This window comes from Mycobacterium colombiense (assembly GCF_003284975.1).
Classification (GTDB): Bacteria; Actinomycetota; Actinomycetes; order Mycobacteriales; family Mycobacteriaceae; genus Mycobacterium; species Mycobacterium europaeum_A.
Window position 1 is genome coordinate 1 of the sequence record NZ_QMEU01000029.1, and the last position, 52,271, is coordinate 52,271.

46 protein-coding genes and 1 pseudogene are annotated in these 52,271 nt (G+C 67.6%); 30 read left to right on the forward strand and 17 right to left on the reverse strand.

Going from position 1 to position 52,271, the window contains the following annotated elements:
• Together DQP58_RS12310 and DQP58_RS12315 are read left to right on the forward strand one after the other, a co-directional pair.
• Positions 1–798, forward strand: a 798-nt coding sequence (locus tag DQP58_RS12310; protein ID WP_112708659.1) for a CoA transferase, incomplete at its 5' end; no start/stop codon positions are given.
• Positions 792–2,105, forward strand: a complete 1,314-nt coding sequence (locus DQP58_RS12315; protein WP_112708660.1) for an amidohydrolase family protein — start codon at positions 792–794, stop codon at positions 2,103–2,105. The genes DQP58_RS12310 and DQP58_RS12315, both read left to right, overlap by 7 nt.
• 27 nt (positions 2,106–2,132) lie before the next feature.
• Here the strand turns inward: DQP58_RS12315 and DQP58_RS12320 are convergent, their stop codons facing one another.
• The gene (locus tag DQP58_RS12320) at positions 2,133–3,032 is read right to left on the reverse strand and encodes an alpha/beta hydrolase (RefSeq protein WP_112708661.1); all 900 of its coding nucleotides are present in this window, start codon (positions 3,030–3,032) and stop codon (positions 2,133–2,135) included.
• 179 nt (positions 3,033–3,211) lie between these two features.
• On the opposite strand from DQP58_RS12320, the gene DQP58_RS12325 reads away from it, so the two are divergent.
• The 9 genes from DQP58_RS12325 (at position 3,212) to DQP58_RS12360 (ending at position 14,032) form a co-directional block, all read left to right on the forward strand.
• Positions 3,212–3,949, forward strand: a complete 738-nt coding sequence (locus tag DQP58_RS12325) for an alpha/beta fold hydrolase (RefSeq protein WP_112708691.1) — start codon at positions 3,212–3,214, stop codon at positions 3,947–3,949.
• A 156-nt stretch (positions 3,950–4,105) separates the two neighbouring features.
• Positions 4,106–6,211 carry a molybdopterin oxidoreductase family protein gene (locus DQP58_RS12330; protein ID WP_165827853.1) on the forward strand — a complete coding sequence of 702 codons (2,106 nt, stop codon included), beginning with the start codon at positions 4,106–4,108 and terminating at the stop codon, positions 6,209–6,211.
• Positions 6,212–6,216: 5 nt separating this feature from the next.
• Positions 6,217–6,570: a molybdopterin oxidoreductase gene (locus DQP58_RS26790; RefSeq protein ID WP_165827854.1), complete on the forward strand. Its 354-nt coding sequence runs from the start codon at positions 6,217–6,219 to the stop codon at positions 6,568–6,570.
• 18 nt (positions 6,571–6,588) lie between these two features.
• Positions 6,589–9,111 carry a nitrite reductase large subunit NirB gene (gene nirB, locus DQP58_RS12335; RefSeq protein WP_112708662.1) on the forward strand — a complete coding sequence of 841 codons (2,523 nt, stop codon included), beginning with the start codon at positions 6,589–6,591 and terminating at the stop codon, positions 9,109–9,111.
• On the forward strand, positions 9,108–9,431 hold the full coding sequence (locus DQP58_RS12340) for a Rieske (2Fe-2S) protein (RefSeq protein ID WP_112708663.1): 324 nt from the start codon (positions 9,108–9,110) through the stop codon (positions 9,429–9,431). The genes nirB and DQP58_RS12340 overlap by 4 nt, the downstream gene beginning before the upstream one ends.
• 193 nt (positions 9,432–9,624) lie before the next feature.
• Positions 9,625–10,278 (forward strand): SAM-dependent methyltransferase, encoded by a 654-nt coding sequence (locus DQP58_RS12345; RefSeq protein WP_112708664.1) that lies wholly within the window; start codon positions 9,625–9,627, stop codon positions 10,276–10,278.
• A gap of 168 nt (positions 10,279–10,446) precedes the next feature.
• Positions 10,447–11,652: an alpha/beta hydrolase gene (locus DQP58_RS12350; protein WP_112708665.1), complete on the forward strand. Its 1,206-nt coding sequence runs from the start codon at positions 10,447–10,449 to the stop codon at positions 11,650–11,652.
• A gap of 44 nt (positions 11,653–11,696) precedes the next feature.
• Complete coding sequence (locus DQP58_RS12355; RefSeq protein WP_112708666.1) at positions 11,697–13,106, forward strand: WS/DGAT/MGAT family O-acyltransferase; 1,410 nt, start codon at positions 11,697–11,699, stop codon at positions 13,104–13,106.
• Between the two features lie 131 nt (positions 13,107–13,237).
• Positions 13,238–14,032: a crotonase/enoyl-CoA hydratase family protein gene (locus DQP58_RS12360; protein WP_369829226.1), complete on the forward strand. Its 795-nt coding sequence runs from the start codon at positions 13,238–13,240 to the stop codon at positions 14,030–14,032.
• Here DQP58_RS12360 and DQP58_RS12365 read toward each other — a convergent pair.
• Positions 14,029–14,619 carry a TetR/AcrR family transcriptional regulator gene (locus DQP58_RS12365; protein WP_165827855.1) on the reverse strand — a complete coding sequence of 197 codons (591 nt, stop codon included), beginning with the start codon at positions 14,617–14,619 and terminating at the stop codon, positions 14,029–14,031. The two genes, DQP58_RS12360 and DQP58_RS12365, sit on opposite strands and share 4 nt — an antisense overlap.
• A gap of 99 nt (positions 14,620–14,718) precedes the next feature.
• Here DQP58_RS12365 and DQP58_RS12370 point away from each other — a divergent pair, with 99 nt between their 5' ends.
• From DQP58_RS12370 to DQP58_RS12380, 3 genes are all read left to right on the forward strand, one after another.
• Positions 14,719–15,261: a methyltransferase family protein gene (locus DQP58_RS12370; RefSeq protein ID WP_112708667.1), complete on the forward strand. Its 543-nt coding sequence runs from the start codon at positions 14,719–14,721 to the stop codon at positions 15,259–15,261.
• Between the two features lie 178 nt (positions 15,262–15,439).
• Positions 15,440–16,957: a class I adenylate-forming enzyme family protein gene (locus DQP58_RS12375; protein ID WP_112708668.1), complete on the forward strand. Its 1,518-nt coding sequence runs from the start codon at positions 15,440–15,442 to the stop codon at positions 16,955–16,957.
• 20 nt (positions 16,958–16,977) lie between these two features.
• Positions 16,978–17,274 carry a hypothetical protein gene (locus tag DQP58_RS12380; protein WP_066866008.1) on the forward strand — a complete coding sequence of 99 codons (297 nt, stop codon included), beginning with the start codon at positions 16,978–16,980 and terminating at the stop codon, positions 17,272–17,274.
• Positions 17,275–17,279: 5 nt separating this feature from the next.
• Here DQP58_RS12380 and DQP58_RS12385 read toward each other — a convergent pair whose 3' ends face one another.
• Together DQP58_RS12385 and DQP58_RS27400 are read right to left on the reverse strand one after the other, a co-directional pair.
• A complete protein-coding gene (locus DQP58_RS12385) occupies positions 17,280–17,948 on the reverse strand; it encodes a TetR/AcrR family transcriptional regulator (RefSeq protein ID WP_240629776.1) in 669 nt (222 codons plus the stop codon).
• 8 nt (positions 17,949–17,956) lie between these two features.
• Positions 17,957–18,088, reverse strand: a complete 132-nt coding sequence (locus tag DQP58_RS27400) for a hypothetical protein (RefSeq protein WP_276310506.1) — start codon at positions 18,086–18,088, stop codon at positions 17,957–17,959.
• Positions 18,089–18,292: 204 nt separating this feature from the next.
• On the opposite strand from DQP58_RS27400, the pseudogene DQP58_RS12390 reads away from it, so the two are divergent.
• A pseudogene (locus DQP58_RS12390) lies at positions 18,293–18,412 on the forward strand (crotonase/enoyl-CoA hydratase family protein); the annotation flags it as partial.
• A 113-nt stretch (positions 18,413–18,525) separates the two neighbouring features.
• Here DQP58_RS12390 and DQP58_RS12395 read toward each other — a convergent pair.
• Positions 18,526–19,995, reverse strand: coding sequence for an aldehyde dehydrogenase (locus DQP58_RS12395; protein ID WP_112708670.1), 1,470 nt, complete (start codon positions 19,993–19,995; stop codon positions 18,526–18,528).
• A gap of 91 nt (positions 19,996–20,086) precedes the next feature.
• Complete coding sequence (locus tag DQP58_RS12400; RefSeq protein ID WP_112708693.1) at positions 20,087–20,854, reverse strand: class I SAM-dependent methyltransferase; 768 nt, start codon at positions 20,852–20,854, stop codon at positions 20,087–20,089.
• Between the two features lie 65 nt (positions 20,855–20,919).
• Here DQP58_RS12400 and DQP58_RS12405 point away from each other — a divergent pair, with 65 nt between their 5' ends.
• On the forward strand, positions 20,920–22,086 hold the full coding sequence (locus DQP58_RS12405) for a glycosyltransferase family 4 protein (protein ID WP_112708671.1): 1,167 nt from the start codon (positions 20,920–20,922) through the stop codon (positions 22,084–22,086).
• Here the strand turns inward: DQP58_RS12405 and DQP58_RS12410 are convergent.
• Together DQP58_RS12410 and DQP58_RS12415 are read right to left on the reverse strand one after the other, a co-directional pair.
• Complete coding sequence (locus DQP58_RS12410; protein WP_112708672.1) at positions 22,066–23,796, reverse strand: hypothetical protein; 1,731 nt, start codon at positions 23,794–23,796, stop codon at positions 22,066–22,068. The two genes, DQP58_RS12405 and DQP58_RS12410, sit on opposite strands and share 21 nt — an antisense overlap.
• A gap of 21 nt (positions 23,797–23,817) precedes the next feature.
• The gene (locus DQP58_RS12415) at positions 23,818–25,104 is read right to left on the reverse strand and encodes a DUF3068 domain-containing protein (RefSeq protein ID WP_165827856.1); all 1,287 of its coding nucleotides are present in this window, start codon (positions 25,102–25,104) and stop codon (positions 23,818–23,820) included.
• A 181-nt stretch (positions 25,105–25,285) separates the two neighbouring features.
• Between DQP58_RS12415 and DQP58_RS12420 the strand changes: the two genes are divergently transcribed.
• Both DQP58_RS12420 and DQP58_RS12425 read left to right on the forward strand, forming a co-directional pair.
• Positions 25,286–26,461 carry an acyltransferase family protein gene (locus DQP58_RS12420; RefSeq protein ID WP_112708674.1) on the forward strand — a complete coding sequence of 392 codons (1,176 nt, stop codon included), beginning with the start codon at positions 25,286–25,288 and terminating at the stop codon, positions 26,459–26,461.
• 157 nt (positions 26,462–26,618) lie between these two features.
• Positions 26,619–27,956 carry a lipase family protein gene (locus DQP58_RS12425; RefSeq protein ID WP_112708675.1) on the forward strand — a complete coding sequence of 446 codons (1,338 nt, stop codon included), beginning with the start codon at positions 26,619–26,621 and terminating at the stop codon, positions 27,954–27,956.
• A gap of 146 nt (positions 27,957–28,102) precedes the next feature.
• On the opposite strand, the gene DQP58_RS12430 is transcribed toward DQP58_RS12425, so the two are convergent.
• The 3 genes from DQP58_RS12430 to DQP58_RS12440 are packed head-to-tail and all read right to left on the reverse strand — an operon-like array spanning position 28,103 to position 31,721.
• Positions 28,103–29,227 carry a methyltransferase gene (locus DQP58_RS12430; protein WP_430915954.1) on the reverse strand — a complete coding sequence of 375 codons (1,125 nt, stop codon included), beginning with the start codon at positions 29,225–29,227 and terminating at the stop codon, positions 28,103–28,105.
• A 48-nt stretch (positions 29,228–29,275) separates the two neighbouring features.
• Positions 29,276–30,748: an AMP-binding protein gene (locus DQP58_RS12435; protein ID WP_112708677.1), complete on the reverse strand. Its 1,473-nt coding sequence runs from the start codon at positions 30,746–30,748 to the stop codon at positions 29,276–29,278.
• Positions 30,741–31,721: a phosphotriesterase-related protein gene (locus DQP58_RS12440; protein ID WP_112708678.1), complete on the reverse strand. Its 981-nt coding sequence runs from the start codon at positions 31,719–31,721 to the stop codon at positions 30,741–30,743. Before DQP58_RS12440 ends, DQP58_RS12435 begins: the two co-directional genes overlap by 8 nt.
• 125 nt (positions 31,722–31,846) lie before the next feature.
• Between DQP58_RS12440 and DQP58_RS12445 the strand changes: the two genes are divergently transcribed.
• The 3 genes from DQP58_RS12445 (at position 31,847) to DQP58_RS12455 (ending at position 35,332) form a co-directional block, all read left to right on the forward strand.
• On the forward strand, positions 31,847–33,553 hold the full coding sequence (locus DQP58_RS12445) for an acyl-CoA dehydrogenase family protein (RefSeq protein ID WP_112708679.1): 1,707 nt from the start codon (positions 31,847–31,849) through the stop codon (positions 33,551–33,553).
• 151 nt (positions 33,554–33,704) lie between these two features.
• Positions 33,705–34,400: a TetR/AcrR family transcriptional regulator gene (locus tag DQP58_RS12450; RefSeq protein ID WP_112708680.1), complete on the forward strand. Its 696-nt coding sequence runs from the start codon at positions 33,705–33,707 to the stop codon at positions 34,398–34,400.
• On the forward strand, positions 34,397–35,332 hold the full coding sequence (locus DQP58_RS12455; RefSeq protein WP_112708681.1) for a R2-like ligand-binding oxidase: 936 nt from the start codon (positions 34,397–34,399) through the stop codon (positions 35,330–35,332). The genes DQP58_RS12450 and DQP58_RS12455 overlap by 4 nt, the downstream gene beginning before the upstream one ends.
• A gap of 16 nt (positions 35,333–35,348) precedes the next feature.
• On the opposite strand, the gene DQP58_RS12460 is transcribed toward DQP58_RS12455, so the two are convergent.
• On the reverse strand, positions 35,349–36,767 hold the full coding sequence (locus DQP58_RS12460) for an NADP-dependent succinic semialdehyde dehydrogenase (protein WP_112708682.1): 1,419 nt from the start codon (positions 36,765–36,767) through the stop codon (positions 35,349–35,351).
• 90 nt (positions 36,768–36,857) lie between these two features.
• Between DQP58_RS12460 and DQP58_RS12465 the strand changes: the two genes are divergently transcribed.
• Both DQP58_RS12465 and DQP58_RS12470 read left to right on the forward strand, forming a co-directional pair.
• The gene (locus tag DQP58_RS12465) at positions 36,858–38,504 is read left to right on the forward strand and encodes an acetolactate synthase large subunit (RefSeq protein WP_112708683.1); all 1,647 of its coding nucleotides are present in this window, start codon (positions 36,858–36,860) and stop codon (positions 38,502–38,504) included.
• A gap of 134 nt (positions 38,505–38,638) precedes the next feature.
• Complete coding sequence (locus tag DQP58_RS12470) at positions 38,639–39,112, forward strand: DUF309 domain-containing protein (protein WP_112708684.1); 474 nt, start codon at positions 38,639–38,641, stop codon at positions 39,110–39,112.
• Between the two features lie 46 nt (positions 39,113–39,158).
• Here the strand turns inward: DQP58_RS12470 and DQP58_RS12475 are convergent, their stop codons facing one another.
• On the reverse strand, positions 39,159–39,371 hold the full coding sequence (locus DQP58_RS12475) for a DUF2945 domain-containing protein (protein WP_064953710.1): 213 nt from the start codon (positions 39,369–39,371) through the stop codon (positions 39,159–39,161).
• Positions 39,372–39,477: 106 nt separating this feature from the next.
• On the opposite strand from DQP58_RS12475, the gene DQP58_RS12480 reads away from it, so the two are divergent.
• Both DQP58_RS12480 and DQP58_RS12485 read left to right on the forward strand, forming a co-directional pair.
• Complete coding sequence (locus tag DQP58_RS12480) at positions 39,478–40,389, forward strand: LysR family transcriptional regulator (protein WP_112708694.1); 912 nt, start codon at positions 39,478–39,480, stop codon at positions 40,387–40,389.
• A 104-nt stretch (positions 40,390–40,493) separates the two neighbouring features.
• A complete protein-coding gene (locus DQP58_RS12485) occupies positions 40,494–41,648 on the forward strand; it encodes an NAD-dependent formate dehydrogenase (RefSeq protein WP_112708685.1) in 1,155 nt (384 codons plus the stop codon).
• 61 nt (positions 41,649–41,709) lie between these two features.
• Here the strand turns inward: DQP58_RS12485 and DQP58_RS12490 are convergent, their stop codons facing one another.
• Positions 41,710–42,648, reverse strand: coding sequence for a LysR family transcriptional regulator (locus tag DQP58_RS12490; protein WP_240629782.1), 939 nt, complete (start codon positions 42,646–42,648; stop codon positions 41,710–41,712).
• 102 nt (positions 42,649–42,750) lie between these two features.
• On the opposite strand from DQP58_RS12490, the gene DQP58_RS12495 reads away from it, so the two are divergent.
• The 5 genes from DQP58_RS12495 (at position 42,751) to DQP58_RS12515 (ending at position 49,190) form a co-directional block, all read left to right on the forward strand.
• On the forward strand, positions 42,751–45,108 hold the full coding sequence (locus DQP58_RS12495) for a hypothetical protein (RefSeq protein WP_112708687.1): 2,358 nt from the start codon (positions 42,751–42,753) through the stop codon (positions 45,106–45,108).
• 229 nt (positions 45,109–45,337) lie between these two features.
• On the forward strand, positions 45,338–46,333 hold the full coding sequence (locus tag DQP58_RS12500) for an ABC transporter substrate-binding protein (protein WP_240629783.1): 996 nt from the start codon (positions 45,338–45,340) through the stop codon (positions 46,331–46,333).
• A 3-nt stretch (positions 46,334–46,336) separates the two neighbouring features.
• Positions 46,337–47,134 carry an ABC transporter ATP-binding protein gene (locus DQP58_RS12505; protein WP_240629778.1) on the forward strand — a complete coding sequence of 266 codons (798 nt, stop codon included), beginning with the start codon at positions 46,337–46,339 and terminating at the stop codon, positions 47,132–47,134.
• A 101-nt stretch (positions 47,135–47,235) separates the two neighbouring features.
• Complete coding sequence (locus tag DQP58_RS12510; protein ID WP_112708697.1) at positions 47,236–48,000, forward strand: ABC transporter permease; 765 nt, start codon at positions 47,236–47,238, stop codon at positions 47,998–48,000.
• Between the two features lie 29 nt (positions 48,001–48,029).
• A complete protein-coding gene (locus DQP58_RS12515; protein WP_112708688.1) occupies positions 48,030–49,190 on the forward strand; it encodes a metallophosphoesterase family protein in 1,161 nt (386 codons plus the stop codon).
• Between the two features lie 52 nt (positions 49,191–49,242).
• Here DQP58_RS12515 and DQP58_RS12520 read toward each other — a convergent pair whose 3' ends face one another.
• From DQP58_RS12520 to DQP58_RS12530, 3 genes are all read right to left on the reverse strand, one after another.
• A complete protein-coding gene (locus DQP58_RS12520) occupies positions 49,243–50,244 on the reverse strand; it encodes an ABC transporter substrate-binding protein (protein WP_112708689.1) in 1,002 nt (333 codons plus the stop codon).
• A gap of 252 nt (positions 50,245–50,496) precedes the next feature.
• Positions 50,497–51,942, reverse strand: coding sequence for a lipase maturation factor family protein (locus DQP58_RS12525; RefSeq protein WP_112708690.1), 1,446 nt, complete (start codon positions 51,940–51,942; stop codon positions 50,497–50,499).
• 87 nt (positions 51,943–52,029) lie between these two features.
• On the reverse strand, positions 52,030–52,271 hold a 242-nt coding region (locus DQP58_RS12530), incomplete at its 5' end, for a hypothetical protein (protein WP_133259366.1).

Sequence of the window (52,271 nt, forward strand, 5' to 3'; positions counted from 1 at the left end):
ATCGTCGAACGGGCGAGGCTGCTCGACCTTCCGGTGGCGGGCCTGGGCGAGGCGGCGCCCGCGCCGCCGCGGATCCGCGTCCAGGGATCGCGGTTGGCGCCGCGCGGCCCGCAGGGGCTGCTGGTGGCCGACCTGTCCTCGATGTGGGCGGGTCCGTTGTGTGCGGGCCTGCTGGCGCGCGCCGGCGCCACCGTCGTCAAGGTCGAAAGCCCGCGGCGTCCCGACGGCACCCGGGCCGGGAACCCGGCCTTTTTCGACTGGATCAACGGCCAAAAGCTCTGCTATGGCATCGATTTCGACACCCAGGCCGACGAACTGCGGGAACTGCTGGCCGCCAGCGACATCGTCATCGAGGGCTCGCGCCCGGCGGCACTGGCGCGCCGGGGGCTCGGGCCCGAGGACATCACGGCACGCGCGGGCCGAATCTGGTTGCAAATCACCGGATACGACGACCACAGACCGGGATTCGGCGACGACACCGCGGTGGCCGGCGGCCTGGTCGGCACCGGCGCCGACGGGCCGGTGTTTTGCGGCGACGCCATCGCCGACCCGCTGACCGGGCTGGAGGCGGCCCTGGCGGTGGCCGATGCCCTGGGCCGCGGTGGCGGCGAGTCGATCCGCGTATCCATGGCCGCGGTAGCCGCGACCTACGCGGCGCTACCGACCGGGCCGTCGGCATCGAGCGCACCCGTGTCGGCGCCGACGAAACCGCCGGCCGCACCGCCGGCGTCCGGACTGGGCGCCGACAACGAGGCGGTACGCCACCTGGTCGGCCAAAGGCGTTGTCTCTCATGCTGATTCAGCGGGCCGCATTGCTGGATGGGAGGACGGCGGACATTCGGGTGGGCGCGTTGATCGAGGAGATCGCGCCGCCGGGGGAGGGCCTGGTGGCGCGCGCGGGGGAGGGCGTGCTGTACGCCGGTGGCGGCACCGTCCTGCCCGGCCTGCACGACCACCACGTGCACCTGCGCTCGGCGGCCTCGGCCCAGGATTCGTTTCTGGTCGGACCGCCCGGGGTCAGCACCGAAACCGAGCTCACCCAATTGCTGGCCAACGCCAGACCGGGCCCCGACGGCTGGATTCGCGCTGTGGGCTACCACGATTCGGTGGCCGGAGAACTCGATCGGGGCGCGCTCGACGCCATCGTTCCCCACATTCCGGTGCGCATCCAGCATCGCAGCGGGGCGCTGTGGATCCTCAATTCCGAAGCGCTGGGCCGGGTCGGCCTCGCCGAGCATCCCGACGGGCGGCTGCGCAGCGCCGACCGCGGCTGGTCGTTGGCCCTGCAGCGGCGCGAAACCGATCTGGCCGAACTGAGCCGCCGGATCACCGCGACCGGAGTCACCGGCGTCACCGACGCCACCCCGGATCTGGACGCCGACGACAGGGAGTCGCTGACCGCGGCGCACCGGCGCGGCGAGTTCCGGCCCCGGCTGAGCTTCCTGTCGCCGGGCAAGAAGATCCTGCACGACGACAGCCTGGACCTCGATGCGCTCACGGAATGGATTGCGGACCAGCACGATAGCGGTCAGCCGGTGGCCGTGCACTGCGTGACCGCCGCCCAGCTGGTGGTGACCATCGCGGCCCTGCGCGAGGCGGGCGGCCACCCGCAGGACCGCATCGAACACGCCGCGGTGGTGCCCGACGACAATCTGGCTGACCTCGCCGAGCTCGGGCTAACGGTGGTGACGCAGCCCAACTTCGTCGCCGAGCGCGGCGACCAATACCTCGCCGAGGTCCCCGCCGCCGATCACGATCAGCTGTGGCGTGTCGCATCCCTGCGCGGCGCGCGGGTGCCGGTCGCCCTGTCCACCGACATGCCGTTCGGACACGGCGATCCCTGGACGGCGATGCGCGCCGCGGTGCACCGCACCACGGTTGGGGGCGCCGTCCTTGGCCCGCGCGAACGCGTCTCTGCGCGAGAGGCTTTGACGATGTTTCTGGGCCGGGCCGATCAGCCGGGCCGGCCGCGCACCGTGGACATCGGGCAGCCGGGCGACCTGTGCGTGCTCAACGAACCGCCGCAGACGGCGCTGGCCGCCCTGGACGCCGGCCTGGTGGCGGCGACCGTCATCGGCGGTGAGCTGGTCTACTTCGCGATGTGAGGCGATGTGAGGCGGTGTGAGGCGGTGTCAGGCGGCCGGGCTGAGCGCGGCGCGCAGACTGTTGCATTGGCTGTCGAAAAACCGCCGCGACACTCGAGCTTTCGGCAACACCAGGTCGAAGCCGTGGAAGGCGCCCGGAACGGTCTCGACCTGGCACGGCACCCCCGCGGCCGTCAGGCGCTCGGCGTAGGCGAGGTCTTCGTCGTGGAACAGGTCGTGCGTGCCCACCCCGATCCAGGCCGGCGGCAATCCGCTGAGGTCGTCGCGGCGGCCGGGGACGGCCACCGCGGGGTCGGCGTTGCCGAGATAGGCCGCCCAGCCGAACTTGTTGCTGCGGTTGTCCCACAGCCGATAGTGCGCCCGGGGTGCGGTGGCCGAACTGCGGTCGTCGAGCATGGGATAGGTCAGCAGCTGGAATGCCGGGCTCAGCTCGGCGCGGTCGCGGGCCAGCAGGGCCAGGGCCGCCGCCAGGCCGCCGCCGGCGCTGGCGCCGCCGATGGCGATGCGGTAGCGGTCCACCGAGGGCAGCCCGGCCAGCCAGGTCAGCGCCGAATAGCAGTCTTCCAGCGGCGTGGGATACGGATGTTCGGGCGCCAGGCGGTATTCCACCGATGCGACGGTGATGCCAAGCCGCCTGCTGAAGCCGCTGCAGAGCTGGTCATCCTGCTGGGCGGTGCCGATCACGTATCCGCCGCCGTGGATCCACAACAGCGCCGGCGTGGTTTCGGTGACCCCGGTGGGCCGGAACAGCCGAACGCCTGCCCCCGAATCCAGGGTGATCACCTCGACCCCGGCGACGGGCTTGCCGAGGCGTCCCCGCCACGCGAGCCCCGCCCGCATGAGCGGCAGGGTACGGGGACCCACGAGCCGGCGCGGGGCGATGCGGACAAATCGTTGCAGGTCAGGATGAACATCGTTGTTCGTCACCGCATCAGTATCACCGACGCGGAAAATCAGTGGACGGCTGTGTGGCATCTGCCGCGCAGGATCGGACGTCAGGAGGCAGCGTGACCGCCAATAACCCCCGGCTGGCTTCGCGGTGCGTCGACACGGTTCTCGGAACGCTCCGCGTCCAGGTCAGCGCGGGCACCGGGCCCGCCGTCCTCATGTGGCCCAGCCTGTTGATGACGGGCGACCTGTGGGCCGGCCAGGCCGCGCGCTTCGGCGACAGCCATCGGCTGGTGCTCATCGATCCGCCCGGCCACGGCGGCAGCGCGCCACTGCGCGCGATGTTCAACTTCACCGACTGTGCGCGCTGCGTCGTCGAGCTGCTGGACGCCCTCGACCTCGACAGGGCCCACTTCGTCGGCAACTCGTGGGGCGGGATGATCGGCGGCACGTTCGCCGCCCGCTACCCCGACCGCCTCGACCGCGCGGTGCTGATGAATTGCACGGCATCGAAAGCGCCTGTCGCGCAAAAGATTCAGTACGCCACCATGATCCGGTTGGCGAGCATGCTCGGCGGCATCCGGCCGCCGCTGACCCGCTCGGCCATCCGCGCCTTCTTGGGCCCGACGACGCTGCGCACCCGCCCGGACGTGGTGGCGAGCGTGCGGGCAGCCGTGCAGTCGGTGGACACCGATTCGGTGCGCTGGGCGGTGCGCAGCGTGGTGTCCGCCCGACCCGACCAGCACGCCCTGCTGGCCGGGATCACCGCCCCGGTGCTGGTGGTCGCGGGCGCGGAAGACGCCACCTTCCCGGTGGCCGAAACCCGCGCCATGGCCGACTCGATCCCCGGCGCGTCCTTCGCCGTGCTCGACGGGGTCGCGCACCTGGCGGCGCTCGAAGAGCCCGCGCGAGTCAACGAGCTGCTGGACGCGTTCTTGTTCGGACACCGACGGTGAGGCAGCGGTAGTCGCCCGGACAATCAACCGAAATACCTCCGAAACACGCCCCACGTAGCTTCGGCAGCGAAGGGCCGATCGGGAGGCGACATGGAAGGTCTACATTGCGGGGCCGGCCGGATCCGTGGCGCCCCCACAGCGAAGCGGTGATCGCCGATGGCGTCGGCGCCGACGAAAACACACTGCCCTTACTGCTCCCTGCAGTGCGGGATCACCCTCGACACCTCGGGGGCTCAGGTGGCGCTCGCGCCACAAAACGACTTTCCGACCAATCGTGGCGGGTTGTGCGCCAAAGGCTGGACGGCCGCTGACCTGCTGGGCCATCCGGAACGTCTGACCCGCCCACTGGTTCGCGACGGACGCAGTTCACCGCTGCGCCCCGCCACCTGGAACGAGGCACTCGAAAAAGTCGTCGCGGCGTTCCACGACGCTCAGCGCCGTCACGGGCCGGACGCCGCGGGCTGCTTCGGTGGTGGCGGCCTGACCAACGAGAAGGCTTATCAGCTGGGCAAGTTCGCGCGCGTGGCGCTGCGCACCTCGGCGATCGACTACAACGGCCGCTTCTGCATGTCGTCTGCGGCCGCCGCGACGAACCGATCGTTCGGTATCGACCGGGGACTGCCGTTCCCACTGGCTGATATCGCCGGAGCCGACGTGGTCCTGCTGGTCGGCAGCAATCCCGCCGAGACGATGCCGCCGGCGATGCAGTTCTTCGAACGGGGACGGGCGCGGGGTGCCAAGCACATCGTTGTGGATCCTCGACGCACTGCGACCGCTGCTCGTGCCGACCTGCACCTGCAACCGGTCCCGGGCACGGACTTGGCCCTGGCCAACGGCATGCTCAATGTCATTGCCCGCGAGGGTCTTATCGACGAGAGATACGTCTGCGAACGCACTACGGGTTTCGAGGCGGTGCGCCGCGCCGTGCGCCTGTACTGGCCGGACCGGGTGGAGCGCATCACCGGCGTGCCCGAGAACGACATCGTGGCGGCGGCCCGGCTGCTCGCCAACGCCGACCGCGCGATGATCCTCACCGCTCGGGGGGCCGAGCAGCACAGTTCCGGCACCGACACGGCGCAGGCGTTCATCAATCTCGCCCTGGCACTGGGGCTGCCAGGCCGTCAATACAGCGGTTTCGCCACCATCACGGGACAGGGCAATGGGCAGGGCGGTCGCGAACACGGACAGAAGTGCGACCAGCTACCGGGTTATCGCAAGCTCGACGATCCTGTCGCTCGGGCCCACGTGGCGCAGGTATGGGGCATCAACCCCGCCGACCTGCCGTCCCCGGGCCGGTCGGCGTACGAGATGCTCAGCGGCATCGGCAATCCCGGTGGCGTACGGGCGTTGTGGGTGCTGGCGTCCAACATCGCGGTGTCCGCACCGAACTCGACGTACGTCGCCGAAAAGCTGGCGGAGCTGGACTTTCTCGTGGTGTCTGACATTTTCCTGTCCGAGACCGCCGCGCTGGCCGACGTGGTGCTGCCCACCACGCAGTGGGCTGAGGAGTCGGGCACCATGACGAACCTGGAAGGGCGGGTGATCCTGCGCCGGGCGGCGGTTTCGCCGCCCGGGGAGGTGCGCTCCGATCTGGACGTGATGACCGATCTGGCGAAACGGCTGGGCGCACAAGGATTTTCGGCAGAACCGCAGGAGGTGTTCGAGGAACTGTGTCGGGCAAGTCAGGGCGGCAAGGCCGACTACAGAGGAATCAGCTATGAACGGATCGAGACCCACAACGGGGTGTTCTGGCCTTGCCCGTCAGCGCTGTACCCCGACACGCCTCGACTGTTCGTCGAGGACTTCCCCACACCCGACCGCAGGGCCCACTTCCACGCGATCGAACAACGCGCCGCCGCCGAAATGCCCGATGACGACTACCCGTACTACCTGACGACCGGGCGGGTGTTGCGCCAATACCAATCCGGGACCCAAACCCGGCGCGTGGCACAGCTTTTTGATGACGAATCCGAACCGGTGGCCGAATTGCATCCCGCACTGGGTCGACGCATCGGAATCGCTGACGGCGACAAGGTCCGCCTCAGCACGCGCCGGGGCGAGGTCGTGATGAAGGCCCGCATGGACGAAAGCATACGGCCCGACACCGTCTTCGCACCGTTTCATTGGGGCGGCGCGGCATCTATCAATCGGCTGACCAATCCGGCACTCGACCCGCAGTCACGCATGCCGTCGTTCAAGGTATGTGCGGTCGCCGTGTCCGCAATTCACGCCGAGCCGAGCGTTTCCAGGGAAGGAGATTGACACATATGGGTGACGACAGCACGCCCCGATTCCTGCAGGGCGCCTTCGCGTTCGACGGCAAGGGCTACGACGCCCCGGTGCCGCTCGACGCGTCGATGCGCTACCTGGTGCCGGCGGGGGCGATCGCCCAGCCCGTGTATTTCCGCGGCGGCAACAGCACCGAGGAGCTGATCGCCGTCGTGGTGATGCGCGACGGCGCCCCGATGCGCTACTTCCCGATCGGCGCCAAAGCCGCCGTACACGTACCGCTGCGGGTCGTCGAAGACCTGCTCGCCGACACCGTTCTCGAGGTTTTCCTCGCCGCACCGGACGGCCTGAGCGGCACGGTGTTCGTCGACGTCGGCCTGGTCGAAATCTAGCCCCGGCGAGGATCATTCATGACCACACTCGTGCAAAGCGAAACCAACGGCCACCGTCCGCCTGCCCCGGCCGCCCTGGTGGTGGTCGGTAACGGCATGGCGGGAGCGCGGGCGCTCGAGGAAATCATCGCTCGCGGCGGCAGTGAGCGGTTCTCCATCACCGTGTTCGGCGACGAACCGTACGGTAACTACAACCGGATCTTGCTCTCCAACGTGCTGGCAGGCTCCGACGATGCCCGCGAAATCTATCTCAATCCGCTGGACTGGTACGGCGACAATGACATTGACCTGCGAGCAGGGGTGCGAGTGGTGCGCGTTGACCCCTTTGCGCACCTGGTGCACGCCGACGACGGCAGCACCGTGCGCTACGACAAGCTGATCCTGGCCACCGGCAGCAGATCGTTCTTCCCGCCGGTGGCCGGCATCTGGTCGGACGACAAGACTCTTGCGCCCGGCGTCTTCGGCTTTCGCACACTCGACGACTGCGCAGGCATGATCGGCTTCGCCGACGGGCGAAGCCGGGCGGCCGTGATCGGTGGTGGTCTGTTGGGTCTGGAGGCCGCACGAGGCCTGCAGAACCGGGGATTGCAGGTGGGCGTCGTACAGGGCGGTCCCACGTTGATGAACGCCCAACTCGACGATCAAGGGAGCGGCATCCTGCGGCGGCTGGTCGAGGCGCTGGGAATCGAGGTTTACACGGGCAAGAGAACCACCAGGATGCTCACTCGAGACGGGTCACCGTCGGCGATCGAGTTCGACGACGGCAGCCGGCTGCCGTGCGACATGGTGGTGATGGCGGCAGGCATCCGGCCGAATGTCGGGTTGGCGGTGCGCGCCGGTTTGACCGTCGAACGCGCCATCGTCGTCGACGATCACATGCGGTCGGTCGATGACGGCGACATCTACGTGGTAGGCGAATGCGCGCAGCACCGCGGCCAGGTCTACGGCCTGGTCGCGCCGCTGTGGGAGCAGGCCACCGTGCTTGCCGATCACTTGACGGGGGTCAATCCCCGTGCGGCATACCATGGTTCGCGCACGGCAACCAAGCTCAAGGTTGCCGGTGTGGACGTAGCGGCAATGGGCATCAAGAGCCCCGAACGCGACGACGACGAATTCGTGCAGTACTCCGAGCCGCGGCGGGGTGTGTACAAGACCGTCGTGGTGCGCGACGACAAATTGGTCGGGGCGACGCTGGTCGGCGATGTCAGCAAGGTGGCGTTTCTGATGCAGGCCTTCGACCGCGGCCTCCCGCTACCACCCGAGCGCGTCTCGCTGATGTTCGACATCGGCGGTGCTCCGGACCAAGCCACCGGGGCGGCCGAATTATCCGACGACGCTCAAGTATGCAACTGCAACGGGGTCGACAAGTCCGCGATCGTGCGGTGCGTGAGAGACGGGCAGACGTCACTCGAGGGGGTGATGTCGGCGACCCGCGCCGGCAAAGGATGCGGGTCCTGCAAGGGCCTGGTCGCGCAGATCGTCGAGTGGGCGGCCTCGGAAGCCGGGGCCGCGATTTCGCACGACGCCGCGGCCAATTGGTACGTGCCGGGGATCCCTTACGAGAAGCCGGAGCTGATGCGCAGGATCCGCGAGCTCGAACTGCACTCGGTGTCATCTGTTTTCGCCGCCCTGGCGCCGGAGGGCCGCGAGGACGCCGGATCCAAAATGGCCTTGTCCTCGCTGCTGGACATGATGTGGGGCGACGAATTCGTCGACGAGCGCGACGGCCGGTTCATCAACGACCGCGTGCACGGCAACATTCAGCGGGACGGAACGTTCTCGGTGGTGCCCCAACTCAAGGGTGGGGTGACCAGCGCCGAGCAACTGCGCAAGATCGCGGACGTCGCCGACAAGTACCGCATCCCGATGATCAAGCTCACGGGCGGCCAGCGCATCGATCTGCTGGGCGTGCGCAAGGAAGACCTCCCGCTGGTGTGGGCGGACCTCGGAATGCCGTCCGGGTATGCATACGGCAAAAGCTTTCGCACCGTCAAAACCTGTGTGGGAAGCGACTTTTGCCGCTACGGCCTGGGTGATTCGACGGCGCTGGGCATTGCGATCGAGGAGCGCTTCCAAGGCATACCCAGCCCCGGCAAGATGAAGCTCGCGGTGACCGGGTGCCCCCGCAACTGCGCCGAGGCGCTGTGTAAGGACGTCGGCGTGGTCGCAATCGAGGGCGGGCAGTGGCAGATCTACGTCGGCGGCGCCGCCGGTGCACACGTGCGCAAGGGCGACCTGTTGACCACCGTCGGCACCCCGGCCGAGGTGATTGCGCTGACCGGGCGGTTCCTGCAGTACTACCGCGAAAACGCCAACTGGCTGGAGCGCAGCTATGACTTCGTCCCGCGGGTGGGCATCGACCGGATTCGCAACATCGTGGTCCTCGACAGCGACGGAATCGCCGCCGACCTCGATGCCCGCATGCAGAAGTCGGTCGACTCGTACCGAGATCCGTGGGCGGATGGCCGAGAAGCCGTGAATGCCAGCCAATTTCGCTCGTCGCTGCCGCTGATCCCGCTGCCCCGGGTGCCGGTGCGATGAGTGATGTCAACCTGGGACCGGTGGATCAGATCCCGGTCGGAGAGGGCCGAACCTTTGTCGTCGACGGCCGGCAGATCGCGGTGTTCCGGTGCCGGGACGGCTCGCTGCGCGCGCTTGACGCCGTGTGTCCGCATCGCGGCGGTCCGCTGGCGGACGGGCTCGTAGACGCCGACGTCGTCATCTGCCCGCTGCACGGCTTCACCTACGACCTGGCATCGGGATGCGAGGTCGCCAACGGCGGAGCGCCGGTCACCGCCTATCCCGTTCACGCCGACGACGGGTCGGTTCACCTGTGGGTCGATGGGAAAGTTCACGCCTGATCACTGAACCATTTCGGTTCCGGCCCCGTGCACCAGTGCGGTGGATTAACCGAGCCACGATCGGGGTATCGGAGCAGTGCTGGCGCACGGGCTTGCCGTCAGCTTGTTGGGGTTTGCCGGCGCGTCGCCGCAACGTCCCGCAGGGACACAGCGTCGGCGCGCCGCCCGATCGGCCAGGACGCGAGGACGTGAAATGCTTGGGCAACTTTACGATCGGGCACTTGGCGGGGAGCGATGTTGGATCCGTCATGACGACGGCGAACTGCGGCCACTGCCGGCGCACCGATGGTTGGGGGCCCGATGTCCCGGTGATGGATCTGGTGACGCCTTCGACGAAATCTTCGACGAAGCCGTCACGCAGATGTGCACCGGGCCGACAATCGAGCTGGGTTGCGGTCCGGGCCGGTTGGTGGCGAGGCTGATTCAGCGGGGCATCCCCGCACTGGGCATCGACCGGTCCGCGACCGCCATCCAGCTGGCGGGTCGCGGTGGTGCACCGGCCCTGCTGGGCGACGTGTTCGAGCCGCTGCCGGGAACGGGTCTGTGGCAGACGGTTTTATTGGTCGACGGCAACGTCGGGCTCGGCGGGGATCCGCGACGAATTCTCGGGCGCGCCTTCGAGCTGCTGGCCCGCGGCGGGCGTTGTGTGGCCGAATTCGAGGCCGAGGCCATCGGGATCTGTTCGCGCTGGGTGCGTCTGGAGTCGGCGGGGGAGGTCGGGCCCTGGTTTCGCTGGGCGTCCGTGGGGGTGGACAGCGCCGCCGCGCTGGCCACGCAGGTGGGGCTGACGCTGACCAGCGTCAGCCTTGTCGGTGGCCGGGTCATCGCCGACCTGGTGGCCGGGTAAGCGTGTCGTACACAGCAAAATTCGGCGAACGCAGCGAACAACTAAAAGCCGTTCAAACAGCGAGAATATCGCGGTCAGCGAGCACGCCCGGCAAAGCGGTTCCAGCACGGCAGCCCGTTCTGTGGAAACGTCAGTTTGCGAAACGCCGTGAGGGGTACAGTCCCGTTCATGACGGCGAATGGACCGGGCATTACCAATTGCGTGAAATGGTTGCTGCGGGCCCGTCCCGGTGACTATGCGCTGGCGTTGAGTGTGGCCGGGGCTTCGCTGCCCGTGGTCGGCAAGCATCTCGAGCCCCTCGGCGGTTTGACCGCCATGGGTGTCTGGGGCGCGCGGCACGCGCCGGAGGCGATCTCCGCGGCGACCAAAGACTGGTTCACCCCCGGCATCAACGACGTCCGGCGCCGTGACCGGGCCAGCACCCAGCAGGTCTCCCTCGCCGCCTTGCGCGGGGTCGTGGCGGCCGCGGATCTTGAGACGGACTGGCCCGTCGCCGAGAAGACACCGCCGATCTGGGATGGCCTGCGCCAGCGCCGCTACCTTCATCGCCGCGCCGTCCACTACGGGGACCACCCCGATCAGGTGCTCGACGTCTGGCGGCGCAAAGACCTGCCCGCCCAACCCGCGCCGGTGCTGATCTTTCTGCCGGGCGGCGCCTGGGTGCACGGCAAGTGCATGGGCCAGGGGTCGGCGCTGATGTCCCGGCTCGCCGAGCAGGGCTGGGTGTGCCTGGCGGTCAACTACCGCGTCTCGCCGCACCACCGCTGGCCGCGCCACATCCTCGACGTCAAGACCGCCATCGCGTGGGCGCGCGCGAACGTGGACAAGTTCGGCGGCGACCGCGATTTCGTTGCGGTAGCGGGATGTTCGGCCGGTGGCCACCTGAGCGCGCTGGCCGGCCTCACGCCCGGCGACCCGCAGTTCCAGGCGAAGCTGCCCGAGGGCGCGGACACCTCGGTGGACGCCGTCGTCGGGATCTACGGCCGCTACGACTGGGAGGACCGCTCGACGCCGGAGCGCGCGCGGTTCGTCGAATTCCTGGAGCGGGTCGTGGTGAAAAAGTCGATCGCCCGTCGCCCCGACATCTTCCGCGACGCGTCCCCGATCGCACGCGTGCACCGAAACGCGCCGCCCTTCTTGGTCATTCACGGCAGCAAAGACACCGTCATCCCGGTCGAGCAGGCGCGCAGCTTCGTCGAGCGGCTGCGGGCGGTGTCGCATTCGATGGTCGGCTACCTGGAATTCCCCGGCGCCGGTCATGGCTATGACCTGCTCGACGGCGAGCGAGCCGGCGCCGCCGCGCACGTCACTTCGCTGTTCCTCAACCAGATCTACCGCACCAAGACACGCGTCGGGGCAAAAGAGGTCATCTGAGCCGGCACCGCTGAGTATGGTCCCTCTATGGGCAAGGGGCAGGGGTGAAGAGGCTTAGCGGGTGGGACGCCGTACTGCTGTACAGCGAAGCGCCGAACGTGCACATGCACACCATCAAGGCCGCCGTCATCGAGCTGGACGCTGACCGCCGGTCATTGGACGTCGACACCTTTCGCGAAGTCATCGCCGGGCGGCTGAGCAAGCTCGACCCGTTCTGCTACCAGCTCGTCGAGGTGCCCTTCGGCTTCCACCACCCGATGTGGCGGGAGAACTGCGAACTCGACCTGAGCTATCACATCCGCCCCTGGCGGGTGTCGCCGCCCGGGGGCCGCCGGGAACTGGACGAGGCCATCGGGCAAATCGCCAGCAGCCAGCTCGATCGCAGCCGGCCGCTGTGGGAGATGTACTTCGTGGAAGGCTTGGCCAACAACCGGATTGCGGTCGTCGGCAAGATCCACCACGCCCTCGCCGACGGCGTCGCCTCGGCGAACCTGTTGGCCCGCGGCATGGATCTGCAGCCGGCCCCCGACGGCAAGCCGTACGTGTGCGACCCGGCGCCCACCTCGCGGCAGCTGATGGCCTCGGCCCTCGCCGATCACATGCGCCACGTCGGGCGGCTGCCGCACACCATCCGTTACACCGCCCAGGGTGTTGGGCGGGTGCGCCGCAGCACACGCAAGTTCTCCCCGGAGCTGACCCGGCCCTTCGAGCCGCCACCGACCTTCATGAACCACAAGATCACCCCGGAACGGCGGTTCGCCACCGCCACCCTGGCGCTGGCCGACGTCAAGGAGACCGGCAAGCGGCTCGGGGCGACGATCAACGACATGGTGCTGGCCATGGCGACCGGGGCCCTGCGCACCCTGCTGTTGCGGTACGACGGAAAGGCCGAACCGCTGTTGGCGTCGGTGCCGATGAGTTTCGACTTCTCGCCCGAACGGATCTCGGGCAATCGCTTCACCGGCGTGCTGGTGGGCCTGCCGACCGATTCCGACGATCCGCTGGAGCGGGTGCGGTGCAGCCACGAGAACGCCATCGCCGCTAAGGAAAGTAACCAGCTGATGGGCCCGGAGTTGGTCAGCCGGTGGGCGGCCTACATGCCGCCCCGGCCCACCCAGGCCTTCTTCCGGTGGGCGTCCGGTCGCGACGGACACAACAAGATCCTCAACCTGAACATCTCCAACGTTCCGGGTCCGCGCGAGCGCGGCCGGGTGGGCGGGGCGCTGGTCACCGAGATCTATTCGGTGGGCCCGTTGACCGCCGGCAGCGGCCTGAACATCACCGTGTGGAGCTATGTCGACCAGCTCAACATCTCGGTGCTCTGCGACGGGTCCACGCTCGAGGACCCGCATGAGGTTTCCGACGCCATGGTCGCTGACTTCATCGAAATACGCAGGGCCGCAGGGCTTTCCGAAAAGTTGACGGTCGTCGAGGCGGCGATGGCTCCGGCCTGATCGGGCCGGATCGGTAGCGATCACCTTCGGCGGTAAGCGGGATCTCGGGGGACGTTAACGCCATTTCCGCCGACCGTTACCATCGGTCCGACAGGAGCTATCCGAAATGCCACCCATTCCCCGAAGGAGCTGTGCGGCCCGTGAGCACTGGGAACGACGACGCCAACGAACCCGAAGTTCTGGTCGAACAACGGGATCGAATCCTCATCATCACGATCAACCGGCCCAAGGCCAAGAACGCGGTCAACTCCGCGGTGGCCAATGGCCTGGCCGCCGCAGTCGACCGGCTCGACAACGAGACCGGCCTGTCGGTCGGCATCCTCACCGGCGCGGGCGGCTCGTTCTGCGCGGGCATGGACCTCAAGGCTTTCGCCCGCGGCGAACTGCCCATCGTCGAGGGTCGTGGCATGGGCTTCACCGAGCGTCCGCCGGTCAAGCCGCTGATCGCGGCGGTGGAGGGCTACGCGCTGGCAGGCGGCACCGAGCTGGCCCTGGCCACCGACCTGATCGTGGCCTCCAAGGACTCGGCGTTCGGCATCCCGGAGGTCAAGCGCGGGCTGGTCGCCGGTGGTGGCGGGCTGCTGCGGTTGCCGCAGCGCATCCCGTCGGCGATCGCCATGGAGCTGGCGCTGACCGGTGAGAACCTGAGCGCGGAGCGCGCGCATGCGCTGGGCATGGTCAACGTGCTGGCCGAACCCGGCGCGGCGCTGGACGCGGCGATCGCGCTGGCCGAAAAGATCGCGGCGAACGGGCCGCTCGCGGTGGCCGCCACCAAGCGGATCATCGTCGAGTCCCGCGGCTGGAGCCCGGAGGAGATGTTCGCCGAGCAGAACAAGCTGCTGGCCCCGGTGTTCTCCTCCAACGACGCCAAGGAGGGCGCCATCGCCTTCGCCGAGAAGCGCCCGCCTAAGTGGACGGGCACTTAATCGGTCAGATAGCGCTGCACCGTCGGCCCCAGCCAGCCGACCAGCTCCTCGACGGCGGTCGACGCGAGTGGCTCTATCTTCAGCTGGTAGCGCGCGAAAGCGAGGCCGGCCAGGTGGCTGGCCACCAACTCGACACGTAGCTCGGCATCGGCCACCCCGAATTCCGCCGCGACCCGCTTGGCGATTGGGCCGGCAAGGCTGCCGTGCAACACCTTTCGCGCCTCGGGGTGGATCGCCGCGGAACGCCACAGCGTCAGGAACGGCTCGAAGACGGCGCCTTCCTCCCAGTGCTCGAGGAAGCGCCGAACCAGCCTTTCGCCGATCCGTTCGGTCCCCTCGTCGAGCAGCGTGGCCAGCTCGTTTAACGGATGCTCGGGACCGGTCAGCGTCGACGCGGTGAACAGGCCTTCCTTGTTGCCGAAAAAGTAGTAGACCATCGCGACGTCCACACCGGCGTCGGCCGCGATCGCACGGACGGTGGCCCCCTCGTACCCGTCACGCATGAAGCGGTCGCGAGCCGCATCGATGATGCGCTGTCGGTTCAGTTGACCGGTGCGCCACCGGCCCGGGCGTCGCGCTTCTGGCATGCGCGTCAGGATACTTCAACAAGCGTTGGCAAATGCCTACGCGCGGGCGTACGTTAGTTGTTGAACGGAGGTTGAAGTATTCGATCTAGGAGGTCTTCCATGGTGACGAGCACGCGCCGACGCCTTTGGTGGCGGCACCTGATGTCTGTCCTGCTGTTCCCGGTAACGGTGACGCTCGTGGTGCCGGCCTTGATCGTCGGCCCGGCCGGCGTCCACGCCCCGCACGCGGATGTCGCGCTAAGGGTCGGGCTGATCACTGCCGGCTGTCTACTGATCGCGGCCGGCGTGGCCCTGATGGTCTGGACGAACGTGTTGTTTGACCGCGTGGGCGAGGGGACGCTTGGGCTGGGCAACGTGATGGGGGAGCCCGTCCATCTGGTCGTGCGAGGCCCATACCGGCACGTGCGGAACCCGATGATCACCGGCGTGCTGTGCATCCTGCTCGGCGAGGTGGCCGTCATCGCGTCGGGTCCGTTATTGCTCTGGTTCGCAATCTTTTTCAGCTTCCAGGCGCTCGCAATTCGGTTCTGGGAGGAGCCCCACCTCACCGAGCGCTATGGCGGTGAATACGTCGACTATCGGAGCAACGTGCCGCGCTGGATCCCGCGGGTCTCGGCCTGGGATCCGCCCGCTCGTCGCTGAGGCGGCGGCGCAACCCCCAGTTGCCGGCGCGGGCTCAAACGGCCTTGTCACGGGCGCCGACGCGCCCGCCCGTGACCAGCGCGCCCCTCGCGCGGCAAGCTCGACATCGGGGGACAACCCGGCTGAGTTACACTGCAGGCGAGATTTGTAACGGGCCGGGAATCCAGAAAGATCGAGGATGAGCATTTCGTTGCTGCTGGAGATGGCCGCGTCGGGCAACGCCGAGCGCACGGCCGTGGTGTCCGGGGACCTACGACTGACGACGCAGCAGCTCAGCGATCTCGCCGACGGTGGCGCCGGGGTGATCGCCGCATCGAACGCCGAGCACGTCGCGTATGTGGGCACCGGCGGCGCGATGCTGCCCGTGCTGATCTTCGCCGCCGCGCGCGGCGGCGTGCCCTTCACGCCGATCAACTACCGGCTCTCGGCCGAGGGCATCCAAGCGCTGATCGAGCGGCTGCCCGAGCCGTTGGTGATCGTCGACAGCCGCTACCGCGACGCCGTCGGCGATGTGTCGGACCGCGTGATGGACTCCGACGACTTTTTGGCGTCCGCGCGCACCGCCGAACCCGCGGCGGAGTTTCCCGACCCGGACTCCGTCGCGATCGTGCTGTTCACCTCCGGCACCACCTCGCAGCCCAAGGCCGTCGAGCTCTCACACAACAACCTGACCAGTTACATCACCGGAACGGTGGAATTCGGGGCGGCCGAAGAGACCGACGCCGCGCTGATCTGCGTGCCGCCGTACCACATCGCCGGGGTCAGCGCCGCGCTGTCGAATCTGTATGCCGGCCGCAAGATGGTGTACCTGCCCAATTTCGATGCGCAGGAATGGGTTCGGCTGATCAACGCCGAGAACGTGACCACCGCGACGGTGGTGCCGACGATGCTCGACCGCATCATCACCGTGCTGGACAACGGCGACGGGACGGCCATCGAGCTGCCGTCGCTGCGCAACCTGGCCTACGGCGGGTCCAAGGTCGGCCTGCCGCTGGTGCGCCGCGCGCTCGAGCTGTTGCCCAACGTGGGCTTCGTCAACGCCTACGGCCTGACCGAGACCAGCTCGACGATCGCTGTACTGACGCCCGACGACCATCGCGCCGCGCAGGCGGCCTCGACCCCGGAGGCCGCCCGGCGGCTGGGATCGGTCGGCCAGGCGGTGGCGGGAATCGAGCTGCAGATCCGCGACGAGGCCGGCAACGTGTTGCCGCCGGGTGAGACCGGCGAGCTGTTCGTGCGCGGCGAGCAGGTGTCGGGCCGCTACACCGGCATCGGCTCGGTGCTCGACGAGGACGGCTGGTTTCCCACCAGGGACATCGCCATGCTCGACGACGAGGGCTACCTGTTCATCGGTGGGCGCAGCGACGACACCATCATCCGCGGCGGGGAGAACATTGCGCCCGCCGAGCTGGAGGAGGTCCTGGTCGAGCACCCGCAGGTGCGCGATGTCGCCGTGGTCGGCGTCGAGGATCCGCAGTGGGGCCAGGCGATCGTCGCGGTGGTGGTGCCGGCGGCGGGCACCGACCCCGACCCCGAGGAATTGCGCGAATTCGTCCGCAAGAGTTTGCGCGGTTCGCGCACTCCCGACGAGGTAGTGTTTCGCGACGAGCTGCCCACCACCGCGACCGGCAAGGTCTTGCGGCGGGAGATCATCCAGACCCTCACCGGATTGCGCGCCGCACCGGCCCAGCAGTAAGCGATCAAGGACGGAAATCAATGATCAAGAACGGAACTCGTCTCGCCAGCCAGGTGTGTGACACCCAAGTGATCGTCGTCAGAAGCGCCGACAGCCTGGACGACTTGCGGTGTGGTGGAGTGCCGATGGTGCCGGTCGGTGGCGAGCGGTCGGGCGAATTGGACCCGGCGTTCGCCGACGGCACGGTCATGGGCAAGCGTTACGTCGACGAGACCGGCGCCGAGGTGCTGGTGACCAAGCCGGGCGCGGGCAGCCTGAGCATCGGGCAGACCGCGCTGCAGCTCAAAGAGGTCAAGCCGCTACCCGCCAGCGACTGAGCGGGTCATCGCGCGGCGTCCTGCTTACCCGGAATCTTGTTGCGGGCAACGAATTCCTTTGCCTTGATCAGGAACTCGAGCTGCTCACCGACCTGGTGCAGCGGGCCTGCGTTGCGGGTGGAGCGGGAGAGCACGATGGCGCCCTCCAGCGCGGCGATGGACATCACGGCCAGCGAGGCGGCGTCGGCGTCGTCGAAGCCGTCGTTGACGAACGCGCGGGTGAGCGCGGTGCACCAGCGGCCCAGGATGGCGCCCGCTTCGGCGGAGAGCTTGGGACCGTCGTTGTCCGAACAGCCGATCGCCGCCGCCACGACCGGACACCCGGCGGTGAAACCGCCGTCGGTGAGCAGCCGCTCCCAGAACCCGACGAACTCGGCCAGCAACACCCGGGCGCCCCGGCCGGCCGCGTCGTCGATCATGGCGGTGATGGAGTCCCCCGAGTAGCGCAGCGCTTCGGTCAGAATCTGGTTGCGCCCGTCGGGAAAGTGGTAGTAAACCGAGCCGCGCGGGGTGCCGCTGCGGGCGAGCACCGCGTCGATGGTCACGCCGGCGGCGCCGCGCTCGCGCATCACCTCGGCGGCGCTGGCCAGCATCTTCGTCCGGGTGCCCCCGCGTTTCGCCCGCGCCTGGTCAGGCGCGGCCTCACCGATAGTCGGCGTGGGCGTATCTCCCATGGCTCGGGTCATGCAGCGTGCGAGTGGCGCAACGCCGGCCAGTGCATATGACGTGGGTTGAAGCGGAATGTGCGGCGCCGCAAGTCTGGCATCTCGCGGGTGTACTGATAGCCGGCGACGTTGAGCTCGATGATCCACATGATGTTCTCCCGGCCTGTGTGGGGCCCTAGATTATGCTGTAAAACATATAAGACATCCGTAAATTAAGCAATTTCTCAGGCGAAGTGTGACGCACGCCGCACAAACTGCGGGTGGATGGGCTGCGAACCGCAGTCGCGGGGCGCATAGCGATCGCCAAAATATGCTTTATTGCATAATCACTAGAATTCCGCTTCACTGTGCGGATGGTCAACAGTCCCGAGTCCGCGCCGCCCGCCCTGCCGCAGCTGGACACCGTGTCGCTGCAGCGTGACGGGCATGTCCTGCTCATCGGTCTGAACCGGCCGCACAAACGCAACGCCTTCGTCGAACGCCGCCAGGCCCGCTTCGTGGGGCGTTAAGACCGGATCGCCGAACGTGCACTCACGGCGAAAAATCGGCAGAAAAAACGCCCTGAGTGCACGTTCGGCAGGAACGCTCAGCCCTCGATGGTGTGGCCCATCGGCATCAGCACGCTCTTCTGCTGGGTGAAGTGCTCGACGCCCTCCGGCCCGTTCTCGCGGCCGATGCCGGAGTTCTTGTAACCGCCGAACGGGCAGCACGGGTCGAACGCGTACCAGTTGATGGCGTAGGTCCCGGTGCGGATCTTCTCCGAGACCTCGATGCCCCGTTGCACATCGGCGGTCCACACGCTGCCGGCCAACCCGTACACCGAGTCGTTGGCGATCTTGATCGCGTCCTCTTCGGTGTCATAGGGGATGATCGACAGCACCGGCCCGAAGATCTCTTCCTGGGCGATCGTCATCTTGTTGTCGACGTCGGCGAAAACCGTTGGCTGCACGAAGAATCCGCTGTCCAGGCCCTCCGGGCGGCCGCCGCCGGTCACCAGCCGGGCGCCCTCCTCGATGCCCTTGGCGATGTAGCCCTCGACCCGGGCGCGCTGCTTCTCCGAAATCAGCGAGCCGATCTGGGCGGCCGGGTCCGACGGCAGGCCTACCGGCAGCGCCTGCACGAAAGCGCTTATTGCATCGACGATTTCGTCATACCGCGAGCGCGGGGCGAGGATGCGGGTCTGGGCCACGCAGGCCTGCCCGGTGTTCATGATCCCGGAGAACACCAGCATCGGGATCGACGCGGCCAGGTCGACGTCGTCGAGCACGATGGCCGCCGATTTACCGCCCAGCTCCAGGGTGCACGGCTTGAGCATGTCCGCGGCGCGACGGCCGATCTCCTTGCCGACGGCCGAGCTGCCGGTGAAGGAGAAGATGTCGACGTCCGGGTTGGAGGTCAGCGCCTGCCCGGTCTCGATGCCGCCGGGCACCACCGAGAGCACGCCCTCTGGCAGCCCGGCCTCGGCGAAGGCCTCCGCCAAAGCGTTTGCGCTCAACGGGGTTTCGGCGGCCGGCTTGAGTACCACCGTGCAGCCGGCCAGCAGCGCCGGGCCCAGCTTGTTGACGGCCAAAAACAGCGGCACGTTCCACGCGACAATGGCGCCCACGACGCCGATCGGTTCGCGGTGCACGATGCTCTGCCCGTAGCCGCCGGTGCGGACCTCTTTCCACTTGACCTGGTCGACGGCCGGGCCGGCGAAGAAGTTCAGCGCGCCGATCGAGCTCATCCAGTGCATGGTCTCGACGCTGGTCGGCGGCTGGCCGGTCTCGGCGGCGAGCAGCTGGGTGAACTGGTCCTTGCGCTCCTCCATCAGCTTGAGCGCGTTGGCGATCACGGCCGCGCGCTCCTTGGGCGGGGTGGTGGGCCAGGGGCCGTTGTCGAAGGCCGCGCGCGCCGCGGCGACCGCGGCGTCAACGTCGGTGGCCGCGGCCAGCGGCACCTTCCCGACGTATTCACCGGTGGCCGGACAGTGCACCTCGATGACATCGGAGGTGGACGGTTCCGTCCACTTGCCGCCGATGAAAAGCTTGTCGTATTCGGTCTTGCTCTCGGCCATCTGCGCCGCTCCTCCTCTTTGCTCCGCGCTGCATCGTCGCCGGCGCGCATGGCGCCACCCTACCCAAGCCGAGGCAAAACGAGAACACGTTTCACTCTTGGGGTTGCAGGACGAGCACCAGATTGCTGACCAGGAACTCGCGTAGCAGCGGCACCGAGGTCAGCCACCACGCCCATCGCGGGTGGTAGCGGGGAAATGCGGCCAGGGTGGCGCCGGTGCTGGCCGCCCAGTCCAAGCCGTCGGCGGCGGACACCTCGAACAACGACGACCCGTAGTTGTTTTTGGCCGGATGGCCGTGTTTGCGGGTGTAGCGCGCGGCGGCCCGGGCACCGCCCAGGTAGTGCGTCAGGCCCATCTCGTGGCCGCCGAAGGGCCCCAGCCAGACGGTGTAGGACAGCACGGCCACGCCGCCCGGCTTGGTCACCCGCAGCATCTCGGCGCCAAGCTGCCAGGGTCGCGGCACGTGCTCGGCGACGTTGGAAGACAGGCAGATGTCCACGGAGTCGTCGGCGAAGGGCAGCGCCATGCCCGAGGCGCGCACGCACGGCGCCGCCCCGCGGGCAGCCGCCGGTCCGGCGTGCATTTCGCCGCGGTCGGGTTCGACCCCGATGTAGCGGATTCCGGCCTCGGTGAAGGCCTTCGCGAAGTAGCCCGGGCCGCCGCCGACGTCCAATAGCGTGCGCCCGGCCGCGGAGTCACCATGGGTGCCGCGCCACAGATCATCCACCATCGCCACGGTATCGGCCGCCAGGGCGCCGTAGAACCGGGCCGGATCCGACTGCTCGTAACGAAACTCCGAAAGCAGCCGCGCCGAGCGGGCCAGCGTCGCCCGGCGCGCGAAGATGTCGGTGGCGCCCACCGGCCACACCCTACGGATGTGCTGACGTGCCCGGCACGCATCGCCGCCGGTTAGGCTTGCGACCGATGTCTTCCTTGCGCTCCGTGCTGCTGCTGTGCTGGCGCGATACCGGGCACCCGCAGGGCGGCGGCAGCGAAGCCTATTTGCAGCGCATCGGCGCGCAGTTGGCCGCCTCCGGCATCGCCGTCACACTGCGCACCGCCCGCTATCGCGGCGCGCCGCGCCGGGAGGTGGTCGACGGCGTGCGGATCGACCGCGCCGGTGGCCGGTATTCGGTGTACGTCTGGGCGTTGCTGGCGATGGCCATGGGCCGGCTGGGGCTCGGCCCCCTGCGCAAGGTGCGGCCCGACGTGGTCGTCGACACCCAGAACGGCCTGCCCTTTCTGGCCCGGCTGATCTACGGCCGCCGGGTGGTGGTGCTGGTGCACCACTGCCACCGTGAGCAGTGGCCGGTGGCGGGCCCGGTGCTGGGCCGGCTCGGCTGGTTCGTCGAGTCGACGCTGTCGCCGCGGGTGAACCGGCGCAACCAGTACGTGACGGTGTCGCTGCCGTCCGCGCGCGACCTGGTCACCCTGGGCGTCGACGGCGCCCGGATCGCGGTGGTGCGCAACGGCCTCGACCGGGCCCCGGCGCAATCCTTGGCCGGGCCCCGCTCGGCGGCGCCGCGCGTGGTGGTGCTGTCGCGGCTGGTGCCGCACAAGCAGATCGAGGACGCCCTGGAGGCGGTCGCGCGGCTGTTGCCGCGGATACCGGGTCTGCACCTGGACATCGTCGGCGACGGCTGGTGGCGCGACCGGCTCGTCGAGCACGCGCAGCGGCTCCGCATCTGCTCGTCGGTGACGTTCCACGGCCACGTCGACGACCTCACCAAACACCATGTCCTGCAAGGGGCTTGGGTGCACCTGCTGCCCTCCCGCAAGGAGGGCTGGGGCCTGGCGGTCGTCGAGGCGGCCCAGCATGGGGTGCCGACCATCGGCTACCGATCCTCGGGCGGCCTGTCGGACTCGATCGTCGACGAGGTGACCGGGATCCTGGTGGACAGCCACGCCGAGCTGGTGGATCGGCTCGAAGAACTGCTCGCCGACCCGGTGCTGCGCGATCAACTGGGCGTCAAGGCGCACACCCGCAGTGGCGAATTCTCCTGGACGCAAAGCGCCGACGCGATGTGCGGCGTGCTGGAAGCGGTGCAAGCCGGCCGCACGGTCAACGGGCTAGTCAGCGGGCGGGGCTGAGCGGGTGCGGCGCCGCCACGCGCCGATCACCGCGCCGGCGCCCCCGCCCAGCAGCAGCGACAACCACGCCAGATGAGCGATCACCGTCACGGTCCGCTGCCCGGCGGCCACCGCGGCGGTCCGCCCGCCGATCCGGTAGAGCGCGATCTCGTGGTCCCGATAGACCGGCGCCAGCGCCCCCAGGGTGCGGGCGGCCGACCCCATGTCGCCGGCGCTGTCGGATTCGACCACCAGCCAGGCCACACCGGCCGCGGCCAGCGCCGACGGGTCGGGGCCGGACAACAGGAGCTCCTGCACGGCCCGGGCGCGCGCGCCTTCGCCCGCGATGGTGGTGCCCGAGATCACCAAGTCACCGGTGCTCAGCACGTCGGCGCGCACCCAGCGGGGCAGCGGATCCAACACCGGTGCCGCGCCCGACCAGGAGAACAGCCGCATGGTGCCGGCCGGCAACACGGCTATCGTTCCCGGCGCCACGGCCGGTTGGTTGATCGCCGCAGCGACGGCGGCCCAGCCGCGCGGATAGTGCACGGGCGCCACCTTGCCGAACGCTCCCCAGCCCAGGTCGGGCAGTGCCAGCAGCAGCGCCAGGCAGCAGATCAGCGCCGGGGCGCCGGCCCCAGGGAGTCGCAGCCGCCGGCGCAGCGTCACCACCGCACCGGCGCCCGCCAGGGCGTAGCCGGGCATCGCCAGCGCCACCCACTTCTGGCCGTCGCGTAGCACCCCGAAGCCGGGCACGGTGTCGACCACCGTGCCCAGCAGCTGCAGACCCGGGCCGGTGGCCAGGGTCGCCGGGATCAGCACCGACACGGCGGCCAGCACCAGCAGCGGCACCGCCAGGGGGCGCCGGACGACCGTCGGCAGGCCCGCCGCTACGACGCCCAACAGCACCACCGCCGAGAACACCGCGAAAAGCGTGGTGCGCGAGCCGGGTACGGCGTCGCCGTTCCAGATGCCGCCGAGGCTGGCCAGGCTGCCCAGGGTGCCCAGACCGGGCTCGGCGCGCGGGGCGAACGCCTCGACCCCCAGCCGGTTGGCCGCGGTGTGGGCGGTCAGTGACGAGCCCATCACCGACGCCGTCAGCCATGGCGCCGCCGCCACCAGGGCCGCGCCCAAGGCCACCGCGGCGCACCACCGGCGCGGCCGGCCGGTACCGGGCGCCACCACGCAGGCCAGCGCCACGGTCGCGGCGAGTAGCAGCCCGGTCGGGGTCAGCCCGGCGAGCGCGATCCAGAAGGCCAGCCCGAAGCACCCGAACCGGCTCGAGGTCGGTGCCGTGCGCAGCGTCAGCATCACCGCGGCCACCCAGGGCAGGCAGCCGTAACCGACCAGCAGGCTCCAATGCCCTTGCAGAAGCCGTTCCGCGACATAGGGATTCCAGATCGCGACGGTGGTAGCGACGAACTGGCCGGGCGCGCCCGCGCAAGGCAGCGCGACCGCGACCAGCCGGGCCGCGCCCCATCCCGCCAGCCACAGCCCGGCCACCAGCAGCGCCTTGACCACGACGCCGCCGTCGACCAGCTGGGAGGCCAGCGCCACCGCGAAGTCCTGGGGGGTGGCGCGCGGCGCCGACGTCAGCCCCAGCGCGGTATCGGACAGATAGGACCGCGGCGTCGACACCGCGTCGCGCAGCAGCAGGTATCCGGGCGTCAAGAGCGGCCCGACCACCAGCAGCGCCAAGACCAGTGCGTACCCGGGTCGGGTCCAGCGCACGGTTAACGCATCCGGGCCGGGCTATTCCCGGTCGTGCGTGCCGGGCGGGTGGGATTCAGTGGGCCCTGCCTCGGTGGGCTCCTCCGGGCCGGCCGGGTCGGAGCCGGGCGGACCGGCCTCCGGGCGCGCCTCGGGCCGCTGGGTGGGCAGCTTCTCGGTCTCGGCCTCGGCGCCGGGCACCGGTTCCTCGAGGCCGCTGCGGCCGAAGAAGTCCTGGTCGCCGCGGTCCAGGCCGGGGTCGGTCAGCGCGCTCTCGCTGCGCAGGCTGAACGACGCGAGCAGCCCCCCGCCGATCAGCGCGATCAGCCCGACCGCGGTGAAGGTGATCGGCAGCACCCGCGACCACAGCGCCAGCCGGTCGCGCTCGTCGCGGGCGGCGTTCACCTGGGATTCGACGGTGTCCTCGTTCGAGGTGACCTTGTAGTCGGCCAGCGTGAGCTCCGGCTTGAGCGGATCGCGGGCGAAGTAGTGATCGGCGTGCTCGGTCTCCTTGACGATGGTGCCCGACACCGGGTCCACCCAGAAGGTGCGCTGCGCCGCGTAGTAGCGGGTCATGGTGATCTGTTCGTTCGGGTCACCGCCCTGCACGCCCCACATCGCCGCCGACGTCGTCTGCTTGGCATCCTCGTTGCCCGCCAACAATGACGGGTAGGCCACCGGGGCCACCAGCTTGCCGTCGGAGTTGTAGCCGACGTTCTGGGTGAACTTGTAGGTGGTCAGCCCGTTGATGTCTTCCTGGGTGTCGTAGTTGACGTCGAACGCCTTCTGCGCGATCGGATCGAAGTAGGGGTAGGTCTTCTTCTCGGTGTGGAACGGGAACCGGTAGGACAGCCCGTCGTGGCGCAGCGGCATCGCGGTGGGCGGGTTCTCGTCATTGACGGCACGCGGCTTCTGGACCGAACCGCCGGCGTGGGTGTCGTCGGAGACGGCCAGCGCGGTCTTGCGGTTGAGCGTGACGGTGTCGACGATCGCCAGCAGCAGCCCGCTGTCCTTCTGCTTGTCCGTGCGCCGCAACGAACTTCCGACCTGCAGCGTGACCACGTCGGAGTTGGCGGGCGACTCGACGCTGATCTGCTGCTGGGAGACCAGCGGCACGTTCTGGTTGACGACGACGTGGTCGGTCGACAACGACGCGGAGTCCAGTGCCGTCCCGGTGCCGTCACCGATCAGCGTGGCGTCGATGTTCAGGGGCACCTTGGTGATCCTGCTGGTGGTATACGTCGTCAAAAGCAACGCGGCGATCAGCAGGGCGGCTCCGAGGCCGATGATCCCGCATGCGGCGAACCGCAACATGACTGCTCGGTTCACGTCGCTGTGCCCTCCTCATCTTCTTGCTTCATCAGCCGCGACCCGACCCGAGCAGGCAGCCCGGGGCAAACTCGTCTGACCCTAACAGCAGAAAGTAAGGCAGCGACTTACGAACCTGTTGCTCGCGCGGACAGGTCCTCCGGGTGCGCCCATACGCCGGGCCACGCGGCACAGGCAAACTGTGGTGGTGAGCGATGACCAGCGGGTGGGCGGCCTGCGCAGCTTCCTGCCGGCCGTGGAAGGCATGCGCGCCTGCGCGGCCATGGGCGTGGTGGTCACGCACGTCGCGTTCCAGACGGGACACTCCAGCGGCGCCACCGGCAGGCTGTTCGGCCGCTTCGACCTGGCCGTGGCGGTGTTCTTCGCGCTGTCGGGTTTTCTGTTGTGGCGCGGGCATGCCGCGGCGGCACGGGGTTTGGGGTCGCGCCCGGCCACCGGCCACTACCTGCGGTCGCGGGTGGTCCGCATCATGCCGGCCTATGTGGTCGCCGTGGTCGTGATCCTGACGCTGTTGCCCGACGCCGACCACGCCAGCCCGACGGTGTGGCTGGCCAACCTGACGCTCACCCAGATTTACGTGCCGCTGACGCTGACCGGCGGGCTGACCCAGATGTGGAGCCTGTCGGTCGAGGTCAGCTTTTATCTGGCGCTGCCGGTTCTCGCGCTGCTGGCCCGCCGCCTGCCGGTGCGGGGCCGGGTGCCGGCGATCGCCGCGCTGGGCGCGCTGAGCTGGGCGTGGGGGTGGCTTTTCGAGGCCGACTCGGCCTCGGGTATCAATCCGCTGAACTGGCCGCCGGCGTTCTTCTCCTGGTTCGCCGCCGGCATGCTGCTGGCCGAGTGGGTGCACAGCGGGATCGGGCTGCCACACCGGATTGCGCGCCGGCGGTTGGTGATGGCGGCCGTTGCGGTGGTCGCCTACCTGATCGCGGCGTCGCCGCTGGCGGGCCCCGAAGGTCTGGTGCCCGGCACCCCGGCCCAGTTCGCGGTGAAGACTGCGATGGGCTCCGTGGTGGCCTTTGCGCTGGTCGCACCGCTGGTGCTGGATCGGGTGGACACCGCGCACCGCATCTTGGGGACGACCGCCATGGTGACGTTGGGCCGCTGGTCCTACGGGTTGTTCGTGTGGCACCTGGCGGCGTTGGCGATGGTGTTTCCGGTGCTCGGGACGTTCCCGTTCACCGGCCGCATGCCCACGGTGCTGGTGTTGACGCTGATCTTCGGTTTCGCGATCGCCGCGGTCAGCTATGCGCTGGTCGAGTCGCCGTGCCGAGAAGCGTTGCGCCGCTGGGAGAAACGAGAGAGGCCGGCGGAGACGGCTCAGGATGTCGACGCCGAGGCCGACGCGATCGCGCCGTGAGCCCGCCCGGACGGCCACCTGAATTCCTTTCCGATGCGGTACTGAAGGTCTTGAAACCTCTTTTTTGGGTAACCCCGAGTGTGAGAAAGCGGCGGGTCACGGGTGCCGGAAGCGGCAGGGCAACGAAGTCGCTTCGGTCCCGGAGAGGCGTTCAACAATGGACAACGACACGATCGCGGCACGGCCGATGGCGGACACGCCACACGCAGAGTTGCGTCCTGGCGAGCGTCCGCTCTCGCCGGATGACGATCCCTTCTACCAACCGCCGCCGGGTTATGAACAGGCTGAATGTGGCACCGTGCTGCGCTCGCGCACGGTCGAGTTGGGCTTCCTGGGCCTGCTGCCGCAAAGCTGCACCGCCACCCAACTCCTCTACCGCAGCACGAACCTGCACGACGATCCCGAGGTCGCGGTGACCACCTTGTTGCTGCCGGAACAGCGCGATCCGCGGTGTCCGGTGTTGTCGTATCAGTGCGCTATCGATGCGGTGGCGTCGCAGTGTTTCCCGTCGTACGCCCTGCGGCGCGGCGCCGGGGCGATCGGCGCGTTCACGCAGGCGGAGTTCCTGCTGGTGGCGGCGGCACTGGCCGAAGGGTGGGCGGTCTCGGTGCCCGACCACGAGGGCTGTCACGGCATGTGGGGCGCACCCCGCGAGCCGGGATACCGCATTCTCGACGGTGTCCGTGCGGCACTGAATTGCGAACGGCTGGGCTTGTCCCCGTCCGCCCCGGTGGGATTGTGGGGTTATTCGGGCGGTGGTTTCGCCTCCGCGTGGGCAGCCGAGGCGGCCGCCCGCTACGCGCCGGAACTCAATATCGTCGGCGCGGTGCTCGGCTCACCGGTCGCCGACCCGGAAAGCGTCGCGCGCCGCCTCAACGGGTCGTTTTTCGCCGGACTCGCCGCGCTGATGGTCGCGGCGCTGACCGAGGTGTTCCCGGAAGCACAGCGGGTCGTCATCGAGCACGCCACCGAAGAGGGCAGGGCGGTGCTGAACGAATTGCGGAAGCTGACCACCGCGGGCGCGGTTCGGCGTCTGCGCAACGCAGACATCGGCTCCTACGTCGACATCTCCACCGACGAACTGTGGGACCTGCCGGAGGTGCGCCACATCTTCGACGAAACCAAGCTCGGCAAGACCCCACCCGAACTGCCCCTGCTGGTGATCCAGGCGGTGCACGACAGGATCATCAGTGTCGACGACATCGATGAGCTCGTCGAGACGTACGGCGCGGCTGGGGTGGCGGTCACCTATCACCGCGATCGATTCTGCGGTCACCTGCTGCTTCACCCGCTGTCCTCGCCGATGGCCCTCAGATGGCTACGCGACCGGTTCACCGGACGCCCGATTGACGAAAACAAGCTCCGTACGGTGTGGCCGACCCTGTTCAACCCGTCGACCTACCTCGGCATGCTGAAGCTCGGCGCGATCACGGCCAAGGTGATCTTGGGACGGCCGGTCCGGTCCCGTCCGCTCTCCAAATCCGACGCGGCGTAGCGGCTCGCCGGGGTATCCCGCGTGCGCAGGGCACTGTTTCAGCGTGTGCGCGGACGGGAGGCGACGTCATTGCCCTCCGGCATCGAGGCTCTGGGACTCGCCGTGTAACGGTCCACGGCAGCAGGTGTGAGCCGGAGGCGCGCCTCCTAACTGGGCACGGCTTCGATGACGCAGAGCGGCCCCGCCGTCTGCACCACGCGCTGCAGCCGGAAGCCGCCCCGCCGGAGTAGATCGGTCCACTGCTTGAGATCGCGTTCCAGGGCGCCCGCCATCACCAGCATCTCCATATCGGCGTAGTGGCCGAGGAATTCGCGGTCGTGATCGGGGACCACCATCTCCAGCAGCAGCAGCTTCGCACCCGGAGGGGCCGCGGCTTTGATGGTGCCGAGGATCGCGATGGCTTTGTCATCGGGCCAGTCGTGGATGACGTTCTTCATCACATAGGCGTCAGCAGTTGGGACGCTTTCGAAGAACGACCCGCCCGTCACAGTGACTCGGTCGGCGACGCCGTGCGCGGCCAACACGGGTGGTGCTCCCTCGACTGCCTCGGGGAGGTCGAACAGCACGCCGCGGGCATTGGGGGCGGCGGTGAGAAGGGACGACAGTAACCGGCCGTGGCCGCCACCGATATCGGCGATGACACCGAAGTTGCTGAAGTCGTACGCCGCGACCGCCGCTGCCTCCAACACTGACGACGTGGAGGTCATGGCGTTGTTGAAGATCTCCGCGAACTCAGGGTCGTCCCGGAGGTAGTCGAAGATGTCCTTGCCGAACACTTTCGGGGGATTCGGCTCTCCGGTGCGCACCGCATCGGCCAGCCGCGTCCAGTTCGCTCGATGTTGCGGGGAGCCGAAGAACAGGGCAGTCCCGTGCGTCGAGATCGGCGAGTCGGTGCGCAAGGTGTCGGCCAGCGCGTTCAGTGCGAAACGGCCGTCGCGACGCCTGCGAAACACGCCACGGCTGATCAGCAACCGCATCAACCGAGCCACGCTGTCCGGGTCGGCCCCGACACGGCGCGCCAACTCCTCTTTGGTCAGTGGGCCCGCAGCCAGCGCGTCAGCAATGCCCAATTGCGCGGATGCCGAGATGGCCTGCGACAGAAAGGCCCCGAAGAGGATGTCGATGACCGCGATCGGCGGGGGTGCCAGTCTCTGATATAGCCGCCCCACGTGATGACGGACTCGTTCGACCGCACGAGCCACCCGGGCGGGCGGCAGTCGCGGGGTTGATGTCGGTGACTTAGGCGGCATCGTTCTCCAGTACCTGGTCATTACAGACGATTACAGACTCGAAACAACAAGTATTCCTGCTGGTGCGGGTCAGCTGGCCTCCGCGGTCGACAAGCGCTCGATGATCTGGGCCCGCACCGCCGAGCGGCGGGCCTTGCCGGCGTCGTCGCGCAACGGAGTGTCGACGAACTCGACCGTGTGCGGCACCTTGTACCCCGCCACATGCTCGCGCAGAAACGCTTGCACGGCAACGGAATCCAGATTCGAACCGTCGATCGGGTGCACGAGCGCGTACGGCACCTGGCCGAGATCCTCGTGGGGGACGCCGACGACCAGACAGGACAGCACGTCCGGGTGCGCCGAGAGCGCGTTCTCTATCTCGGCGGGGTAGACGTTGCGGCCCCCGACGGTGAACATGTCGACCCGCCGGTCCGAGAGATACAGGAAACCGTCGGCGTCGAAATAACCGAGATCGCCCAGCGAGTCCCAGCCGTCGCGGCTTTTCGCCGTGGCGCCGACGTAGCGGTAGGTGGGTGCGCTGTCCGGGCCGGGCCGCATGTAGATCTCGCCGACCACGCCGGGCGGGCAGGGGTTGCCGTCGTCGTCGAGCACCTTCATCTCCCCGGCCACCACCACGCCGACCGAGCCGCGGTGCGCCAGCCACTGGTCCCCGGAGATGAACGTCAGCGCCTGTAATTCGGTGCCGCCGTAGAGCTCCCAGACTTTCTCCGCGCCCAGCAGGTCGATCCACGCCTGCTTGATGGCCGGGGGACAGGGCGCGCCTAGATGCCAGAACCGCCGAATCGAGGACAGGTCGTAGGCATCGGGGTCGGCTTGGTAGACCGGCAGCGTCCGCTGCATGATCGTCGGCACCGTCGTCAAAAAGCTGACGCGATGGTCGGCGATCAGCCGGAGGAACCGCTCGGGGTCGAACCGGCTCATCAGCACCAGGTGATGGCGCATCAGCAACGCGATCGTCGCGGTGGTGAAACCGGTGTTGTGCGACAGCGGTACCGGCACCAGGGTGGTGTCGCCTTCCTGGGCGCCCAGCGGATAGCCGATCGCCGCCGGTATGCGGCTGTCGCCGCCGGATTCGATCAGCTTGGGCCGCCCGGTGCTGCCCCCGGATCCCATCGCCTTCCACACCGGTGACACCGCCTCGGGCAATGCCCCGTCCGGCAACGCCGGATCGGGTTCGAAACCGGCTGGCACGCTTGCCATTCCAGGGTGCTCGCGGCCGACCAGCAGGGCGGGTGGGCGCAAGTCCAGCAGCCCCTGCAACTCCGCGTCGGGCAACCGGGCGGACAACGGCTGCGGCACCGCGCCCAGCTTCCAGCACGCCACCGCGGACTGGATCCACTCGACCGAATTCGGCAGCACCATCGTCACGTAATCGCCGACGCCCACCCCGAGCTTCGCATACGCGCGGGCCAACCGGTTCGTCGAACGGTCGAGCTCGCCCCGGGTCAGGGTGATGCCGTCACAGGTGACCGCCGGTTCGTCGGGCGCGAGTGCGGCCAGCGCCGAAATCTGGGTACCGATCGGCGGGATCGGCTCACTCATAAGCACCCTGCCGCTCGAAGATGCGGCGTGGATTGTCCACCAGCATGGTGTGCAGCTGCTCGTCGGTGACGCCGCGCTCCTTGAGCGCCGGGATGACGTCGTTGTGGATGTGCAGGTAGTGCCAGTTCGGGGTTATCTGCGGCACCAACTCTTCCGGGAGCGCGTCGAAGTAGCAGTTCGCGTCGTGCGAGAGCACCATCTTGTCGGCGTGCCCGCGCTCGCACATCTCCGCCACGATCCTGACCCGCTCCTCGAACGGCGAGATCACGTCGAGGCCGAAGCGGTCCATCCCGAGGTACGACCCCGCCGCGATGAGCTCTTCCAGATAACCGATGTCGGTGCTGTCGCCGGAATGCCCGATGACCACCCTGGTCAGGTCGACGCCCTCTTCTTCGAAGATGCGTTGCTGCTCGAGGCCGCGCCGCAACCCGGCGTGGGTGTGCGTGGAGATCGGCACGCCGGTGCGCTTGTGTGCCTGGGCGACCGCGCGCAGCACCCGCTCGACGCCGGGGGTGATGCCGGGCTCGTCGGTGGCGCACTTGAGGATCCCGGCCTTGATGCCGGTGTCGGCGATGCCCTGCTCGATGTCGCGGACGAACATGTCGGTCATGATCTCCGGCCCGCCGAGCATCCCCCCCGGCCCCTCGTAATGGAACCGGAACGGCACGTCGTTGTAGGTGTAAAGCCCAGTCGCCACAACGATATTCAGTTCAGTCGCCGCGGCGACCCGGGCGATGCGCGGGATGTAGCGGCCCAGGCCGATCACGGTGAGATCGACGATGGTGTCCACCCCGCGGGCCTTGAGCTCGTTGAGCCGTTTGATGGCGTCGGCCACCCGCCGTTCTTCGTCGCCCCACGCCTCGGGGTAGTTCTCCGCGATCTCGGTGGTCATGATGAACACGTGCTCATGCATGAGGGTCACGCCTAGCGCAGCGGTATCGACGGACCCGCGAGCGGTATTGAGTTCTGACACGCCACTGATGCTAGGTCGACTAACACCCGACCAACAGGGCCGTTTTGTTCCAGGCACCCCCGGGGGCCGCGCCATTGCAGTACCGTCACCCTCGTCTTCGTCGAGAACCCGCTGGGAGTCACGTCATGTTGCTCAATCCCAACCACTTGCAACGCCGGTACCCAGACCGCCGCTCGGGCGAGATCATGGCCGCGACGGTGGATTTCTTCGAATCGCGCGGCAAGGCCCGCCTGAAGTCCGACGACCACGAACGGGTCTGGTACTCCGAGTTTTTGGAGCACGTCGGCCGGGAGCGCATCTTCGCGTCGCTGCTGACACCGTCGGCCTATGGGGCCTCGGACGGGTCGGCTTGCCGCTGGGACACCTACCGGATCAGCGAATTCGCCGAGATCGTCGGCTTCTACGGGCTCAACTACTGGTACCCCTTCCAGGTCACCGCCCTGGGCCTGGGCCCGATCTGGATGAGCGCCAACTCCGACGCCAAGCGCAAGGCCGCCGCGATGCTCGAGGCCGGGGAGGTGTTCGCGTTCGGGCTTTCCGAGCAGACGCACGGCGCCGACGTCTACCAGACCGACATGATCCTGACCCCGTCGGACGGCGGCTGGTCCGCGAGCGGCGAGAAGTACTACATCGGCAACGGCAACGTGGCCCGGATGGTGTCGACGTTCGGCAAGCTCGCCGACACCGACGAGTACGTGTTCTTCGTCGCCGACTCTCAGCACGAGCGCTACCGGTTGATCAAGAACGTGGTGAACTCGCAGAACTTCGTCGCCAACTACGCGCTGCACGACTACCCGGTGGCCGAGGCGGACATCCTGCACCGCGGCCCCGAGGCCTTCCACGCCGCGCTCAACACCGTCAACGTCTGCAAGTACAACCTCGGCTGGGGTGCGGTCGGCATGTGTACCCACGCGATGTACGAGGCGGTCACCCACGCCTCCAACCGCATCCTGTACGGGACGGTCGTCACCGACTTCACCCATGTGCGGCGGCTGCTCACCGACGCCTACGCGCGGCTGGTCGCGATGCGGCTGGTCGCCACCCGCGCCTGCGACTACATGCGCAGCGCGTCGGCCTCCGACCGCCGCTACCTGCTGTACAGCCCGCTCACCAAGGCGAAGATCACCAGCGAGGGCGAACGCGTCATCACCGCGCTGTGGGACGTCATAGCCGCCAAGGGCGTGGAGAAGGACACCATCTTCGAGGCGATGACCCGCGAAATCGGCCTGCTCCCAAGGCTGGAGGGCACCGTCCACATAAACATCGGGCTGCTCGGCAAGTTCATGCCCAACTTCCTGTTCGCGCCGAACGCCGACTTGCCGTCGATCGGGCGTCGCGACGACGCCGCCGACGACACCTTCCTGTTCAACCAGGGACCCACCGGCGGGCTGGGCAAGGTGCGCTTCCACGACTGGCGCGCGCCGTTCGACGGCTTCGCGCACCTGCCCAACGTCGCGCTGCTGCGCTCGCAGATCGACGTGCTGGCCGACATGCTGGCCGGCGCGACGCCGGATGCCGCGCAGCAGAAGGACATCGACTTCGCCTTCGCCGTCGGGCAGTTGTTCGCCACCGTGCCGTATGCCCAGCTGATCCTCGAGGAGGCCGCGCTGTCCGACGTGGACGAGGCGCTGATCGACGCGATCTTCGCGGTGCTGGTCCGCGACTTCAACGGCTATGCCGTCGAGCTCAACGACAAGCCGTCGACCACCGATGCGCAATCGCGCTTCGCGACGCGGATGATTCGTCGCCCCGCCCACGACCCGTCGCGCTACGAGCAGGTCTGGAAGGAGCACATCGCGCCGCTGGCAGGCGCCTACCAGATGCGGCCGTAGGGGCCGGCCCGGCCAACGCCCGCCCAACCGGGCGTTCGCATTGGAGGGCCCGGCCGGCCGGGCGCTCGCCGCGAAGGCATGTGCTTAAGCCCTTGACTGTGAGCTGCCTCACAGTAATATGACCAGTGGTCATTCACTTGAGGAGGCGGCATTGCCAACGGTCACCTGGGCGCGCGTCGATCCCGCGCGTCGCGCCGCGATCATCGAAGCCGCGGAGGCGGAGTTCGGGGCGCACGGGTTCTCCCGCGGCAGCCTGAACGTCATCGCACGCCGGGCCGGGGTCGCCAAGGGCAGCCTGTTCCAGTACTTCGCGGACAAGCGCGACCTGTATGCGTTCATCGCTGACATCGCCAGCCAGCGCGTGCGGGCCTACATGGAGGACCGCATCCGCGAACTGGACCCGAGTCGGCCGTTTTTCGAGTTCCTCACGGACTGGCTCGACGCGTGGGTGGCCTACTTCGCCGACCATCCCCACGAACGCGCGCTGCACGCCGCGGCGACCCTGGAAGTCGACACCGAAGCCCGGGTCAGCGTGCAGAACGTCATCCACCGGCACTACCTGGAAGTGATGCGCCCGCTGGTGCGCGACGCGCAGCTGCGCGGCGACCTGCGGGCGGATTCCGACACCGACGCGCTGCTGTCGTTGCTGCTGTTGATCTTTCCGCACCTGGCGCTGGCGCCCTACATGCGCGGCCTGGATCCGATTCTCGGGCTCGACGAGCCCACACCGGAGCAGCCGGCGCTGGCCGTGCGCAGGCTCGTCGCGGTGCTGGCCGCCGCGTTCACGGCCGCGCCGAAATCCGCGGCAATCAGCCCAGCCCCCGAACGATCTGAGGAGGTCACATGAATCGCACCCGAATCGCCTCGATGGCCCAGGGCGGCCTCAACTGGGACAGCTTGCCGCTCAAGCTGTTCGCGGGCGGCAACGCGAAATTCTGGAATCCGGCCGACATCGACTTCTCCCGCGATCGCGAGGACTGGGAGCGGCTCACCGACGACGAACGCAGCTATGCCACGCGGCTGTGCGCCGAGTTCATCGCCGGCGAGGAGTCGGTGACCCAGGACATCCAGCCGTTCATGGCCGCGATGCGGGCCGAAGGCCGGCTCGGCGACGAGATGTATCTGACGCAGTTCGCCTTCGAGGAAGCCAAGCACGTCCAGGTGTTCCGCATGTGGCTCGACGCCGTCGGCATCACCGAGGACCTGCACTACTACCTCGACGACGTGCCCACCTACCGCACGATCTTCTATGAGGAGCTGCCGGGCTGTCTGAACGCGCTGACGGTCGATCCGTCGCCGGCCGCCCAGGTGCGCGCGTCGGTGACCTACAACCACATGGTCGAAGGCATGCTGGCGCTGACCGGCTACTTCGGCTGGCACAAGATCTGCGTGGAGCGCGGCATCCTGCCCGGCATGCAGGAGCTGGTGCGGCGCATCGGCGACGACGAGCGGCGCCACATGGCCTGGGGCACCTTCACCTGCCGGCGCCACGTGGCCGCCGACGACGCCAACTGGGGCGTCTTCGAGACCCGGATGAACGAGCTGATGCCGCTGGGTCTGCGCCTGATCGAGGAGGGCTTCGCCCTTTATGACCCGATGCCCTTCGGCCTGTCGGTGGACGAGTTCATGCAGTACGCCTCCGACAAGGGGATGCGGCGCTTCGGCACCATCTCCAGCGCGCGCGGGCGCCCGCTCAGCGAGATCGACCTCGACTACTCGCCGGTCCAGCTCGAGGACACCTTCGCCGAGGAGGACGAGAAGCTGCTGGCCGGGGTGTGAAGGCGGCGGCCCGAGCTCACTCGACCTTGTCGTCGCCCGACGAGGAGCCGCTCTCGGATTCCCCGACCCACACGGTCTTGGCGTTGACGAACGCGCGGATGCCCAGGCCCGCGAGCTCGCGGCCGTAGCCCGACCGCTTGACGCCGCCGAATCCCAGCTCCGGGTACGACACGGTCATCCCGTTGATGAAGACCTGCCCGGCCTCGATCTCGTCGATGAAGCGCTGCTGCTCGGCCTCGTCGTTGGTCCAGGCATTGGATCCCAGGCCGAAGGTGGTGGCGTTGGCGATCTCGATAGCTTCGTCGATGTCGGCTGCCCGGTACATCGACGCCACGGGACCGAACACCTCCTCGGTGTAAAGCGCCATGTCCTTGGTGATGTCAGTGACGACGGTCGGTGGGTAGAACCACCCCGGCCCGTCGATGGGCTTGCCGCCGAGGCGGATCTTGGCGCCCGCCGCGGCGGCGTCGTCGACCTGCTTGGCGATCTCGTCGCGGCCCGACTCGGTGGCCAGCGGGCCCACGTCCGTGTCCGGATCGGTCGGGTCACCGACGGTCAGCGCCTCCATCTGCTCGGTGAACTTGTCGACGAACGCGTCGTAGATGTCGGTGTGCACGATGAACCGCTTTGCGGCGATGCACGATTGGCCGTTGTTCTGCACCCGGGCGGTGACCGCGGTCTTGGCGGCCTCGTCCAGGTTCGCCGACGGCATCACGATGAACGGGTCGCTGCCGCCGAGCTCAAGCACGGTCGGCTTGATCTCGTCGCCGGCGATGGCCGCCACCGACTGCCCGGCCGGCTCGCTGCCGGTCAGGGTCGCCGCCGCCACCCGCGGATCGCGCAGGATGCGCTCGACCGCGCTCGAGGAGACGAGCAGGGTCTGGAAACACCCCTCGGGGAAGCCGCCGCGCGCGATGACGTCGGCGAGGTACAACGCGGACTGCGGCACGTTCGACGCGTGCTTGAGGATCCCGACGTTGCCGGCCATCAGCGCCGGTGCAGCGAACCGGACGGCCTGCCAGAGCGGGAAGTTCCACGGCATCACCGCCAGCACCACCCCGAGCGGTTGATAGCGGGTGTAGGCCTGCTTCGCGCCCACCGCCTCGGCGTCGGCCGGCTCGTCGGCCAGCAGCTTCTCGGCGTTCTCGGCGTAGTAGCGAAAACCCTTGGCGCACTTCAGTGCTTCCGCCTTCGCCGACTTCAGGGTCTTGCCCATCTCCAGCGTCATCATGGCGGCGACCTCGTCGGCCTCCGCTTCAAGCAGGTCCGCCGTGGCGTTTGCCCACTGGGCGCGCTGGGCAAACGTGGTGTTGTGGCGATAATCGAGGAAGCGTTCGTAGGCACGGGCAATCGCGGCGTCGACTTCCTGGTCGGTGGCCGGGGTGAAGGTCTTCACCGTCTCGCCGGTAGCCGGGTTAATGGTGGCGATGGGCACGTCGGCCCTCCTTCATCGGGTTGGTATTGCTTACGGCTGATGAGTCCAACACCCAGCCTGCCACTATCGTTCCCCTAAGGGAGGTGTCGGATGACCAAAGCCGCTGAGCTGATCGTCAAGTGCCTGGAAAACGAGGGTGTTTCCGTCGTGTTCGGGGTGCCGGGTGAGGAGAACATCCGGTTGGTGCAGGCGCTGGCCTCCTCGAGCATCCGCTACGTGCTGACCCGGCACGAGCAGGCCGCCTCGTTCATGGCCGAGATGTACGGCAGGGTCACCGGGCGCGCCGCGGTGGTGTCGGCCACGTTGGGACCCGGCGCGATCAACATGCAGCTCGGGGTGGCCGACGCCACCACCAACAGCACCCCACTGGTCGCCATCTCCGCGCAGGTGGGCCACGACCGGGAGTTCAAGGAGTCACACCAGTACGTCGACCTGGTCTCGATGTTCGCCCCCATCACGCGGTGGTCGGCCGGCGTCCCGACGGCGCGCGCCATCCCCGAGATGGTCCGCAAGGCGTTCAAAGTCTCCGAGGCCGAGCGCCCGGCCGCGGTCTACCTGGCCGTCCCCGAGCACATCGATGCCGACGACACCGACTACGACCTGCAACCGTTGCCCCGCAACGTCGTCCGCGCCGACGCCCCGGCGCCCCGCCAGGTGGCCCGCGCCGTCGACGTGCTGCGCAACGCCAAGCGCCCGGTGGTGCTGGCCGGGCACGGCGCCGCGCGCGCCGACGCCACCAAGGCCCTGGTGCGCTTCTCCGAGGAATTCGGCATCCAGGTGGCCAACACGTTCCACGGCAAGGGCGTCATGCCCGACGATCACCCGAACAGCATCGGGACGCTGGGCTTCATGCGGCACGACTACGTCAACTTCGGCTTCGACAACGCTGACGCCGTCATCGCCGTCGGTTACGAGTTGCAGGAATTCGACCCGGTCCGGATCAATCCGCAGGCCGACAAGAAAATCATCCACATCCACCGCTTCCCGGCCGAGGTGGACGCGCACTACTCCGTCGACGTGGGAATCGTCGGCGACATCAGCGACTCGCTGAACGCCTTGACCGACGCGCTGTCCGGTCACACCTTCGATCACGCCGCCGATGTGCCCGGCTCGGGCCTGCTGGCCGACGAATTCGAACGGGGACAACAGGATTCGCGCTACCCGCTGGCGCCCGCCCGGGTGGTAGCCGACACCCGCGCGGCGCTGGGCCGCAGCGACATCGTGCTGGTCGACACCGGCGCCACCAAGATGTGGATGGCCCGGCTCTACCCGACCTTCGAGCGCAACACCTGCCTGATCTCAAACGGCTTGTCGACCATGAGTTTCGCCCTCCCGGGGGCGCTGGGCGTCAAGCTGGCCCAGCCGGAGGCCAAGGTGCTGGCGGTCGTCGGCGACGGCGCGTTCCTGATGAACTCCCAAGAAATTGAGACCGCCGTGCGCGAGCGCATCCCGCTGGTGGTGCTGATCTGGGAGGACGGCGGTTACGGCCTCATCGAATGGAAGATGGACCTCGAACTCGGAGCGCACTACTACGTGAAGTTCAACAACCCCGACGTGGTCAAGTACGCGGAAAGCTTCGGCGCCAAGGGATACCGGATCTCTCATGCCGACGAACTGCTGCCCACGCTGCGGACCGCGCTCGACGACGACGGTGTGTCGCTGATCAGTTGCCCGGTCGACTACTCCGAGAATCTACGACTGACCGACCGCCTCGGGGAGCTGGACGAAACGCTGTAACGGCCCGGCTCACCGCGGGCCCACAGTCGTAGAGACCTGCGACCGGGTGTCGTGCCGGTGAGTGAATGAGGGCGCCACAGTGCGGTATTCGTCGAGGTTGTGCTCGGGACGGCGGGACGGGTGATGATGGATAGATGGCGGAGCGTGATCGCGACGAATCGGGTCGGCCGCGAAATGCCCGACCGCGCGACGCTCTGGGCCGACCACTTTCGCCCGGCAGCGCGGGCGTGCCACGCGTTCCTGATGACCTGGTGTTGGAACCGGCCGAAACCCTCGCGTATGCCCAGGATCTGCTGAATCGAGGTCTCGCTTTCAACGCTCATGAGGTTTTGGAGTCCGCGTGGAAGAACGGTCCAGTCAACGAGCAGGCGCTGTGGCAAGGCCTGACGCAGCTCGCGGTGGGGATCACCCACATCCAGCGGGGCAACCCCAAGGGCGCAACCACGTTGCTTCGCCGCGCCTCCGACCATCTTGCCCGCGCGGACTTACCCGCGCCGCACGGTGTCGACGTCGCCGGGTTGGTGGAGTACGTCAACTCGCTGATCGACGATCTTGCCGCCGGCGTTCATGTCACCGCGTCGCGGCTACTGCCCCGTCTCGTGGTCTGATGTGTCCTTGCCGGCGTCGGTCGCGCATGGTGGTGTCGTGCCCGTTCTAGTCGATCTTCTCTAAGGCGTCGCCTTTGTGCATCGCGATGTGGTCGGTTTTGTCGCTTCTGATCTCGTATTGCGGGTCGTCCTTGGTGCAATGCCGTTTGTGGCCTTTGTACTCGGTGTCGCGGGTGTGCTTTTTCACGATGGCGCCGCTGACCTGGCCGGCTTCTGAGTTCCATCTGACGTGATCTCCGACCTTGAATTGCTTCGTCACTGTGCGTCTCCTTCGCATCCTGCTTGGTGTGACCAACCATGGGCTGCCTCTCCGCGGCCACCAGGACGGGTACCCGGTCGGGGCCGGCGACATGATCGAATGGCACATGCTGTTCCGTCAGCTGGAGTACTTCGTCGCGCTCGCTCAGGAGCGCCACTTCGCGCGCGCCGCGAGCGCCTGTTACGTGTCGCAGCCCGCGCTGTCGGAAGCCATCCGAAAGCTCGAATCCGAACTCAACGTCCCGCTGGTGCGGCGCGGCCAGAAGTTCGAGGGTCTCACCCCCGAGGGCGAGCGGCTGGTGCCGTGGGCGCGGCGCATCCTGGCCGACCGCGACGCGCTCAAGCGGGAAGTCACCGCGCTGCGGGCCGGCCTGACCGGTGAATTGCGGCTCGGGGTGGTGCCGGCCGCGTCGACTACCGTTGCACTGCTGACGGATCCGTTCTGCGCGGCGCATCCGTTGGTGCGGGTTCAGCTCGAGGTCAACCTGCGCTCGGCCGGCATCGTGGAACGGGTCCGCAGGTTCGAACTGGACGCGGGCATCCTGTATCCGGACCAACAGGACACGGCCGACCTCCTGGTCACCCCGCTGTACCACGAGCAGCCGGTGCTCATCGCCGCCGCCGAACTCCTTGGCGGCGAAGCGAACACCGTGGCGTGGTCGGACGCCGTGCAGTTGCCGCTGTGCCTGCTGACGCAGGGCATGCGGGGACGCCGGCTCATCGACGACGCGCTGGCCACCCATGGCCTGCAGGTGACCCCGCAGCTGGAAACCGATTCAGTGGCGGCGCTGTTCGCGCACGTCCGCACCGGCCGGTGGGCGAGCATCGTGCCGCAACCGTGGATTCACACGCTGGGCGTGCCGGCCGGGGTCAGCGTGCTGGGGTTGCGGCGCCCGTCGGTCACCGCGTTGATAGCGCTGGTCACCAACCGGGCCGAGCCGGGTTCGTTGCTGACCCGCGCGCTGCGCCGCACCGCGCGCGAGGCGCGCATCGGTGCGACGCTGAGCGAGCTGTCCTAGCGGCGCTGATCGGCGCCGCCTATCAGCCAGTCGGAATCGCGTCTTGGACAACCGCGCGGCCGCCCTCAGAGACTGGGCCTGACTACCGGCTGAAGGAGAACTCGATGGCCAAGTGTGTGATGGTGCTCTACCCCGACCCCGTCGACGGGTACCCGCCGCGCTACGCGCGCGACAGCGTCCCGGCGATCCAGGATTATCCCGACGGCAGCACCGTGCCGACACCGTCGACGATCGACTTCACTCCCGGCGAGCTGCTCGGCTGTGTGTCGGGAGCTTTGGGGCTGCGCAAGTTCTTCCAAGACGCCGGGCACGAATTGGTGGTGACCTCGGACAAGGACGGCCCCGGTTCGGAATTCGAGCGCGAGCTGGCCGACGCGGAAATCGTGATCTCCCAGCCGTTTTGGCCGGCCTATCTGACCGCCGAACGCATCGCCCGAGCGCCCAGGCTCAAGCTGGCGCTGACCGCCGGCATCGGCTCGGACCACGTGGATCTGGACTCGGCGCAAGCGCGCGGGATCACCGTGGCCGAGGTGACATACAGCAACAGCATCAGCGTCGCCGAGCACACGGTGATGCAAATCCTGGCGCTGGTGCGCAATTTCGTGCCGTCACACCGGTGGGCGGCCGAAGGCGGCTGGAACATCGCCGATTGCGCCGCACGCGCCTACGACCTGGAAGGGATGGACGTCGGGCTGATCGCGGCCGGCCGGATCGGGCGTGCCGTGCTGCGCCGGCTGGCGCCGTTCGACGTCAACCTGCACTACACCGACACCCGCCGGCTGGCACCGGAAGCCGAGAAACAACTCAACGTGACGTTTCACCCCACGGTCGAATCGCTGGTGCGGGCAGTCGACGTGGTTTCCATCCACTCGCCGCTCTACGACGACACCCGCAGGATGTTCGACGAGAAGCTGATTTCGACGATGCGGCGGGGCTCCTACATCGTGAACACGGCCCGCGCCGAGGAGACCGTCCCAGGGGCCATCGCGGATGCGCTGCGGTCCGGTCAGCTGGCCGGCTACGCCGGGGACGTGTGGTATCCGCAGCCGCCGCCGCCCGACCACCCCTGGCGGACGATGCCGAATAACGCCATGACGCCGCATGTTTCGGGCACCACGTTGTCCGCGCAGGCACGCTACGCGGCCGGCACCAGGGAAATCCTGGAAAGCTGGTTCGCCGGCACGCCGATCCGCCCCGAGTACCTGATCGTCGAAGGCGGCAAGCTCGCGGGCACCGGGGCGTTGTCCTACCAGAAGTAGTCCACTGGCATGAGCCGAATCTCGTCGTCAAGTAATTCGATAGGGGTACTTCCGACCCTAGTCAGCTTGACCGGCGTGCCGGCTTCGCGGCTCCGGCAGCCCCTTTCGACGACACGTCACGAGATGGCACGGTCTGTTCGATGTGTTCGGCGACGCAGCCGACGAAGGCCTGGCATGCGGCGGAGCGCTTTTCGGGGTGGGGTGCTACGAGGTTTACCCGGCGGTGCAGGTCAGCACCGGCGACCGGTCGCAATGCCAGCCTCGGATCGGCGTTGGCGCGGGTGCGCGCAACGGATTCTGGCAGCAACGCGACGCCCAGGTTTTTGCGCACGAAGTGGGTGACCTCATCGACGCGCGTCACCTCGAAAGCCACGCGCCGAGTTACGTTGGCGAAGCCACGGTCGGTCTCGTGTCGAAGACCGTAGCCCGGGGGAAAGTCGATGAACGGTAGCGCGGCCAGCGCAGTTAGCGATACCGATGATTTTCTTGTGAGTGGATGATCGGCGGGCATGACCGCGATGAGCGGCTCGCTGAACAAATGGGTGAACGTCAAGATACCCCCGGTGCTGGATACGTTGGAGCCCACGATTGCCGCGTCCAATTTCCGGTCGCGGACCGCCTCGATCAGCACGTCGCTGCCACCGCTACGCAGCGTCACACTCACGTCGGGATAGTGCGAGTGAAACGTCGCCATCAGGGTGGCTACATCGAGGCTTTCCGATGGGACCTCCATCATCCCCACGGTGAGTCGACCGACAACCGTGCCGCCGAGAGCTTGCGCGTCAACGGCGATCTGGTCGATGCCGGCAACCACCTGGCGCACCAGCGGCATCAGCGCTTCGCCCGCCGGGGTCAACGAGACCGACCGGGTCGTCCGTTCGAACAAACGCAACCCGATTTCACTTTCGAACCGACCGACTTGCTGGCTCAGGGCTGATGGTACGACGAACATGGCGTCGGCCGCCTTGGTGAAACTATTCGCCTCGGCCAACGCCACCACGTAGCGCAATTGCTGCAGGTTCACAATTCTTCATCTTTCGTGACTAATCGCATCATATCTATTCACTGGACTCGTCGATGCCTTGCCGTCAGGATCAAGTACATGTCCGCGGATCCGTCGTCACCGGCTGCCCCGGCGACCGCCGGCATCGTGGTGCGTCCGCAGGCGGGGCTGGCCGGCAATGACTGCTCAGTGGCGGCGGTGCGCGACGAAGTCACCAAACAGTTTGACCGCCTTGCGTTTCTGGGGGAGTTGCGTTGTTCGCATGACCGGGTCGTCGCCGGTTCGCTCGAGGAGTTGGTGTTCCACTACACCGTTGGAGGATCCGGCATTGCAGACAGCGGTTGGCTGAAGCTCTGCTTCCGCTACTACTCCGACTGGGATCTGCAAACAACGTCGCCGCATGCCCGCGACTTCGCGTCCGCCCGCCTGGTGAGTCGATCGCTGATCGGCGGTGCATCGGAGGCCGGCGCCGCGACGGTGCAGCAGCTGGTCACGAAATACGACGTCAAAGGCGGGGAGCGGCCATTTCAGAAATCGCTGCTCATTCACGTCGTGGACGGCTACCTGCGGCCCGGAGATGTCATCGAGATCCGGTGCGGCGACCGCCGTTTCGGTGGGCCCGGCACGCGTGTCCAGACTTTCGTCGAAGACGAGTTCGAGGTCCACCTGTTCGTCGACCCGCTGGGCACCTCGCGCATGGCACACGCTGACGTCCATCGAATTGCCGTCGTCCCAGGCGGGCCCGAGCGGGTCGTCGTACACGGTCCTCGCATCGTACGCAGCGATGCATCGGCAGTGCACCTGCGCGCCCACCTGCAAGACCACTGGGGCAACACGTGTTCCGATATCGCCGCGACGATGCACGCGCGCATCGACGGCATCGTGGTGGACAGCGCCCGTACGCCCCAGACGGGGTGGGCCAGGACGACGCTCCAGATGCCGCCGGTCTCTGCCCGCATCGACGTTACCGCCGAGACGAGCACCGCGGTGTTTGGGGGCGGTGAGACAGTGATCGACGTCGTGGACGACTTCCCGTCGCCGCGTGCCTACTTCTGCGATCTGCACGTTCATTCCAATGACACGGTCGGCACTCAGGGCACCGACTGGAACCTGCGGTACGCGCGCGATATCGCCGCTCTCGATGTACTTGGCTACACCGCCAATGACTTTCAGATCACCGACGATACGTGGGATGACGTCGTCAGGGCCTGCAGGCAGATCACCAATGATGGCACCTTTGTGTGCTTTCCGGGAGTGGAGTGGTGCGGCACCGCCGGAGCCGGCGGTGATCACAACGTTGTCTTTCTCGGCGAGGACACCACGTTGGCCCGCTCGCTGGAATGGCATCAGCGCATTGCAACCACCGCTCCCACGCCGCAGACCTGGCCGGTCACCCAGTTATATGCCGCCTACGAGAAGGATCCAGAGTCCTACCTCTTGATTCCGCACGTGGGCGGTCGACGAGCGATCTTGGACTGGCATCATCCCGAGCTGGAGCGGCTGATCGAGGTGCACTCCGCGTGGGGGAGTAGCCCGTGGTTCTTTGAAGACGCCCTGGCGCGCGGATTGCGGCTGGGTGCGAGCGCCGCCAGTGATGAACATCGCGGCCGGCCGGGTGCCGGCGCACCTGGAGCCAACATCTTCGGCGGCTTCGGTGGGCTCACCGGCGTTGTCGCGCCGACCCTTTCCGCTGCAGACGTCGGTCGATCGCTGCGCGCTCGGCGCACCTGGGCCACCACTGGAGCGCGTGCGGTTGCGCTGCTGTGCAGCGGCGAGAATTGGATGGGTGACGAGTTCACGACCGACGCCGGCTCGCTCAGCGCCGACTACGCCTTGTATGGCACGACGGGGTGGGATGACGTCGCGGTCTACGACAGCGCCGGTCTGCTCTGGCGTCGAGACCTGCACGCCGAGACGGGACTTTCAAGCAACCTGGTCCGCATCAGCTGGGGCGGGGCTCGGCACCGCGACCGCTACCGCTGGGCCACCTGGTCAGGCCGGTTGCGTATCGATGGCACTGCTGTTGAAGAGGTAATCCCCTGGGCGATTACGCATCCCGAGCAGACCATCGATGTCGACGCATCAGCCGTCGCTTGGGAGACCAAGACTTATGGATCCGACATCGGCATCGTGGTACGGCTGGCCGACCTTAGCCGCGCGCGATTCGAACTCGATGCGACGGTGCAGGAAGACAACCTGCGGAACCGGGCAGTCCTGTCCGGGGCGGAGCTCATCGCCGACGGACATCGTGACATTGCCGTCGGCGGTCTCAATCTGCGGATCCGACTCGAGCGCATCGCCGACCCGAAGGCGCTGCCGACCACCGTCGCGGGCGAACTCAATCTGCAGCTGCCCGTGGGCGACAGCGCAATATACGTGCGCGGCAGGCAATTCGATGGCCATCAGGTATGGACGAGCCCGCTGTTCGTAGCCCGAACCATAGGTCCGTCGCAGTGAAGCGACTTCGACCCGGTCTTACCCGCCGCCTACACGTGGACCTGCGACGCATTACCTGCGCCGCTTGTCCGGCTTCCACAGCCGTCTGACCCCGCGCGCACCGCCGCGCCGTCAACCCTCACCACGTCCAGCGGTACGGCGTTGACTCGTGTGGTTCACACAGGCCAAATCCGCCAGGTTCTCATCTCCCCGATTCGAGGAAGCCATGTCACTGCACCCATCCAACAGGATGCTCATAGCGCTGATCGCCGCGTTAGCCGGCGTCGCCCTGCTGTCCGGGTGCTCAAGCCAGGGCGCGTCGCCGGCCTCCTCCGCCGTCTCGCTGCGGCTGGGCTATCTGCCGCGAATCACGCACGCCTCGGCACTGGTGGGTCTCAGCGACGGCTTTTTCACCAAGCAATTGGGACCCCGCGTCGACTTCACTGCAAAACCATTCAGTCGAGGCACCGAGGAAGTGACCGCGCTGCTGTCGGGTCAACTCGACGCCGCCTACGTCGGTCCCAACCCGGCCTTCAACGCCTGGCAGAAGTCGGAAGGTAAAGCGATCAAGATCATCTCCGGTGCGGCCAGCGGAGGTACCTCGATGGTCGTCAAACCCGAGATCAAGGCTGCCGCAGACCTCAAAGGAAAGACCGTGGCGGATCCCGCGCTCGGCGGGACTCAGGACGTCAGTCTCCGTGACTGGCTTGCCCACAACGGTTTGAAGACCGATATCCAAGGCGGGGGCGATGTTTCGGTGAAACCGACCAGTCCGGAATCGGCCATCGTGCAACAATTCCTTACCAACCAAATCGCGGGCGCGATCGACTCCGCGCCGTTTGATGTGCAGATGATCAAGGCCGGTGGAGTGCGACTGTGGTCGGACCCCAACACCATCACCGTCCTGGTGGTCCGCCAGGAGTTCCTCGCGGCCCACCCGGACGCGGTCGCCGGACTGCTGCGCGCCCAGGCCGAGGCGACCGAACGTATCGCCAGTGATCGCGACGGCGCCGCGCAATCGGCCAACGCCGCCCTGGCGAAAGACCTTGGCAAGGGCCTTGAACCCGACGTGCTCGCGGCCTCGTTTCAGGAGACCACCTACACCAACGATCCCGGGATCGCATCACTGCGCGACCAAGTCGCCAAGGCGGTGGCCATCGGGCTGCTGCAGCCGCTCGATATCAGCGGCCTGTACGAGCCGGGGCCGCTCAACAAAGTGCTCGCCGAGCCGGCAAGCCGCAGGTGACCCGTGATCCACTACGTTCCGTCGGATGACCTCACCGGGCAGCGGCCCGAGGCCGGCCCACAAACGTCACGGGCGGTGCGCCTCACGGATGTGACCAAGCAGTACGGCCGGGGCCGGTCGGCTGTCATGGCACTCGATCGAATTACGCTGACTGTGGCCGCCGGCGAATTCGTCTGCGTCGTAGGGGCTTCCGGATGCGGAAAGAGCTCACTGCTGTCGCTGATCGCAGGGATCGACCAACCGTCCGCCGGTGAACTCAGCACCGGTCGGCAACGGGTGGCGCTGATGTTCCAGGAATCTGCACTGTTCCCATGGCTGACGGCGGCCGGCAATGTCGAGTTGGCGCTGCGGGCGCGCTCGGTGCCACGATCGGAACGCCGCCGGCGGGCCACTCAATTGCTGCAGACGGTCGGCTTGGCTGACTTCGCCGATAAGCGACCCCATCAGCTGTCCGGCGGCATGCAGCAGCGCGTGGCACTGGCGCGTGCGCTCGCCCAAGACGCCGACGTCTTGCTGATGGACGAGCCGTTCGGGGCGCTGGATGCGCTGACCCGTGATCGCCTGCATGAAGAGCTCGAGCGCATCGTCGGCGAGCGGCGGCTGACCGTCGTGTTTGTTACGCACAACGTCCGCGAAGCAGTGCGACTCGCCGACCGTGTCGTTTTGCTCAGCCCGCGGCCCGGTCGCATCGTCGAAGAGTTCGCGGTCCCGCCGGGACGCCGCCACGGGGCCGACAACCCGGCCGTTGCCGAATTGGCCGACCACATCTCCACCCAGCTACGGAAAGGAGGGAAGTCGTAGTGGTGCTTGACAGTAGTACCTCCAACCAGACTCACCGCCGTGCCCTAGCGGCCCCAGCACCGGGTCCGGGCCGAGTTGGCGCCAGGCGGGTGTTCGCCGCCATGCGGGCGAAAGCCCTTGCCGTTGCGATGGTTCTGCTGATCTGGCAGCTGGTGTACCTCAGCGACTGGAAGCCGTCATTTGTGCTGCCCGGCCCTGCAACCGTCGCATCCAACCTCTGGCAGCGCCTGCACGAGGCGGTGCTTTGGGATGCTATCGGCATCACGCTGTGCCGAGCGCTGTCCGGTTTCGCGCTGGCCCTGGTCATTGGGTCGGTCGTCGGCGCGGTGATCGCGCAGAACCGACTGCTGCGCACGGCCTTTGGTCCGGTTATCACCGGTCTGCAGACCATGCCGGCCATTGCGTGGTTTCCCTTCGCCATCATCTTCTTCGGGCTGCACACGTCTGCGATCCTGTTCGTCGTCGTCATCGGCGCCGCGCCGTCGGTGGCCACGGGTGTGCTCGCAGGAGCCGGCCAAATCCCACCGCTGCAGTTGCGGGTGGCAAAAAACCTGGGATTGCACGGATTTGGGCTCTACCGGCATGTGATCCTTCCCGCGTCGCTACCGACGTTCGTCGGTGGATTGCGCCAGGGGTGGGCGTTCGCGTGGCGTAGCTTGATGGCCGGCGAATTGGTGGTCCTTATCAGCGGCGCGGCGTCGATCGGGGTGCTGCTGGAAAACGCGCAGAACCTCAGCGATATGCCCTCTGCGATCGCCATCATGATCGTGATCCTTCTGATCGGCATCGCCATCGACGCTGTCTTCAATGCTGCCGATCAGCGCATCCGTCGGTATTGGGGGCTGATCGGAACCGATTCGGAATGACTCGACCATCCACTCAGACAAGGAGCCTCATGCCGGACCGTCACCAAGCTGATCGCCCGCCGAGCGGCTCATTTCGCCTCTGGGCATTCGGTGACGCGCACGTCGGGACAGACAAGAGATTCGGCAGGGAGAGCCTCGCTGAGGCGATTACACAATCGGAGTCCGGCGGACCGGAGGGTGGGCCTCCCTTCGAGTGGGATATCGCGATCGACGTCGGCGATATGTCCGGAGCGCATCACCATCTTCCAGACGACGCCGAGGGTAGGGAACTTCGCCGCCAGTTCGCCAGCCTGCGTCGCCACCGACGCGAGGACATTTACAGTGTCTGCGGCAATCACGACCGCAGCGGCCTGCACGAGCCCGAGGCGTGGTGGTGGCAGAAGTGGGTTGATCCGCTTGGGGAGCACACCGAGTCCTCGGGGGTCGACGCGAACGCACGGCCCTACCCGGTCGAGGGCGCTTGGCAGCACTATTCCTTCCGGGTCGGGAACATCTTGTTCCTCATGCTCAGTGACCGCAACGAACCCACTCAGACGGTGGGGCGCGGAACGCTCGGCGGCAACCCAGGCGGCGTCGTCAGCGGCGAGACCTTTCGCTGGTGGAAGAACATGGTTCTGGCCAACCCCGACTCGATCATCGTCGTTGTCCACCACTACGTTTTGAAGGACACCACCGTGGCCTCCGGCGAGTGGGAAGGCGTTCGCAAAGGGCCGGACGGCCAGTTGCTCGAGCATTACCACCGCCCGTTCGAACTCGGTACCCCACAAGGTGCGTCATACTTGTATTGGGTTGACAGCCAACCTGATTCCGGCGCCTTCGAGAATTTCCTCATCGAGCACCCCGGCCGGGTTCACTTGTGGATCGCCGGGCATACTCACACCCATCCGGACGACAGCTACGGCGGCAAAACTAATATCGAACAGCGTTGGGGTACCTGGTTTCTCAACGTCGCGTCACTGAGTCGCCACCATATGCCGATCACCACGCTTCCGATCAGCAGGCTGCTCACCTTCACGCCCGGCAGCGCCGATGTGCGCGTGCAGTGCTACTTGCACACCAGCCAATACGCACGCCAAGGCTGGTACCGCAAGGCCGAAAGGACCATCACACTCAATAAGACATTCACCGCGCCGGCCGACTATTCGCCTGCGCGGCCAGGCGCATCGTTACCAACGCTCGGACACATGTAGGGGCGGAAATGGATGCTCGCCGACATTGCGTTGCAGCACAGCAAGAAGCGCGCTACGGCGTCGCCGCGGTGGCGTTTAAACGACGATCCACCCAGTCGCCGAAATGCGGCGCGGACTGGATCTGGCCCGCGGCCGCGAACAGATCGGTGAGGCGTTGCTCGGCGTCCACCACGGTGTCGTCCAGCGGGATGGGCTGCCGCAGCGTGCGTCCCTGCGCGACGGCGGCGACGGCGGGGTCGATGCCGGCGGACTTGGCATACTCGGCAGCCCACTCCTGGGGGTGCTCGCGCGCCCAGACCGCTGCCCTGGCGTATCGCGTCAGTAAATCCCCGAGGGCCGTGTTGGTCTTCGCGTCGGCCAGTGCTTTGTCGGAGGCGATGCCGAACGAGTACTTGTGCTTGCGGGTGACCAGCCCGCGCACCGGGAGCTGCTGTTCGGCCTGGGCGGTGTAGGGATCCCACACCGCCCAGGCGTCGACCTGACCGTTACGAAATCCGGACAGGGCGTCGGCGGGCTGCAGGAACACGAGGTGGACATCGGCCGGTTTGAGACCGGCCTTGTCGAGCTGGTCGAGCACATTGGCGTGCGCTGAACTGCCCTTGGCGAGCGCGATCGTCTTGCCGCGCAGGTCGGGGACCGACTGGATGGCCGAATCGGTGTGGACCAGGATCTGGTCGCCGGGACCGCCACCGTCATATGCGGACACCACCTTGATGCGGGCGTTGGCGACCGCGCCGAAGATCGGTGGGGTGTCACCGGTGATGGCGAAATCGATCTTGCCCGCGGCGGCGGCCTCGACCATCGGAGGCCCTGAGCTGAAGGTCGAAAAGTCGATCCGGTACACCAGGCCCTGCAGTTGGCCCGCGGCGCGCAGCATGGCTTCGGTGGCCACGCTCTTTTGATCGCCGACCTTCAGCGTGAGGTCGGCCAGCTGTGACAGCGGGACTTGCGTCGGCACCTGGCCGGGACCGGCGGCGTGTTGGCGGGAGACGCACGCCGGCAGCAGCAGCGCGAGGCCGGCCAGCAGGACCGCGGCATAGCGCCGTGCCGACATCGGACTCCGCCGACTCGGACACGGGGTTGGCCGAGCGGTTCGGTGCGGTACCGAAGGTCGCCCGGTGCGGGCCAAAAGCGAAGTGCTGGACAGACTCACAGGTTGCGTAATCCTCGTAGCGGTTCGACACGTGCGATTCGCGCCGGCAAGAACTGCGGCGCAGTGCCAGGCGAGGCTATTGCGGATCGGTTGGGCTGACCAGGGTTTGAATTGCGATGAACGGAACCGCGCCGGGACACCCGGTTCTCGGCCTCATGTGGCGGTGGTCACCCGCGGCAGACTCATCGGCGGCACGTATCCGCCGATCAGGCCGCGATGCCACCAGGCCCGATCACGACGCAGCTCGGCCGGCGTGGTGAAGCGGTACTGGTAGAGCTGTGCCCGCACGAACTTCGGCGGTGCATCCGGGAAGGGGTTGTGCCGCAACAACCGCAGCGTGGGTCGATCGTTTTCCAGCAGCCGTTGCAGGAGCGGCCTCAGCCATGGCTGTGCGTAGCCCGGCGAGATCGCGGCGAACCACATCAGCCAGTCCAGGCGCAGATGATAGGGGGCCCACTGTCGCGGCAGCCGGCGCAGCGCGCCCGGCTTGCCCTTGAATTCATATTCCTTCCAGACGGTGCGGGCGGTGATGACCGCGTCGTCGGTGCCCTCGATCACCACCTCGCGGCGGATCCGTCCGATGCTGCCGAAGGCGCCGTAGGTGTTCACCAAGTGGAACGAGTTGAAAGACATGTTCATTCGCTGCCGCGAGGACAGCATGTTCGCCACCGGCCAGTAGCTCATGAACAGCACGGCCGCGGCGACCGCGACGACCAGGCCGATGAACCACAGCGGTGTCGGACCCGCATGCGCCGGGGCCAGGCTCGTGGACAGCGCCGCCGCGACCGACGCGTCGTCGATGGCGCCGAACGCCAGCACGATCGTCACCCAGTTGAGCCACGCGAAATTGCCCGAGGCGACCAGCCACAGCTGGGTGACGACGATGATCGCGGCGGCCGCGCTGGCCACCGGCTGCGGCGCGAACAGTCCGAACGGCACGATCAGCTGCGCGAAATGGTTGCCCGCCACTTCAATCCGGTGCAGCGGCTTGGGCAGATGGTGGAAAAACCAGCTCAACGGGCCCGGCATCGGTTGCGTCTCATGGTGATAGTACAAACACGTCAGGTCGCGCCAGCACGGGTCGCCGCGCATCTTGATCAGTCCCGCACCGAATTCCACCCGGAACAACAACAGCCGAACCATCCACAACGTCAGGACAGGAGGTGCCACGTCGTGGTTGCCCAAAAAGATCATCAGAAAGCCGGTTTCGAGCAACAGCGATTCCCAGCCGAACGAGTACCAGGTCTGCCCCACATTCACGATCGATAGATAGAACACCCACAGCGTCAGCCACATCGCCATCGCGGCCCACAGCGGCACCACGTCGGCGGCCCCGGCGACGACGGCCGCCGACAACGCCGCTCCGAACCAGGCGACGGCCGCAAACAACCGATCGGAATAGCGCAAATGAAACAGGCTCGGCGTGCGCCAAAACGATTGGCGCGCCAGAAACTGCGGAATGGGCAGGATGCCGCGCTCGCCGATGAGCGCGCGGAACTGGACCGCGGCCGCAACGAACCCGAGCAGGTAGATCGCCGCGGCGCCGCGCTCGAGCACCAGTCTGCCCACCCAATATTGGGATGCGGAAAACCAGTCCATGGCGCTAGCTCCTCGGTCGGTGGCGGTTACGCCAACCCGCGTATCCAGTCAATCAGCCGGTAAACGGGTAGCCAATAGCCGGGCTGACTATTCGTCGTGCGGCCCGTGGGCCCGAGCGGCCCGCCGACGCGGTGCGGTCACGACCGAAGCGGCAAGCACCGCAAGCGAAATCAGCGCCAGCGCCTGGACAACCGCGGAATGGCCGGCGTAACCGTCGGCCGAGCGCCAGGGTTGCCGTGACAGCGCCGCGCCGGCCAGGATCAACCCGCCGGCTCCGCACACCACACTGAGGCGCTCCCAACGTCGCCGCTGCAGCGCGTACCGCAGCC

Bases quoted from the DNA above. Each gene is read 5' to 3' on its own strand.
- DQP58_RS12430 (WP_430915954.1), bottom strand. From the start codon at position 29,227: ATGACCAGGTACTGGAGAACGATGCCGCCTAAGTCACCGACATCAACC.
- DQP58_RS12330 (WP_165827853.1), top strand. From the start codon at position 4,106: ATGGCGTCGGCGCCGACGAAAACACACTGCCCTTACTGCTCCCTGCAG.
- DQP58_RS12515 (WP_112708688.1), top strand. From the start codon at position 48,030: ATGCCGGACCGTCACCAAGCTGATCGCCCGCCGAGCGGCTCATTTCGC.
- DQP58_RS12395 (WP_112708670.1), bottom strand. From the start codon at position 19,995: ATGGCCGAGAGCAAGACCGAATACGACAAGCTTTTCATCGGCGGCAAG.
- DQP58_RS26790 (WP_165827854.1), top strand. From the start codon at position 6,217: ATGGGTGACGACAGCACGCCCCGATTCCTGCAGGGCGCCTTCGCGTTC.
- DQP58_RS12380 (WP_066866008.1), top strand. From the start codon at position 16,978: ATGATCAAGAACGGAACTCGTCTCGCCAGCCAGGTGTGTGACACCCAA.
- DQP58_RS27400 (WP_276310506.1), bottom strand. From the start codon at position 18,088: ATGTGGATCATCGAGCTCAACGTCGCCGGCTATCAGTACACCCGCGAG.
- DQP58_RS12365 (WP_165827855.1), bottom strand. From the start codon at position 14,619: ATGCCAGAAGCGCGACGCCCGGGCCGGTGGCGCACCGGTCAACTGAAC.
- DQP58_RS12455 (WP_112708681.1), top strand. From the start codon at position 34,397: ATGAATCGCACCCGAATCGCCTCGATGGCCCAGGGCGGCCTCAACTGG.
- DQP58_RS12325 (WP_112708691.1), top strand. From the start codon at position 3,212: ATGTGGCCCAGCCTGTTGATGACGGGCGACCTGTGGGCCGGCCAGGCC.
- DQP58_RS12435 (WP_112708677.1), bottom strand. From the start codon at position 30,748: ATGAGTGAGCCGATCCCGCCGATCGGTACCCAGATTTCGGCGCTGGCC.
- DQP58_RS12425 (WP_112708675.1), top strand. From the start codon at position 26,619: ATGGACAACGACACGATCGCGGCACGGCCGATGGCGGACACGCCACAC.
- DQP58_RS12500 (WP_240629783.1), top strand. From the start codon at position 45,338: ATGCTCATAGCGCTGATCGCCGCGTTAGCCGGCGTCGCCCTGCTGTCC.
- DQP58_RS12405 (WP_112708671.1), top strand. From the start codon at position 20,920: ATGTCTTCCTTGCGCTCCGTGCTGCTGCTGTGCTGGCGCGATACCGGG.
- DQP58_RS12315 (WP_112708660.1), top strand. From the start codon at position 792: ATGCTGATTCAGCGGGCCGCATTGCTGGATGGGAGGACGGCGGACATT.
- DQP58_RS12465 (WP_112708683.1), top strand. From the start codon at position 36,858: ATGACCAAAGCCGCTGAGCTGATCGTCAAGTGCCTGGAAAACGAGGGT.
- nirB (WP_112708662.1), top strand. From the start codon at position 6,589: ATGACCACACTCGTGCAAAGCGAAACCAACGGCCACCGTCCGCCTGCC.
- DQP58_RS12480 (WP_112708694.1), top strand. From the start codon at position 39,478: ATGCTGTTCCGTCAGCTGGAGTACTTCGTCGCGCTCGCTCAGGAGCGC.
- DQP58_RS12520 (WP_112708689.1), bottom strand. From the start codon at position 50,244: ATGTCGGCACGGCGCTATGCCGCGGTCCTGCTGGCCGGCCTCGCGCTG.
- DQP58_RS12485 (WP_112708685.1), top strand. From the start codon at position 40,494: ATGGCCAAGTGTGTGATGGTGCTCTACCCCGACCCCGTCGACGGGTAC.
- DQP58_RS12340 (WP_112708663.1), top strand. From the start codon at position 9,108: ATGAGTGATGTCAACCTGGGACCGGTGGATCAGATCCCGGTCGGAGAG.
- DQP58_RS12350 (WP_112708665.1), top strand. From the start codon at position 10,447: ATGACGGCGAATGGACCGGGCATTACCAATTGCGTGAAATGGTTGCTG.
- DQP58_RS12375 (WP_112708668.1), top strand. From the start codon at position 15,440: ATGAGCATTTCGTTGCTGCTGGAGATGGCCGCGTCGGGCAACGCCGAG.
- DQP58_RS12510 (WP_112708697.1), top strand. From the start codon at position 47,236: ATGCGGGCGAAAGCCCTTGCCGTTGCGATGGTTCTGCTGATCTGGCAG.
- DQP58_RS12385 (WP_240629776.1), bottom strand. From the start codon at position 17,948: ATGGGAGATACGCCCACGCCGACTATCGGTGAGGCCGCGCCTGACCAG.
- DQP58_RS12370 (WP_112708667.1), top strand. From the start codon at position 14,719: ATGGTGACGAGCACGCGCCGACGCCTTTGGTGGCGGCACCTGATGTCT.
- DQP58_RS12445 (WP_112708679.1), top strand. From the start codon at position 31,847: ATGTTGCTCAATCCCAACCACTTGCAACGCCGGTACCCAGACCGCCGC.
- DQP58_RS12525 (WP_112708690.1), bottom strand. From the start codon at position 51,942: ATGGACTGGTTTTCCGCATCCCAATATTGGGTGGGCAGACTGGTGCTC.
- DQP58_RS12495 (WP_112708687.1), top strand. From the start codon at position 42,751: ATGTCCGCGGATCCGTCGTCACCGGCTGCCCCGGCGACCGCCGGCATC.
- DQP58_RS12345 (WP_112708664.1), top strand. From the start codon at position 9,625: ATGCTTGGGCAACTTTACGATCGGGCACTTGGCGGGGAGCGATGTTGG.
- DQP58_RS12470 (WP_112708684.1), top strand. From the start codon at position 38,639: ATGGCGGAGCGTGATCGCGACGAATCGGGTCGGCCGCGAAATGCCCGA.